This window comes from Pseudomonas sp. KH_024_B2, assembly GCF_057839965.1.
In genome coordinates this window covers 1,802,975-1,858,617 of the sequence record NZ_CM174502.1, presented here as the reverse complement: position 1 = coordinate 1,858,617, position 55,643 = coordinate 1,802,975, and the positions used below count along the sequence as shown (strand labels likewise).

At 58.2% G+C, this 55,643-nt stretch carries 57 protein-coding genes (2 of these 57 running past the window's edge); 32 read left to right on the top strand and 25 right to left on the bottom strand.

The genetic code is table 11. The features are described from left to right. From atuC to ppnP, 6 genes are all read left to right on the top strand, one after another. Window positions 1-231 carry the end of a geranyl-CoA carboxylase subunit beta gene (atuC, locus tag AC3I0A_RS08830; RefSeq protein ID WP_489377306.1) on the top strand. The gene continues 1,386 nt to the left of window position 1, outside the view, so only the last 231 of its 1,617 coding nucleotides appear in the window; the start codon falls outside the window, past its left edge; its stop codon occupies window positions 229-231. Between the two features lie 19 nt (window positions 232-250). Continuing rightward, a complete protein-coding gene (atuD, locus tag AC3I0A_RS08825) occupies window positions 251-1,408 on the top strand; it encodes a citronellyl-CoA dehydrogenase (protein ID WP_489377304.1) in 1,158 nt (385 codons plus the stop codon). Continuing rightward, complete coding sequence (locus AC3I0A_RS08820) at window positions 1,405-2,202, top strand: enoyl-CoA hydratase/isomerase family protein (RefSeq protein ID WP_489377303.1); 798 nt, start codon at window positions 1,405-1,407, stop codon at window positions 2,200-2,202. Before atuD ends, AC3I0A_RS08820 begins: the two co-directional genes overlap by 4 nt. A 140-nt stretch (window positions 2,203-2,342) precedes the next feature. After that, on the top strand, window positions 2,343-4,316 hold the full coding sequence (locus AC3I0A_RS08815) for an acetyl/propionyl/methylcrotonyl-CoA carboxylase subunit alpha (RefSeq protein ID WP_489377302.1): 1,974 nt from the start codon (window positions 2,343-2,345) through the stop codon (window positions 4,314-4,316). Between the two features lie 51 nt (window positions 4,317-4,367). Further along, window positions 4,368-4,910 (top strand): 3'-5' exonuclease, encoded by a 543-nt coding sequence (locus AC3I0A_RS08810; RefSeq protein ID WP_489377301.1) that lies wholly within the window; start codon window positions 4,368-4,370, stop codon window positions 4,908-4,910. A gap of 68 nt (window positions 4,911-4,978) precedes the next feature. Beyond that, window positions 4,979-5,263, top strand: a complete 285-nt coding sequence (gene ppnP / locus AC3I0A_RS08805) for a pyrimidine/purine nucleoside phosphorylase (RefSeq protein WP_489071360.1) — start codon at window positions 4,979-4,981, stop codon at window positions 5,261-5,263. 78 nt (window positions 5,264-5,341) lie between these two features. Here the strand turns inward: ppnP and AC3I0A_RS08800 are convergent, their stop codons facing one another. Then, complete coding sequence (locus tag AC3I0A_RS08800; protein WP_489377300.1) at window positions 5,342-6,148, bottom strand: MOSC domain-containing protein; 807 nt, start codon at window positions 6,146-6,148, stop codon at window positions 5,342-5,344. Between the two features lie 177 nt (window positions 6,149-6,325). After that, window positions 6,326-7,261: a chemotaxis protein CheV gene (locus AC3I0A_RS08795; protein ID WP_489377299.1), complete on the bottom strand. Its 936-nt coding sequence runs from the start codon at window positions 7,259-7,261 to the stop codon at window positions 6,326-6,328. A gap of 365 nt (window positions 7,262-7,626) precedes the next feature. Between AC3I0A_RS08795 and AC3I0A_RS08790 the strand changes: the two genes are divergently transcribed. The 4 genes from AC3I0A_RS08790 to AC3I0A_RS08775 all read left to right on the top strand — a co-directional run bounded on the left by AC3I0A_RS08790 (window position 7,627) and on the right by AC3I0A_RS08775 (window position 10,358). Continuing rightward, window positions 7,627-8,097 (top strand): hypothetical protein, encoded by a 471-nt coding sequence (locus tag AC3I0A_RS08790; protein ID WP_489377297.1) that lies wholly within the window; start codon window positions 7,627-7,629, stop codon window positions 8,095-8,097. A gap of 402 nt (window positions 8,098-8,499) precedes the next feature. Beyond that, the gene (locus AC3I0A_RS08785) at window positions 8,500-9,393 is read left to right on the top strand and encodes a sensor histidine kinase (RefSeq protein WP_489377296.1); all 894 of its coding nucleotides are present in this window, start codon (window positions 8,500-8,502) and stop codon (window positions 9,391-9,393) included. Then, the gene (locus AC3I0A_RS08780; protein WP_489377295.1) at window positions 9,390-10,049 is read left to right on the top strand and encodes a response regulator; all 660 of its coding nucleotides are present in this window, start codon (window positions 9,390-9,392) and stop codon (window positions 10,047-10,049) included. Before AC3I0A_RS08785 ends, AC3I0A_RS08780 begins: the two co-directional genes overlap by 4 nt. Before the next feature lie 159 nt (window positions 10,050-10,208). Continuing rightward, window positions 10,209-10,358, top strand: coding sequence for a hypothetical protein (locus AC3I0A_RS08775; RefSeq protein ID WP_489377294.1), 150 nt, complete (start codon window positions 10,209-10,211; stop codon window positions 10,356-10,358). Between the two features lie 179 nt (window positions 10,359-10,537). On the opposite strand, the gene AC3I0A_RS08770 is transcribed toward AC3I0A_RS08775, so the two are convergent. Beyond that, on the bottom strand, window positions 10,538-11,725 hold the full coding sequence (locus tag AC3I0A_RS08770) for a molybdopterin molybdotransferase MoeA (protein ID WP_489377293.1): 1,188 nt from the start codon (window positions 11,723-11,725) through the stop codon (window positions 10,538-10,540). Between the two features lie 22 nt (window positions 11,726-11,747). Continuing rightward, window positions 11,748-12,287 (bottom strand): molybdenum cofactor biosynthesis protein B, encoded by a 540-nt coding sequence (moaB, locus tag AC3I0A_RS08765; RefSeq protein ID WP_489377292.1) that lies wholly within the window; start codon window positions 12,285-12,287, stop codon window positions 11,748-11,750. Window positions 12,288-12,366: 79 nt separating this feature from the next. On the opposite strand from moaB, the gene mobA reads away from it, so the two are divergent. Next, window positions 12,367-12,969, top strand: coding sequence for a molybdenum cofactor guanylyltransferase MobA (mobA, locus tag AC3I0A_RS08760; protein WP_489377291.1), 603 nt, complete (start codon window positions 12,367-12,369; stop codon window positions 12,967-12,969). Between the two features lie 75 nt (window positions 12,970-13,044). Continuing rightward, window positions 13,045-13,266: a YgdI/YgdR family lipoprotein gene (locus AC3I0A_RS08755; RefSeq protein ID WP_489377290.1), complete on the top strand. Its 222-nt coding sequence runs from the start codon at window positions 13,045-13,047 to the stop codon at window positions 13,264-13,266. Window positions 13,267-13,359: 93 nt separating this feature from the next. Here the strand turns inward: AC3I0A_RS08755 and AC3I0A_RS08750 are convergent, their stop codons facing one another. The 3 genes from AC3I0A_RS08750 to AC3I0A_RS08740 form a co-directional block, all read right to left on the bottom strand. Further along, window positions 13,360-14,250 carry a pseudouridine synthase gene (locus AC3I0A_RS08750; RefSeq protein WP_489377289.1) on the bottom strand — a complete coding sequence of 297 codons (891 nt, stop codon included), beginning with the start codon at window positions 14,248-14,250 and terminating at the stop codon, window positions 13,360-13,362. 92 nt (window positions 14,251-14,342) lie between these two features. After that, on the bottom strand, window positions 14,343-14,651 hold the full coding sequence (locus AC3I0A_RS08745) for a transcriptional regulator (RefSeq protein ID WP_489378457.1): 309 nt from the start codon (window positions 14,649-14,651) through the stop codon (window positions 14,343-14,345). A gap of 148 nt (window positions 14,652-14,799) precedes the next feature. After that, on the bottom strand, window positions 14,800-15,036 hold the full coding sequence (locus AC3I0A_RS08740; protein WP_489377288.1) for a glutaredoxin family protein: 237 nt from the start codon (window positions 15,034-15,036) through the stop codon (window positions 14,800-14,802). Window positions 15,037-15,257: 221 nt separating this feature from the next. Here AC3I0A_RS08740 and AC3I0A_RS08735 point away from each other — a divergent pair, with 221 nt between their 5' ends. Next, window positions 15,258-17,216, top strand: a complete 1,959-nt coding sequence (locus AC3I0A_RS08735) for a monovalent cation:proton antiporter-2 (CPA2) family protein (protein WP_489377287.1) — start codon at window positions 15,258-15,260, stop codon at window positions 17,214-17,216. 112 nt (window positions 17,217-17,328) lie between these two features. Here the strand turns inward: AC3I0A_RS08735 and AC3I0A_RS08730 are convergent, their stop codons facing one another. Beyond that, window positions 17,329-18,537, bottom strand: a complete 1,209-nt coding sequence (locus AC3I0A_RS08730; RefSeq protein ID WP_489377286.1) for an ammonium transporter — start codon at window positions 18,535-18,537, stop codon at window positions 17,329-17,331. Window positions 18,538-18,870: 333 nt separating this feature from the next. Here AC3I0A_RS08730 and AC3I0A_RS08725 point away from each other — a divergent pair, with 333 nt between their 5' ends. The 7 genes from AC3I0A_RS08725 (at window position 18,871) to AC3I0A_RS08695 (ending at window position 26,262) form a co-directional block, all read left to right on the top strand. Beyond that, on the top strand, window positions 18,871-19,185 hold the full coding sequence (locus AC3I0A_RS08725) for an ElaB/YgaM/YqjD family protein (RefSeq protein ID WP_489377285.1): 315 nt from the start codon (window positions 18,871-18,873) through the stop codon (window positions 19,183-19,185). Between the two features lies 1 nt (window position 19,186). Next, window positions 19,187-19,576, top strand: a complete 390-nt coding sequence (locus AC3I0A_RS08720) for a phage holin family protein (protein ID WP_489377284.1) — start codon at window positions 19,187-19,189, stop codon at window positions 19,574-19,576. Further along, window positions 19,573-19,914: a hypothetical protein gene (locus AC3I0A_RS08715; RefSeq protein ID WP_489377283.1), complete on the top strand. Its 342-nt coding sequence runs from the start codon at window positions 19,573-19,575 to the stop codon at window positions 19,912-19,914. Before AC3I0A_RS08720 ends, AC3I0A_RS08715 begins: the two co-directional genes overlap by 4 nt. A gap of 175 nt (window positions 19,915-20,089) precedes the next feature. Beyond that, window positions 20,090-21,421 (top strand): deoxyguanosinetriphosphate triphosphohydrolase, encoded by a 1,332-nt coding sequence (locus tag AC3I0A_RS08710; RefSeq protein ID WP_489377281.1) that lies wholly within the window; start codon window positions 20,090-20,092, stop codon window positions 21,419-21,421. A gap of 272 nt (window positions 21,422-21,693) precedes the next feature. Beyond that, window positions 21,694-22,095, top strand: coding sequence for a response regulator (locus AC3I0A_RS08705; RefSeq protein WP_489377280.1), 402 nt, complete (start codon window positions 21,694-21,696; stop codon window positions 22,093-22,095). A 244-nt stretch (window positions 22,096-22,339) separates the two neighbouring features. Beyond that, window positions 22,340-22,966 carry a response regulator gene (locus AC3I0A_RS08700; protein ID WP_489377279.1) on the top strand — a complete coding sequence of 209 codons (627 nt, stop codon included), beginning with the start codon at window positions 22,340-22,342 and terminating at the stop codon, window positions 22,964-22,966. A gap of 134 nt (window positions 22,967-23,100) precedes the next feature. Then, a complete protein-coding gene (locus AC3I0A_RS08695; protein ID WP_489377278.1) occupies window positions 23,101-26,262 on the top strand; it encodes a transporter substrate-binding domain-containing protein in 3,162 nt (1,053 codons plus the stop codon). On the opposite strand, the gene AC3I0A_RS08690 is transcribed toward AC3I0A_RS08695, so the two are convergent. Then, window positions 26,234-26,716: a GAF domain-containing protein gene (locus AC3I0A_RS08690; RefSeq protein WP_489377277.1), complete on the bottom strand. Its 483-nt coding sequence runs from the start codon at window positions 26,714-26,716 to the stop codon at window positions 26,234-26,236. The two genes, AC3I0A_RS08695 and AC3I0A_RS08690, sit on opposite strands and share 29 nt — an antisense overlap. Next, the gene (locus AC3I0A_RS08685; RefSeq protein ID WP_489377276.1) at window positions 26,713-27,603 is read right to left on the bottom strand and encodes an ATP-binding protein; all 891 of its coding nucleotides are present in this window, start codon (window positions 27,601-27,603) and stop codon (window positions 26,713-26,715) included. The genes AC3I0A_RS08690 and AC3I0A_RS08685 overlap by 4 nt, the downstream gene beginning before the upstream one ends. A gap of 146 nt (window positions 27,604-27,749) precedes the next feature. On the opposite strand from AC3I0A_RS08685, the gene AC3I0A_RS08680 reads away from it, so the two are divergent. After that, window positions 27,750-30,083: a response regulator gene (locus tag AC3I0A_RS08680; protein WP_489378456.1), complete on the top strand. Its 2,334-nt coding sequence runs from the start codon at window positions 27,750-27,752 to the stop codon at window positions 30,081-30,083. Here the strand turns inward: AC3I0A_RS08680 and AC3I0A_RS08675 are convergent. From AC3I0A_RS08675 to msrB, 3 genes are all read right to left on the bottom strand, one after another. After that, entirely contained in the window at window positions 30,067-30,528 is a 462-nt protein-coding gene (locus AC3I0A_RS08675; protein ID WP_489377275.1) for a MarR family winged helix-turn-helix transcriptional regulator, read from the bottom strand. The two genes, AC3I0A_RS08680 and AC3I0A_RS08675, sit on opposite strands and share 17 nt — an antisense overlap. Continuing rightward, entirely contained in the window at window positions 30,525-31,010 is a 486-nt protein-coding gene (locus AC3I0A_RS08670; RefSeq protein ID WP_489377274.1) for a glutathione peroxidase, read from the bottom strand. The genes AC3I0A_RS08675 and AC3I0A_RS08670 overlap by 4 nt, the downstream gene beginning before the upstream one ends. A gap of 279 nt (window positions 31,011-31,289) precedes the next feature. Beyond that, the gene (msrB, locus tag AC3I0A_RS08665) at window positions 31,290-31,685 is read right to left on the bottom strand and encodes a peptide-methionine (R)-S-oxide reductase MsrB (RefSeq protein ID WP_489377272.1); all 396 of its coding nucleotides are present in this window, start codon (window positions 31,683-31,685) and stop codon (window positions 31,290-31,292) included. A gap of 223 nt (window positions 31,686-31,908) precedes the next feature. On the opposite strand from msrB, the gene AC3I0A_RS08660 reads away from it, so the two are divergent. Both AC3I0A_RS08660 and htpX read left to right on the top strand, forming a co-directional pair. After that, a complete protein-coding gene (locus AC3I0A_RS08660) occupies window positions 31,909-33,120 on the top strand; it encodes a pyridoxal phosphate-dependent aminotransferase (RefSeq protein WP_489377271.1) in 1,212 nt (403 codons plus the stop codon). Window positions 33,121-33,429: 309 nt separating this feature from the next. Next, entirely contained in the window at window positions 33,430-34,317 is an 888-nt protein-coding gene (gene htpX / locus AC3I0A_RS08655; RefSeq protein WP_489377269.1) for a protease HtpX, read from the top strand. 77 nt (window positions 34,318-34,394) lie between these two features. Here htpX and AC3I0A_RS08650 read toward each other — a convergent pair whose 3' ends face one another. Beyond that, window positions 34,395-35,051 (bottom strand): thiopurine S-methyltransferase, encoded by a 657-nt coding sequence (locus AC3I0A_RS08650; protein ID WP_489377268.1) that lies wholly within the window; start codon window positions 35,049-35,051, stop codon window positions 34,395-34,397. 102 nt (window positions 35,052-35,153) lie between these two features. Between AC3I0A_RS08650 and AC3I0A_RS08645 the strand changes: the two genes are divergently transcribed. Further along, window positions 35,154-35,921 (top strand): DODA-type extradiol aromatic ring-opening family dioxygenase, encoded by a 768-nt coding sequence (locus AC3I0A_RS08645; protein ID WP_489377267.1) that lies wholly within the window; start codon window positions 35,154-35,156, stop codon window positions 35,919-35,921. 204 nt (window positions 35,922-36,125) lie between these two features. Here AC3I0A_RS08645 and AC3I0A_RS08640 read toward each other — a convergent pair whose 3' ends face one another. After that, the gene (locus tag AC3I0A_RS08640; RefSeq protein ID WP_489377266.1) at window positions 36,126-37,799 is read right to left on the bottom strand and encodes a DEAD/DEAH box helicase; all 1,674 of its coding nucleotides are present in this window, start codon (window positions 37,797-37,799) and stop codon (window positions 36,126-36,128) included. A gap of 53 nt (window positions 37,800-37,852) precedes the next feature. Here AC3I0A_RS08640 and AC3I0A_RS08635 point away from each other — a divergent pair, with 53 nt between their 5' ends. Further along, entirely contained in the window at window positions 37,853-38,146 is a 294-nt protein-coding gene (locus AC3I0A_RS08635; RefSeq protein ID WP_489377265.1) for a hypothetical protein, read from the top strand. A 71-nt stretch (window positions 38,147-38,217) separates the two neighbouring features. Further along, complete coding sequence (locus tag AC3I0A_RS08630; protein ID WP_489377264.1) at window positions 38,218-39,009, top strand: crotonase/enoyl-CoA hydratase family protein; 792 nt, start codon at window positions 38,218-38,220, stop codon at window positions 39,007-39,009. Between the two features lie 147 nt (window positions 39,010-39,156). Here AC3I0A_RS08630 and AC3I0A_RS08625 read toward each other — a convergent pair whose 3' ends face one another. Further along, a complete protein-coding gene (locus tag AC3I0A_RS08625) occupies window positions 39,157-39,912 on the bottom strand; it encodes a spermidine synthase (protein ID WP_489377263.1) in 756 nt (251 codons plus the stop codon). Between the two features lie 161 nt (window positions 39,913-40,073). Here AC3I0A_RS08625 and AC3I0A_RS08620 point away from each other — a divergent pair, with 161 nt between their 5' ends. Next, complete coding sequence (locus tag AC3I0A_RS08620; protein ID WP_489377262.1) at window positions 40,074-41,420, top strand: class II 3-deoxy-7-phosphoheptulonate synthase; 1,347 nt, start codon at window positions 40,074-40,076, stop codon at window positions 41,418-41,420. Window positions 41,421-41,551: 131 nt separating this feature from the next. On the opposite strand, the gene AC3I0A_RS08615 is transcribed toward AC3I0A_RS08620, so the two are convergent. Then, window positions 41,552-42,781, bottom strand: a complete 1,230-nt coding sequence (locus AC3I0A_RS08615) for a winged helix-turn-helix domain-containing protein (RefSeq protein WP_489377261.1) — start codon at window positions 42,779-42,781, stop codon at window positions 41,552-41,554. A gap of 182 nt (window positions 42,782-42,963) precedes the next feature. After that, window positions 42,964-43,191 (bottom strand): DUF1127 domain-containing protein, encoded by a 228-nt coding sequence (locus AC3I0A_RS08610; RefSeq protein WP_489378455.1) that lies wholly within the window; start codon window positions 43,189-43,191, stop codon window positions 42,964-42,966. A 61-nt stretch (window positions 43,192-43,252) separates the two neighbouring features. Between AC3I0A_RS08610 and AC3I0A_RS08605 the strand changes: the two genes are divergently transcribed. After that, window positions 43,253-44,143 carry a LysR substrate-binding domain-containing protein gene (locus AC3I0A_RS08605; RefSeq protein WP_489377260.1) on the top strand — a complete coding sequence of 297 codons (891 nt, stop codon included), beginning with the start codon at window positions 43,253-43,255 and terminating at the stop codon, window positions 44,141-44,143. Here the strand turns inward: AC3I0A_RS08605 and AC3I0A_RS08600 are convergent. Beyond that, window positions 44,133-44,882 carry a sulfite exporter TauE/SafE family protein gene (locus tag AC3I0A_RS08600; protein ID WP_489377259.1) on the bottom strand — a complete coding sequence of 250 codons (750 nt, stop codon included), beginning with the start codon at window positions 44,880-44,882 and terminating at the stop codon, window positions 44,133-44,135. The genes AC3I0A_RS08605 and AC3I0A_RS08600 overlap by 11 nt on opposite strands. 147 nt (window positions 44,883-45,029) lie before the next feature. Here AC3I0A_RS08600 and AC3I0A_RS08595 point away from each other — a divergent pair, with 147 nt between their 5' ends. The 3 genes from AC3I0A_RS08595 to AC3I0A_RS08585 all read left to right on the top strand — a co-directional run bounded on the left by AC3I0A_RS08595 (window position 45,030) and on the right by AC3I0A_RS08585 (window position 47,425). Beyond that, window positions 45,030-45,506 (top strand): MarR family winged helix-turn-helix transcriptional regulator, encoded by a 477-nt coding sequence (locus tag AC3I0A_RS08595; RefSeq protein ID WP_489377258.1) that lies wholly within the window; start codon window positions 45,030-45,032, stop codon window positions 45,504-45,506. Window positions 45,507-45,882: 376 nt separating this feature from the next. Then, window positions 45,883-46,302 carry an organic hydroperoxide resistance protein gene (locus AC3I0A_RS08590; RefSeq protein WP_489377257.1) on the top strand — a complete coding sequence of 140 codons (420 nt, stop codon included), beginning with the start codon at window positions 45,883-45,885 and terminating at the stop codon, window positions 46,300-46,302. Window positions 46,303-46,453: 151 nt separating this feature from the next. After that, window positions 46,454-47,425 carry a magnesium and cobalt transport protein CorA gene (locus AC3I0A_RS08585; RefSeq protein WP_489377256.1) on the top strand — a complete coding sequence of 324 codons (972 nt, stop codon included), beginning with the start codon at window positions 46,454-46,456 and terminating at the stop codon, window positions 47,423-47,425. A gap of 144 nt (window positions 47,426-47,569) precedes the next feature. On the opposite strand, the gene AC3I0A_RS08580 is transcribed toward AC3I0A_RS08585, so the two are convergent. The 3 genes from AC3I0A_RS08580 to AC3I0A_RS08570 form a co-directional block, all read right to left on the bottom strand. After that, entirely contained in the window at window positions 47,570-48,298 is a 729-nt protein-coding gene (locus AC3I0A_RS08580; protein ID WP_489377255.1) for an amidotransferase, read from the bottom strand. Window positions 48,299-48,397: 99 nt separating this feature from the next. After that, complete coding sequence (locus AC3I0A_RS08575; RefSeq protein WP_489377254.1) at window positions 48,398-50,542, bottom strand: 3-hydroxyacyl-CoA dehydrogenase NAD-binding domain-containing protein; 2,145 nt, start codon at window positions 50,540-50,542, stop codon at window positions 48,398-48,400. A 25-nt stretch (window positions 50,543-50,567) separates the two neighbouring features. Beyond that, window positions 50,568-51,773 (bottom strand): acetyl-CoA C-acetyltransferase, encoded by a 1,206-nt coding sequence (locus tag AC3I0A_RS08570; RefSeq protein ID WP_489377252.1) that lies wholly within the window; start codon window positions 51,771-51,773, stop codon window positions 50,568-50,570. 650 nt (window positions 51,774-52,423) lie between these two features. Here AC3I0A_RS08570 and AC3I0A_RS08565 point away from each other — a divergent pair. After that, window positions 52,424-53,239 (top strand): c-type cytochrome, encoded by an 816-nt coding sequence (locus tag AC3I0A_RS08565; RefSeq protein ID WP_489377251.1) that lies wholly within the window; start codon window positions 52,424-52,426, stop codon window positions 53,237-53,239. 192 nt (window positions 53,240-53,431) lie between these two features. Here the strand turns inward: AC3I0A_RS08565 and AC3I0A_RS08560 are convergent, their stop codons facing one another. The 3 genes in view from AC3I0A_RS08560 to AC3I0A_RS08550 are tightly spaced (at most 12 nt apart) and all read right to left on the bottom strand, a layout consistent with a single transcriptional unit that may run on beyond the window. Continuing rightward, the gene (locus AC3I0A_RS08560) at window positions 53,432-54,235 is read right to left on the bottom strand and encodes a transglutaminase family protein (RefSeq protein WP_489377250.1); all 804 of its coding nucleotides are present in this window, start codon (window positions 54,233-54,235) and stop codon (window positions 53,432-53,434) included. After that, a complete protein-coding gene (locus tag AC3I0A_RS08555) occupies window positions 54,232-55,182 on the bottom strand; it encodes an alpha-E domain-containing protein (RefSeq protein ID WP_489072140.1) in 951 nt (316 codons plus the stop codon). The genes AC3I0A_RS08560 and AC3I0A_RS08555 overlap by 4 nt, the downstream gene beginning before the upstream one ends. 12 nt (window positions 55,183-55,194) lie before the next feature. Then, window positions 55,195-55,643 carry the 3' end of a circularly permuted type 2 ATP-grasp protein gene (locus AC3I0A_RS08550; protein WP_489377248.1) on the bottom strand. The gene runs 961 nt beyond the window's last position, so the window shows 449 of its 1,410 coding nt (coding positions 962-1,410); its start codon lies beyond the right edge, outside the window; its stop codon occupies window positions 55,195-55,197.

Genomic DNA, 55,643 nt, shown 5'->3' with positions numbered 1-55,643 from the left:
GCCAAGGACGGTTTGATCGCCGATCCGCAGATGCTCGACATGCTCGAACAGGCCACCGCGCACAAACTCGACAGCCAGTCCACGGCGCTGTACGGCAGCGCGAATCTGTGGGACGACGGCCTGATCGATCCACGGGATACACGGATATTGCTGGGCTATCTGCTGGATATTTGCCACGAGGCCGAGGTTCGTCAGCTACAACCCAATAGCTTTGGTGTCGCGCGTTTTTGATCTCAGGAGAACAACAAGAATGATCTTCACCCAGGAACACGAAGAACTGCGGCGCACGGTCCGCAACTTTGTCGATCGCGAGATCAATCCCCACGTCGACGAATGGGAAAAGGCCGGGCGTTTTCCGATCCATGAGATTTTCCGCAAGGCTGGCGACCTGGGTTTGTTGGGGATTTCCAAGCCGGAAAAATTCGGCGGCATGGGCCTCGATTACAGCTACTCGATCGTCGCCGCCGAAGAATTCGGCAGCATCCATTGCGGCGGGATTCCGATGTCCATCGGTGTGCAGACCGATATGTGCACCCCGGCGCTGGCGCGCTTCGGCTCCGATGAACTGCGTGAAGAGTTCCTGCGCCCGGCCATCAGCGGCGAATACGTCGGCTGCATCGGCGTCTCGGAAGTCGGCGCCGGTTCCGACGTCTCAGGGCTGAAAACCACTGCCCGCAAAGACGGCGACGACTATGTGATCAACGGCAGCAAGATGTGGATCACCAACTCGCCGAGCGCCGATTTTATTTGCTTGCTGGCCAACACCTCGGATGACCAACCCCACGTCAACAAATCGCTGATCATGGTGCCGATGAACAGTCCCGGCATCAGCCTCGGCTCGCACCTGGACAAGCTCGGTATGCGCAGTTCGGAAACCGCCCAGGTGTTTTTCGACAACGTGCGCGTGCCGAAGCGTTATCGCATCGGCCATGAAGGCGCGGGGTTCATGATGCAGATGCTGCAGTTCCAGGAAGAACGCCTGTTTGGCGCGGCGAACATGATCAAAGGCCTGGAATACTGCGTCGACAGCACCATCGAATACTGCCGCGAACGCAAGACATTCGGTAATGCACTGATCGATAACCAGGTGATCCATTTCCGCCTGGCCGAGCTGCAGACCGAAATCGAATGCCTGCGAGCGCTGGTCTATCAAGCCACCGAGCACTACATCAAAGGTCAGGACGTCACGCGTCTGGCCTCGATGGCCAAGCTCAAGGCCGGGCGCCTGGGTCGGGAAGTCAGCGACAGCTGCCTGCAATACTGGGGCGGCATGGGCTTCATGTGGGACAACCCGGTGGCCCGGGCTTATCGCGATGTGCGGCTGGTCTCGATTGGCGGCGGCGCCGACGAAATCATGCTGGGCATCATCTGCAAACTGATGGGCATCCTGCCTGGGAAAAAACCATGAGCCCGCTACCCGCCTGCGAAACACTGTTGCTGGAACCCCACAGCGGTGTGTTGCATATCACCTTGAACCGACCTGAAAGCCGCAACGCCATGAGCCTGCAAATGGTCGCGGAGTTGCGTGCGGTGCTGGCTGCGGTGCGTGACGACCGGCAGATCCGCGCCTTGGTCATCGGCGGCGCTGGCGGCCACTTCTCTGCTGGCGCTGACTTGAAAGATATGGCCATTGCCCGCGTCCAGGGTGCGGCAGCTTATCGCGAGCTGAACCGCGCCTTCGGGGCCCTGCTGGAAGAGACCGAACAAGCGCCGCAAGTGGTGATCACTCTGTTGCAAGGCGCAGTGCTGGGCGGTGGTTTTGGCCTGGCTTGCGTCAGCGACATCGCGATAGCCGATCATCAAGCGCAGTTCGGCATGCCGGAAACCAGCCTCGGCTTGCTGCCGGCGCAAATCGCCCCGTTCGTAGTCAAGCGCATCGGTCTGACCCAGGCTCGCCGGCTGGCACTGACCGCGGCGCGCTTTGACGGCAATGAAGCCGAGCGTCTGGGCCTGGTGCATTTTGTCGAACAGGATCCGCAAGCCCTGGCCGAACGCCTCGACGAAGTCCTCGCGCACGTCCTCTGCTGCGCACCCGGTGCCAATGCCGCGACCAAAGCCCTGCTGCTGGCCAGTGTCGAACAACCTCAGGCGGCATTACTGGATCAGGCCGCCGACTGGTTCAGCTTTGCGGTGACCGGGCCGGAAGGTATCGAAGGGACCACGGCGTTCATGCACAAACGCGCGCCGATCTGGGCGCCCTGAAAAGCATTCGCGGGCAAGCCCGCTCCCACAGGGGATCTCCAGTGTGAACACAATTGGGTGATCACTTCAGAGCTAATGTGGGAGCGGGCTTGCCCGCGAAGACGGCCTGATAGACACCGCAAAAACAAAGGAATCACTCGATGCCCGCCTTCAGCAAAATCCTGATCGCCAACCGCGGTGAAATCGCCTGTCGCATCCAGCGCACCGCTCAGGCGCTGGGTTACCGCACGGTCGCGGTGTTCAGTGATGCCGATGCCGACGCGCGCCATGTGCAATTGGCCGACGAAGCCGTGAACATCGGCCCCGCGCCCGTGCAGCAGTCCTACTTGAACAGCGCCGCCATCATCGACGCGGCACGGCGCAGTGGCGCCGATGCGATCCATCCCGGTTATGGCTTTCTCTCGGAAAACGCCGCATTCGCCAAAGCCTGCAAGCACGCCGGGATCACCTTTATCGGTCCCGACCCCGAAGCCATCGAGCTGATGGGCAGCAAACGACTGTCCAAGGTCGCCATGCTTGCCGCGGGTGTGCCGTGCATCAGCGGCTATCAAGGCACCGAACAGGACGATGCAACCCTGAGCCGCGAAGCCGGGCGCATCGGTTATCCATTGATGATCAAGGCCAGCGCCGGCGGTGGTGGACGCGGCATGCGCCTGGTGCACGAGGCCCGCGAACTGCTGGCGCAAATCCGCACCGCGCGCTCTGAAGCCCTGCATGCGTTTGGCAGCGACGAACTGATTCTGGAGCAAGCGCTGATCGAACCGCGACACGTGGAAATCCAGTTGTTCGGCGACCAGCACGGCAACCTGATCTACCTCGGCGAGCGCGATTGCTCGATCCAGCGCCGTCATCAGAAAATCATCGAGGAAGCACCCTGCCCGGTGATGACCGCCGAGTTGCGCCAGGCCATGGGCGAAGCGGCGCTCAAGGCCGGTCGCGCGGTGAACTATGTCGGCGCCGGGACCGTGGAATTTCTGCTGGATCAGCGCGGGCAGTTTTACTTTCTGGAAATGAACACCCGCTTGCAGGTCGAGCATCCGGTGACTGAACTGATCACCGGCCTGGACCTGGTGGCCTGGCAACTGCACGTCGCCGCCGGGCTGCCTTTGCCATTGCGCCAGGAGCAGATCGAGCTCAAGGGTCATGCGATCGAAGTGCGTTTGTACGCAGAGGACCCGGCAGCGGATTTTCTGCCACAAACCGGTGAGATCGTGCGCTGGGAACCGGCGTTGCAAGACGGCGTGCGCATCGACCATGGGCTGCTCGAAGGCCAGACTGTCAGTCCGTTCTATGACCCGCTGCTCGGCAAAATCATCGCCCACGGCGCCACCCGCGAAGAAGCCCGGCGCAAGTTGCTGCGAGCGGTCGAGGACAGTGTGCTGCTGGGCCTGCAGAGTAATCAGCGCTTGCTGGCCCATCTGCTTGATCACCCGCAGTTCATTGCCGGTGAGTTCAGTACGGCGTTCATCCCTCAGTATTTTTCCGACGACCCCGGCTTGTATCCACACACACCCACCGCCGAAGAACTGGCCATCGCCGCCGCGCTGTTCTATCAGCATTCGGCCAGCACCCATTCAACCACGCTCGCGGGGTGGCGCAACAACGCCAAGGTGCCGCTGCACTACCGCATCGGACTGGATGAGGCGCAGTGGACACTGGAACTGACCGCCCTGCCCTCGGGAAGTTTGCACGTTCAGCACGCCGAAAAAACCTTCGAACTGAAGTTGCTCAATTGCGATGGCCGTTGGGCCAGCCTTGAACTCAATGGTATCCGTCGACGTTACGCCTACCGGCTCGATGCCGGGCAGTTGTGGCTGTTCACCCGTCCCGGCAGCCTGCATCTGCGCGATCAAACCTGGGCATTTGTTAGCAGCCAGTTCAGCAGCCAGGTCAGCGTCAGCTCCGGCACCCTGAAAGCGCCGATGGATGGCGCTATCGTCGACGTCCTGGTCAGCGAAGGCAGCCAGGTCAGTAAGGGCCAGCTATTGCTGGTGCTCGAAGCGATGAAAATGGAACATCCGCTCAAGGCCGGTATCGATGGCGTGATCAAACACATCCAGGTCAGCCTGGGCGACCAGGTGAAAAACCGGCAAATTCTGCTGGAGGTCGAATAAGCAACTCGCTACGCTCAGCCTTATCGGGACGCGCAAATCAGGAAGCCTGCGATGCCTCACTGGCTGGTAATTGATCTGGAAGCCACAACCGATGACGGCGGTTGGCCGGTGGCCGAGATGGAAATCATTGAAATCGGCGCCACATTGGTGAACCGCGAAGGTCGGGAGCTGGATAGCTTTCAACGGTTCGTACGCCCGTTGCGCCGGCCGTTGCTGACGCCGTTCTGTTGCAAGCTGACGCACATCACTCAAGCCAATATCGATGCTGCCCAACCCCTGACCGAGGTCTGGCCGCTGTTTGAACGCTGGCTCGACCAGCATCAATCACGTCTGGACGGTTGGGCCAGCTGGGGTGATTACGATCGCAAGCAACTGGAACAGGATTGGCGACGCCTGGAGCTGCAGAGCGCCCTCAGCCAGGTGCCCCACATAAATCTCAAACAGCGTTTTGCCAAGGCCCGTCGACTGGAACGGCCGCTGGGACTCAATGGTGCGCTGCAACTGGCCGGGATGCAGTTCACTGGCCAACAGCACCGGGCATTGGAGGATGCGCGTAATACAGCACGTTTATTGCCGCTGATTCTTCCGCTCTAGACAGGTGACGAGTTATTTAGGCTTGTGCATACTGGCCAGCCTTTTTAGCCTATTTCGAGGAATCGCCCATGTTTAAAGTCAACGAGTACTTCGACGGCACCGTCAAGTCGATTGCCTTCGGAACCACTGAAGGTCCGGCCACTATCGGCGTCATGGCACCGGGCGAATACGAATTCGGCACCAGCCAGCGTGAAATCATGCATGTGGTGTCCGGCGCTCTGACAGTCAAACTGCCGGAGAGCAGCGACTGGGAAACCTTCGCCGCCGGCAGCCAGTTCAATGTTCCGGCCAACAGCAAGTTCCAGCTGAAGGTCGCTGTCGACACTGCTTATCTGTGCGAATACCGCGGCTAATAGCCTGGTTGTTTGCTGTAGATACAAAAATGCCCGTATCAAGCGATACGGGCATTTTTTATTCAAGGTGGCTCAGGGTCACTCGATAATCGTCACTGGCATACCGACCTCGAGCCGGCCATTGTCGTCGTTGACCAGATTCTGGCCGAACATCGCGCCATCTTCTTGCGCCCGGTACTTTTGAAGCGTGGCCAAAGGTTCACGATCAGCACTGCGCTCGCCAGTCTGTGGGTCGATGGTGGTGAGGATGCAGCGCGAGCAAGGTTTGACCACGCGGAACTCGACATCGCCAATGCGCACCCGCTTCCAGCTGTCTTCGGCAAAGGCCTCACTGCCTTCGATCACCAGATTGGGGCGAAAACGCAGCATCTCCAGCGGGCGCCCGACGCGGCTCGACAAATCGTCCAGCGAAGCCTGACCAATCAACAACAGCGGAAAGCCATCGGCAAATGCCACCTGATCATCGTCTCTACCGTAGCCCGCCTGAGTGGTACGAGCACGCTCGACCGGCACTTGCACCAGCCGCGTGGGCTTGCCGATGAACTCACTCAGCCAGGCCCCCGCCTCGTCGCCGGCATCCGGAACCCGCAAGGTGTCACGCCAGATGGTCACGCCACGCAGCTCTGCTTCGTCGCCAGGCAGAGGGACATCGATGACCAAACGCCCGGGAGCACTGAGGGTCAGGCCGCCAGCGGCATTCCACAGAGCCGAGAGCTGGCTCATTTCAGGCACTGCACGCTGGGTCAGGAAGCGTCCGCTGGCCTCATCCACCAACATCCAGCGTCGATCCCCGTCCAGCCCCAGTTGATCCAGGGTGATTTGTTGCAACGGTTCGCCCTTGCCGGACTTGAGTGGATAACGATAAAGCGCGCTGAGACGCAGCATGAGCCAGCTCCCTGTTGGGCCAAAACGTCACCCTATACGAGCTTGACCGCCGAATCAAAGGCAGACGGTGTGAGCGAGCTTGCTCGCGATGGACTCAAGGGCGGCGCGTTTATTCAGAAAACACGCGTTATCGTTAACGTCCATCGCGAGCAAGCTCGCTCCTACATTTAGAGCTCCTCAGGCAGGAACTTCGTCCAGCATCAGCCGCTGGCGAACCACGTCGACCAGTTTGTCCGGCTGGAATTTGGACAGGAAGTTGTCGCACCCGACCTTCTTCACCATCGAATCGTTGAAACTGCCGGACAACGATGTGTGCAGGACCACATACAAACCGCGCAGGCGTGGATCGTTACGGATTTCAGTGGTCAGACGGTAGCCGTCCATCTCTGGCATTTCCGCATCGGTGAAGATCATCAGCAGCTTGTCGGTCATGACCACGCCGGTGTCAGCCCAGGCCTTGAGCATGTTCAACGCCTTGAGACCGTCACTGGCGATGTGCATCTTCACCCCAAGCTGGCCCAGGGTATCGCGCAACTGGGACAAAGCCACCTTGGAATCATCGACCAACAATATTTCGCGACCGCGAGCGCGCGCAAGCAACGGGTCATCGAGTTTGTCGCGGGAGACCTTGGCGTTGTACGGCACGATTTCGGCCAGGACTTTTTCCACATCGATGATCTCGACCAGTTGATCGTCGACCTTGCTGATGGCAGTCAGGTAATGCTGGCGACCGGCGCTGGTCGGCGGTGGCAGAATCGCTTCCCAGTTCATGTTGACGATGCGATCGACGCCACCGACCAGAAATGCCTGCACCGAACGGTTGTACTCGGTCACGATGATCGTGCTGTTCGGCCCCGGCACCAGCGGCCGCATGCCGATCGCCTGGGACAGGTCAATCACCGGCAGCGTCTGACCACGCAAATTGACTACGCCGCAAACAAACGGATGGCGCTGAGGCATCAGTGTCAACTTGGGCAACTGCAACACTTCCTGCACTTTGAAGACGTTGATCGCAAAAAGCTGCCGACCGGCCAGGCGGAACATGAGAATTTCCAGGCGATTCTCACCCACCAGTTGCGTGCGTTGATCTACCGTGTCGAGAATGCCGGCCATTAATGACTCCTGGGCGTGTTCTGATGAATTCACTAAAGAGAGTTATCGGCCGATTGCACCGAATCTTGACCCCCAGACAAAATGCCATGCAGAGGCGTTGATATCACATTAACATCATGCTTTACTGGCTTCGTCATTCATTCAGTTACATTCCCCATCGCACGACCTCAGTTCCTGCGCAAGGTTCCCCTGTCTAGGGGAATCCCCTACTGCCAATCAGGTCCGACCTGATATTCGCAATATCTAATAGCCATTAATGTGACGCCATTCTCACTGCATGAATGGAGTCAGGTATTTGCTCGTAATCGCAGGTCATTCGCCACACGCGACATTCCCCCACCTGACATGACGTTGTGGAGAACAGCATGCTGAACGACGGAAAAGAGTGGTATCAGCGACTTCCCGAGTTTCTCCTCGAAGCCGAGACACTACTGGCCAAGTCAGAGGAATGTCTGAGTCATCTGCAATTGATCAGTAATGACAAGGACGCCATCGACTGCATGCTGAGTACCCTGCTCAAGCTTGCCAACAAGGCCGATGCATTGGCGATCCAGGCGGTTGCCGAATTCTCGCGCAATATTCACGGTGTGCTAAGCCAGGCGCAAAGCCATCTGAATCTGCACGATCAGGCCCTGAATGCCTTGAAAGACTGCTTCACCTTGATGGCCTGGCAACTTGAGCTCATCGATCTCAATACCGGCAAGCTCAGTCTGGATGACGGTGAACAAGTCACTCTGATCAACGCATTGGCCTTCCAGGTGGGTCAGAGCCACTCTTGTGCGCCGCGCCATCCCAAGCCGTTTACGCTGGTTTCTCTCGCAAAGAATCAGGCATGAGCGTGTAACAGCGCCGACTATTCATGGCCTGAAGATCAACTTGAACGTTGCCTGGCATGTCGCAATTGAACACTTCATATCCGTTACCGACAACCGCAACTTACTGGCGGGAGTCATTAGTAAATACCTGTCAAAAATGGAACCTCCGTCCAGAAACACTTAAATTCCTGACGCTTTGGACATATATCCAGAACGCGACCAACGGTATCTTAGGTGGTATTATGCCGACCGTTAATTGACGCCAGATTTCAAGTTAGTACAAATCAGTACAAAGCTCGTTTCAGACGAACAGACTGCACTAATTTGAAGCTCACTATTCAAACAGCACCCTTTTCCAGACAGGGGCCCGTCAGCCGCCAGGACTGGTCTACCCGCAGCGAACATTTATTGGCTCCATCTGCTATGTACGCTAGCCTCAAGTCAATCATCGCCTGGCCACTCTCCTGGAAAAACGCGCGCCTGCTCAGCTTGTTGCTGTGTCTCTTTTCGGCCATCGGCAGTTTGCTGATCTACTGCCAATCCAGCCCATTACCCTTGAGTCTGCTGGCGCTGAACCTGGCCGCATTGACCAGCGTCTGGGTTCAACATCGTCACTCGCTGAAATCGATCAGGTTCGAACCTCAGGAACTGGCCGACCGTCTGTTGCAAGTTCAGGAAAACGAACGTCATCGACTCAGTCGAGAACTGCATGACGACATCGGCCAACTACTGACCGCGGCAAAACTCCAAAGCGAATGGCTAAAACGACGCCTGCCCGAAAACGTGCAAAACCAATGCGCCGTACTCTGCGACACGCTGGAAGAAACCCTGACAAAAGTCCGCGACGTATCGGCCATTCTCAACCCTAGACAGTTGGCCAGTCTTGGGCTGGAGGCCAGCTTGCGCGCGCATTTGCTCAAGACCCTGGCCAATACCCCGGTGCACTGGAGTCTGGAATGCCGGCAGCGTTTGACCGGCATCCCGGAAGAGATGACGGTTGCGGCCTTTCGGATCACTCAGGAAGCCATCACCAATATGCTGCGCCATGCCCAGGCAACGAATCTGCTGATCCGCCTGCAACGTCTGCCCCAAGGCCTGGCACTGTTCATTAGCGACGACGGGCAGGGCTTTTCTCCTGCACGCAATCCTGGCCAGGAAGGCCAGCGTGGGATGGCCGGAATGGCCGAAAGGATCGATCTGTTGGGCGGCACGCTGACCGTCACCAGCGAACCCGGCAAAGGCACTCAGATTGAAGCATTGTTTCCCTGGGCGCCCCGCGCCCTCGAACGGGCCAGTACCGATAAGGTTTTACATTGACCTGTAATTTACTTCTGGTGGATGACCACTCGCTCATCAGGGCCGGCGTACGCGCACTGGTCCTGGACATTCCCGGCTACGACGTGATCGGTGAAGCCAACGATGGCGCACAGCTGCTGGAGATGGTCGAAAAACTGTGTCCGGACATCATCCTTCTGGATATTTCCATGAAGGACATCGGCGGTCTCGAGGCATTGCGCAGGCTCAAAGCGGTCCGCCCGCAGAGCAAGGTGCTGATTCTGTCCATGCACACCGACCCCTCGTTGATCATGCAGACACTGGAGTCAGGCGCTCACGGCTACCTGCTCAAGGACACCACAGCCAACGAACTCGAACATGCCCTTGAAGCCTTGCGCAATAACGAGCGCTACCTGAGCCCGGCCATCGCCCATACGGTGATCACCCAAGCGCTGACCCACGCCAGGAAAAACCAGCCCGAACCCGCGCAAACCCACAACCTGACGGCACGCCAGCTTGAAATCCTGCGGCTGATCGTCCGCGGGAAATCCACCCGGGAAATCGCCAACGGCCTGGGCTTGAGCATCAAGACGGTCGAAACCCATCGCTCGCAGATCATGAAGCGCTTGCAGATCTACGACGTCGCGGGCCTGGTGCTGTTTGCCGTACGGGAACAGATCATCAGTCTCGATGATTAGCCGACTCTCGATCCCCAAGCAGTGGTGACCGCTCCTGCGGTAACTTTTCTGACAGCACACTGCGAATCGGCCTAATTGACCTGAGAGAGGTAATCGAAGAACGTTCGTAAAACCATTATTTTCGGGCGAACGATGCCTCACACAAGGAAGGACATTGACATGAACAATGAGAAGTTCTTTTCCGGCAACGCTAAATCCGTCAAGAGCAAGCTCGCCTGGTCAGGCGTAGCAGCAATGCTGGTGCTTGCTCTCCTGGCCTGGATTTCCAACAGCCGTTTCGGTCAGCTTCTGCAAGCGCTGATCCATTAGCCCGCTGCGCCCTTGTAGGAGCAGCCGGTCGACGCTCGATTGCTCCGGGCGGCGTTCCGACGATGGACTCAAGGGCGGCGCGTTCATTCAGAAAACACGCGTTATCGTTAACGTTCATCGCGAGCAAGCTCGCTCCTACTGGCATTACGCCAAGCCTCCTCACATGCCCCCAACAAGGCTCACCCCAGCACTTCACTCAACGGAATGAAGTTCACCCAATCGCCCTCGACCAGCGTGCACTCCTCCAGCACTTCGACCAGGCCCTCGGCCCAGGCCGCACTGCGCAATACCCCGGAGCTCTGATTCCTATAGATGATTGCTCGCCCTTGCTCCAGGCGCCCCCGCAGGTACTCTCGGCGGTTCCCCGGCTTGGGCCAGACAAACCCGGCGGGGACCTGAAACTGCAGCGGCCGCACCGCCTCCACGCCCTGACGGCGCAGCAGATAAGGTCGGGCCAACAAGGCAAAGGTCACCAGGGTCGATGCAGGATTGCCCGGCAAACCAATCACCGGCACGCCCCGGAAATGTCCGCAAGTCAAGGGTTTCCCGGGTTTGATAGCCAGTTTCCAGAGCGCCAGCTCACCTTCTTCACGCAGGGCGATGCCGAGGAAATCCGCTTCTCCCACCGATACGCCGCCCGTGGAAAGGATCAGGTCAACATCCGCCAACCCGGCGAGCCGGTTACGGGTGGTCGGCAGATCATCAGGCAAGATCCCGGCATCGATCACCTCACAGCCCAGACGCTGCAACCAGCTGCACAGCAGCACGCGATTGCTGTTGTAGATCTGCCCCGGACCCAGCGGTTGCCCTGGCTCGATCAGTTCGTCACCGGTGGACAGCACGGCCACCCGCACCCGGCGAATCACCTTCAGCTGCGCGCAGCCCAGGGAAGCAGCCAAACCTTGTTCGATAGGCCCCAGGCGAGTGCCCGCCGACAACACCACTTCACCGACGGTGGTTTCCTGGCCCTGTGGACGAATATTCTGTCCCGCGTGCAGCGTCTCGGTGAAGCGCACACGGCCATCAGCCAGCACTTCAGCATTTTCCTGCATCTCGACGCAGTCAGCGCCTGCGGGCACAGGAGCGCCGGTGAAAATCCTTGCACAGGTGCCAGGCGCCAAAGGCTCTGGAGCTTGCCCGGCGAATATCCGCTGGCTGACCGCCAGCGCTTCGCCGTTCCAGTCGGCAAGACGCAAGGCATAGCCATCCATCGCGCTATTAGGCCAGGGCGGAAGATCCAGGGTCGAAATCAAATCGTCAGCCAACACCCGGCCTTGAACCTGCGCCAACGGCAGTTGCTCGCACTCGCGAATCGGCGAGGCTTGCGCCATCGCCAGCAAGCGGGCCAACGCTACCTCGACCGGCATCAAGGCTCCGGTCTTGCCCGGCTTACCCACGGGATTCACAGGGTGCGGCCTGTTTCAGATGCGCGACGAAGTTGCACGGCCGATGCCGCGAGTCCAGTTGCTCGGCGAGGATCCCGTCCCAGCCGGTGCGAACTGCGTTGGTCGAACCCGGCAAGCAGCACACCAGCGTGCCATTGGCCAATCCGGCCAAGGCCCGGGACTGCACGGTCGAGGTGCCGATGTCGGCGACCGAAATCTGCCGGAACAACTCACCGAAACCATCGACCTGTTTATCGAGCAGGCAACCGACAGCTTCCGGAGTGCTGTCGCGGCCAGTAAAACCGGTGCCGCCGGTGATCAGCACCACCTGTACGACATCTTCGGCTATCCAGGTCGCGACTTGCGCGCGGATTTTGTAGAGGTCATCTTTAAGCAGGACCCGCGCGGCCAGGTTATGGCCGGCGGCGGTCAGACGGTCGACGAAGAGCTGTCCGGAAGTATCGGTTTCCAGGGTGCGGGTGTCGCTGACAGTCAACACCGCGATGTTCAAGGGTGCAAACGGTACATCAGCCTTGGCTTTCATAGGCTCGATCCAGTTGTAGGAGAAACAGCCCGGTGTTATATCACAGCGCCCCATTTCACTGCCCCTGTGGAGATGCGCCATGAACTCGAACACTCACCTGCCGCCATGCTCCATTCTGCTCCTGGCGGGCGGGCGCGGCCAACGCATGGGCGGTCAGGATAAAGGGCTGCTGGAGTGGCAGGGCCTGCCATTGATTGCTCATCTGCACCGCCAGACTCGCGAGTTGAGTGACGATTTGATCATCTCCTGCAACCGCAATCAGGAGAAATACGCGCCTTTCGCCGACCAACTGGTCCACGACGACAACGGCGATTTCCCCGGCCCATTGGCCGGCATTCGCGCAGGGCTCGCAGTGGCTCGACATGCTCACCTGATGGTATTGCCCTGCGACGTACCGCAAATCGATGCCAGTCTGCTCAACGCCATGCGGGAAACCGCCAGTCAGCATCCGGACAAACCGTTGATGTTGCGTCATGGCGAGCATTGGGAACCGCTGCTGTGCATCATCCCGACGGCGCTCGCGGGCGCTTTCGAAAGCGCTTGGGCGCAAGGTGAACGCAGCCCGGGCAGAGTCATGCGCAAGCTGGGCGCCGTTGCCTTGCAATGCCCCGAAAATGATCAGCGCCTGGCTAACCTGAACACTCCCGAACTGCTAAGCCAACACAACATCGTCTCAGAATGACACTAGCCAAGGAACTTGCGCGCGCGGTATACGTCTCAGGACCAGTAATCAAAAGAATCCATTTCGGAGAACACCATGACTCAACGGACCCTCGCCACTTTGATGCTTGCACTGGGCCTCGCCACTCTCGCCGGTTGCGCATCGCCGACTGTGATCACCCTGAATGACGGTCGCGAAATCCAGGCCGTCGACACGCCTAGATACGATACAGACTCAGGCTTCTACGAGTTCGAACAACTGGACGGCAAAGCAACGCGCGTCAACAAAGATCAGGTTCGCACCGTTAAAGATCTGTAAGCCGAACGGCTACAGGCAGATACAGACAAAACCCGCCTCGTGCGGGTTTTGTCATTTTTGCAGGGAGCAAAGCAGCGCCAAAAAGAGCGCGACTCACCACTGCAAGGTAATTTCGCTTTCGAAATGACGCTCCAGCCCCGTCAACGGATCGGTAAAGCGCAAACCTCGAGCCAGCAGCTTGAGCGGGTTGGCATAGTCATCTTCGACACCCTTCAGGACATCGGGATAAAACGGATCATTGCAGATACCCGCCCCCAACGCGCTCATATGCACCCGCAACTGGTGTTTCTTGCCGGTGACGGGAGACAACGCATAACGCCAAAGCTCGCCGTTTTTCTCGCTGACCGCGACAGCGGTTTCGGTGTTACTGAGACCTGGGCCTTCCTGCATGCGAAAGAAGGGTTCGCCATCGATCAGTCGACTTTTGTGGACCAGCGGAAATGACAGTTCGGGCAAAGCACGGGCAATAGCCTCGTAGCGCTTCTCGATTTTGCGGGTGGGAAACAACGACTGATAAGCCGAACGGCTCTCGGGATTGGCCGAAAACAACACAAGCCCCGCCGTATGCCGGTCGATGCGATGCAATGGCACCAGATGCGGATTGTCCAGTCGACGGATCAGGCGTCGCAGCAAGGTCTGTTCGACATACTCTCCCGCCGGGGTGACCGGCAGGAAATGCGGTTTATCCGCCACCACCAGATGCTCATCGGCATAGAGAATCGACTCCAGCACCGGGATCGGCTTTTCGTCAGGCACCTCACGAAAATAATGTATCCGCAGGCCTTCCTTGTAAGGCAAGCCGAGGGTAATCGCCACACCATTGCCATCAAGCACCCGCCCACGAGCGATCCGGTCCAGCCACTGCTCGCGGCCGATGGCGCTGAAGTGTTCACACAGGCAATCGAGCACGGTCGGCCATGAGCCAGGAGGCAGATACAAGGTGCTCGCTTGAGTGTGTGCAGCGCTGAAAGATGACGTCGACATACAGGGGCTCTGGCTATTGGTGCAAGCCGGCATTATCCGACATGGGCGCACGCGAACCTAGGAGAGATTCCATCACCGGGAATTCACTGCCATCAGGCAGGCTGCGCCGCTGCTTCGGTAAACTCTTTGAGCCAGCGCAGGACATCGACCGCCTCCCAGCGACCAGGATCATAAAGCGCATACAACAAACCTTGATAACCCACGACATCCAGTTGCCGGTGGTAGCCGGCGCGCTGAAACAAGGCTTCGATTTCAGCGAAGCAGGTATTGAAATGCAGCTTGTTGAAGGGTGTTTTCCCTTCCGTGACCAGCCCGTCCAGGCGCAATTCGAGCACGGCCTCGCGGACGACGTCAGCGGACATCCGGTTCACGCTGCTCTTCAATTGTTCGACATTGACCATGGTATATCCCTCCATATTCTTGATTCGCCAGGTGAGAGACATGGCAAAACACTCGACACCTGTATGGGCATACAGTAACCGAATATTACGTCTCTCGCCAACGGATTACGGAAGGATCGGCAAGCGCAGAGCTTGCCCTGTCTCAGGGTCAACGTAAAAAAAACACGATCTGCTCGGCATCGAAGGGCCAATCCAGTTCGGCACCGGTATCAATGCGTCGCAGGACCGGGATACGTAGCTCGTAGTCTTCGCAACAGTCTTCGTTTTCGGCAATGTCGACCAGTTCCACCGACAGACCGTGCTCGACCAGCTCCATCAGCTCGGCTTCGGCCAGTTCACAGAGATGGCAACCAAGGGTACCGAACAGCTGGCATTCAGGAGGCATGACAAACAGACCGACGAGGAATTGGTGTTCATTCTAGGCCCGACAACAAAAACCGTCGAGCCAAGGGCAATGCCTGTTCAGACATAGCCAGCCGCCGCCGATAACAAGACATATCGACAAAAGAGTGATGCACATCATTCTCCGTCAGAGCCAATTGCGCGATGCTCGCGGCTTTTTTGCCTCTACGCTCTGTTATCTCAAGCCCCCGACCGGAGACTGTTGTGTTTGCCAACCTGTTGATCATCCTCGCCTCGTCACTGGTGGTGATTGCGCTGTTCCGGCGCCTGCAACTGCCACCGGTGCTGGGTTATCTGTGCGTGGGCCTGCTGGTGGGGCCGACGGCGTTCGACTGGGTGAATGACAGCGAAGAGTTACCGGATCTGGCTGAGTTGGGCGTGGTGTTCCTGCTGTTTTCCCTGGGGCTTGAGTTCTCCCTGTCGAAAATGCTCGCATTGCGTCGCGTGGTGTTCGGTCTGGGCAGCCTGCAGGTACTGGTTTCAGGTGTGCTGCTGGGGGGCGTGTTACTGCTGTCTGGCGTGTCGACTACCTCGGCCTTGCTGCTCGGGGCCGGCCTGGCGCTGTCCTCGACCGCCATCGTCAGCAAAGAGCTGAGCAGCCTGGGCGAGATCTTCAGCAGCCACGGCCAGAATGCGATCGGCGTGCTGTTGTTCCAGGATGTGGTCGCGGTGCTCCTGCTGACTCTGGTTCCGGTGTTTGCCGGCAGCAGCGATCAGGTCTGGTATTGGGCGTTGCCGATCACCCTGGGCAAAACCGTCGTACTCTTTGTCGGCCTGCTGTTGGCCAGCCGCTGGCTGCTGCCACGGCTGTTCCATGAGGTCGCCGCGTCCCACTCCGCCGAGTTGTTCGTGCTGCTGGCATTGGTCATCGTCCTGCTGACCGCCTGGTTGACCCACCTGCTCGGCCTCTCTCCTGCCCTCGGCGCTTTCCTCGCCGGCATGCTGCTGGGGGAAAGCCATTACCGGCATCAGATCGAAGCCGATATCCGGCCCTTCCGCGACATTTTGCTGGGGCTGTTCTTCGTCAGTATCGGCATGTTGATCGACCTGCAGCTATTCGCCAGCCATGCGCTACTTATCTTGGGGCTGACGCTGGCACTGTTGCTGATCAAGGGAACTGTGGTGGCGACGCTGGTCAAGTGGCGTGGCAGCGATGGCGAAACAGCCTGGCGCAGCGGACTGGCACTAGCCCAAGGCGGTGAGTTCTGCTTCGCGCTAATGGCGCAGATGCAACAGAGCAAGCTGATGCCCGCCGACATCAGCGGCCTTTTGCTGGCGGCAACCTTCTGTTCGATGCTGTTGACGCCGCTGCTGCTACGCGCCGCCCCCGGGATCGCCGCGCGCTTGCATCGCAAACCCAATGAGGAGGCGAAACTGGAAGAAATCACCGAGCTGAATGCCGGATTGCAAGGGCATGTGGTGATTTGTGGTTATGGTCGCGTGGGTCAGTCCATCGGTCGCTTCCTGCGGCGCGAGCAACAGCGCTTCATCGCGCTGGATGACGACCCGGTGCGCGTCCAGGAAGCCGCGGCCGGCGAAAGCTGCGTGCATTATGGCGACTCCCGTCGCGGCGAACTGCTCGCCGCCGTCGGGCTCGAACGGGCACGGTTGCTGGTGATTGCCGTGGACAAGACTGACATCGCCTTGATCGTGCTCAAGGAAGCCCGCCGAATCAACGGTGCCGTGCCGATCCTGGTCCGGACCCGGGATGACAGCCAATTGGCCGAGTTGAAAGCCGCGGGTGCCAACGAGGTGGTCCCGGAATTGCTCGAGTCGAGCCTGATGCTCGCCTCTCATGCGCTGATCATGCTCGGATTGCCCAAGCAACAGGTCCAGGCCAATGTCGACGAAGTCCGGCACAATCGTTATCGCCTGCTGCATGGTTTTTATCATGGCGCGCAGAGCAATCTGCTGGACAACCGAGGTCAGCCCAAAGTGCTGATGCACGCGGTCAATCTCGGTGCCGATGCCTACGCCTGCGGTCTGTCGCTGAGCGAACTGGCTCTGGACTCATTGGGCGTGGACGTTCAGGCCGTACAGCGCGATGGCAACGAACTGACGATGGATCGCACCACCCATTTGCAGTCGGGTGACAAGGTACTGATGTCTGGCACCTTGTCAGCTATCGAGGCCTGCGAAGCGCGATTACTGGGCGGGCTGTAGGAGCCGAGCTTGCTCGCGATGAACGATGGCGAGGTTTGCCTGATGCACCGCGCCGCCTGCATCGCGAGCAAGCTCGGCTCCTACAGGTAAAGCGACTTTCAGATGCGCACAATCAATCCTGACTCACCGCGCCAATCTTGTGCACCGACAAATCAGCCCCGTAATACTCCTCTTCCTGGCTCAACCGCAGGCCATGGAAATACTTGATCGTGCCATACACCGCAAAGCCCCCGGCCAAGGCGACGACAACACCCAGAGAGGTTCCGATCAACTGGCTGATCAGACTGACCCCGCCCAAGCCGCCCAAAGTGCTCTGACCGAAAATGCCGCAAGCGATCCCGCCCCAGACACCGCACAACCCATGCAACGGCCAAACGCCGAGCACATCATCGATCTTCCATTTTCCTTGCGCCGCGGTGAAGCACCAGACGAACAACGCCCCCGCGATGCCGCCAGTCACCAGCGCCCCGACCGGGTGCATCAGGTCGGAGCCTGCGCAAATTGCCACCAACCCCGCCAACGGGCCGTTATGCAAGAAGCCGGGGTCATTGCGGCCGACAACCAGCGCCGCCACGGTGCCGCCGACCATCGCCATCAACGAGTTGACCGCGACCAGCCCACTGACCCCTTGCAGGGTTTGCGCGCTCATCACGTTGAAGCCGAACCAGCCGACAATCAGGATCCACGAACCCAACGCCAGAAACGGAATGCTCGACGGTGCAAAGGCCACCAGACGTCCGTCGCGATAACGGCCTTGGCGCGGCCCGAGCAACAGCACCGCCGCAAGCGCCAGCCAACCGCCCATGGCGTGCACCACCACTGATCCTGCGAAGTCATGGAAACCCGCACCGAAGCGCGCCAGCAACCAGGCTTGCAGACCAAAATTGCCGTTCCACACCACGCCTTCGAAGAAAGGGTAAATGAACGCCACGATCAGCGCCGTTGCACACAGTTGCGGGGCGAATTTGGCGCGCTCGGCAATCCCCCCGGAGATAATCGCCGGAATCGCCGCAGCAAAGGTCAGCAGGAAGAAAAACTTCACCAGCCCATAACCATGATCGGCACTGATCACCGCCGCTGGCTGCATAAAACTGACGCCATAGGAAATCCAATAGCCTATAAAGAAATAGGCCAAGGTCGAAATGGCGAAATCGCTGAGGATCTTCGATAACGCATTGACCTGATTTTTTTGCCGGACCGTACCCACTTCAAGAAAGGCGAAACCGGCATGCATGGCCAGGACCATGACCGCGCCCATCAGAATGAACAGCGTGTTGGAGCTATGGACCAGACTGTCCACAGCACTTTGCAAGTTTTCCATGGAGATGGCAGACCTGAATGCAGGAAAAAGCACCAAAGCAGTTCAATGAGTCTTTTTTGCGCACCAAGTTGGCACCCGCCTCAGCATCGGCTTTTATAGGGTGAACCGCTTTGGCGCAGGAATCACGAACAGGCAAATCGCCGCTAGGAGTTTTTCGCGGGTTTTAGTTATTTAGGTTAAGGTTTTCATGGCTCGCGCCGCATTTACGCCCGGCTTCAGCGCAAAATCTCGCCTGCGCACCACAACAAAGCAAAAGTTGTACCAGGCAATTGCACTGAACCTTCCAGCAAGCCTCATACTCGAAACAATCAGAAGCCACCTACGGAGATAACCATGGCCAGCAAAACAGCAAAGACTGCTCAAGAAACCCTGATGGCGGATTTTCAAACACTGGTCAATGACACCGAAAGGTTGCTCGAACACACCGCGACGCTGGCTGGTGACCAGGCCGATGAACTGCGCGCCCAGATCCACGAGAGCCTGTTGCGTGCCCGCGAAACCCTGCAGCTGACCGAAGACTCCCTGCGCGAGCGCAGCAAAGCGGCGGTCACCGCCACTGAAGACTACGTGCAAGCCAACCCATGGCAGGCGGTGGGCATTGCCGCCGGTGTAGGCTTTCTGATCGGCCTGCTGGCGACGCGGCGCTAATATGGCTATCGGCGAATCCGGCTCGTCCGCCACGGGCCCAAGCTCCTCATCGCGGCGCCTGGGCGCCGCTTTCCTGGGTTTGCTGCACAGTCATGTCGAGTTGTTCGGCATCGAGTTGCAAGAGCAGAAATCACGGACTGTAAGCCTGTTGTTGTTCGCAGGTCTGGCGCTGGTGTTTGCCTTGCTGCTGTTGATCGGGCTCTCGGCACTGGTGCTGATTCTGCTCTGGGACACCCATCGCCTGGCCGCGATCATCGGCCTCTGTGTCTTCTATACGCTCGCCGCGCTGTTTTGCGCCCTGCGTTTAAAAGCAGCGATCTTCGATGAGTCATCACCCTTCAATGCCACCCTTGAAGAGTTGGCCAACGATAGAGAGCGCTTGCTGCCATGAACCTGCCTGAAATCCCAAAAAACATCTCGCGGCGTGAAATGCGCAAGACCTTGATCCGGCTGCGCATGGAAATGCATCGCCAGGAAATCCGCCACGAGTCCCAGAACCTGCTGCAACCCTTGCAGCGCGTACGCGGGATGGCACAAGGCTGGCACGACGGCTTGGGAATCAAGCACGCTCCGCTCTGGGGCGTAGCGGCTGTGACCTTGCTGGGGTTCCTGACCGGCAAAGGCGCCAAGGGCGGTGGCGCCAGCAGCCTGGCCCGACTGGTCAAACTGAGCGTCGGCCTGTTGCCGCTGATCAAGCTGGTGATGCAAGGCTCCTCCCGCAAAAACTAGTCTGGCTGCATGCTTGCCAAACTCATGGATCGGACCTCTTATCGAGGGGTTCGGTCTTCCCTGTCCACCTGACGGTTATTGAGGCTGCCGAGCTGTAGTTCCACTTGCAGCGAAGTGCGCGAACCGGGAAGCTAGGGTCTGTAGTCATCCAGTCACCAGACGGAGAGAACCAGCCTTGGATTGGCAAACCCTGCTTAATCGCGAACGACTCGGAAAGCCGTTGCACAGCCCGGAAGAACTCGGCCGCAGTCCTTTCCATAAAGACCACGATCGCATTATTTTTTCCGGTGCCTTCCGCCGTCTGGGCCGCAAGACTCAGGTGCATCCGGTTTCCAGCAACGATCATATCCATACACGCCTGACCCACTCGCTGGAAGTCAGCTGCGTCGGTCGCTCGCTGGGCATGCGCGTAGGAGAAACAATTCGCAGCGCCCTGCCCGACTGGTGCGAACCCAGCGACCTGGGCATGGTGGTGCAGTCTGCCTGTCTGGCTCACGACATCGGCAACCCGCCGTTCGGTCACTCGGGCGAAGATGCGATCCGCCATTGGTTCCAGCAAGCCGCAGGCCGCGGCTGGCTTGATGACATGAGCGAAGCCGAGCGTAATGACTTCCTCAACTTCGAAGGTAATGCCCAAGGCTTTCGGGTGCTCACCCAGCTGGAATACCACCAGTTCGACGGCGGTACACGATTGACCTACGCAACACTCGGCACTTACCTGAAATACCCCTGGACCGCACGCCACGCCGATTCGCTGGGCTACAAGAAGCACAAGTTCGGTTGCTATCAGAGCGAGCTGGCGCTGCTGGAGCAGATTGCTCATAAACTCGGCCTGCCTCAACTCGAGGAGCAACGATGGGCCCGTCATCCTCTGGTCTACCTGATGGAGGCTGCCGATGACATCTGCTACGCCTTGATCGACCTCGAGGATGGACTGGAGATGGAGCTTCTGGAATATGCCGAAGTCGAGTCCCTGCTGCTTGGGCTGGTCGGTGATGATCTACCGGAGACCTATCGCCAACTCGGGCCACAAGACTCTCGGCGGCGCAAGCTGGCGATCCTGCGCGGCAAAGCCATCGAGCACCTGACCAATGCCGCCGCACGAGCATTTGTCGAACAACAGGATGCGCTGTTGGCCGGCACACTCCCTGGTGACCTGGTAGAGCATATGCACGGCCCAGCCAAGCGTTGCGTGTTGAATGCCAAAGACATGGCACGCAAGAAAATCTTCCAGGACAAGCGCAAGACCTTGCATGAAATCGGCGCTTACACCACGTTGGAGATCCTGCTGAATGCCTTCTGCGGTGCCGCTCTGGAACAGCATGGCGGTCGTACGCCATCGTTCAAGAACCGCCGCATCCTCGACCTGCTGGGCAACAATGCCCCGGACCCGAGCTGGCCTTTGCACACTTCCTTTCTACGCATGATCGATTTCATCGCAGGCATGACCGACAGTTACGCCAGCGAAATGGCACGAGAGATGACCGGGCGTTCCAGCCCGCAGTAAAGCTTATCGATCAGCCGTGTCGGAACCTTCCTGCGCGGCTGATCGAAATCTCCCAAAATCCACTTTCGCCTCAGTACCCAGAGAATCTCCCTACACTTTGTACAGAGCAAACTGATCGAACATATCTGTGTACTCGCGGAATAATCGCCTTCCGTCCTCTCGGACATAACGAATCACCAGCATCGTCCTCTGACATTCAGCAAAGCAACCAGGACGTTAGCGTTTCCAGCCACGACCTGGCCTTTAAACTCGACCACTATGAGTTCTTCTGTATGGAAAACGATAGATTCAAACATGATGTGCGCATCCTGCTGGTGGAAGATCATCCTTTTCAACTAATAGCGACCCAGTGCCTGCTTAACAGTTACGGCTTCAACCAATTGACCTCGACCTATAATGCCAAGAGTGCATTGCGACTCATGCAACAGGCAAAAATGCCATTCGAGATTTTACTGTGTGACCAATGTTTACCAGACCTTCAGGGCCTTGAACTGATCGACCTCGCAAACCGTCAGGGTTTTATACAAAGAGCAATCATTTTAAGCAGCCTCACTCTGCATGAGCTGGACAAACTGAAAAACCAGGCGAACGAACGCGGCCTGCCACTACTCGGTTATTTGACCAAGCCGATAGATCACTGGGCACTGAAAACATTACTGGTCTGTGCGCAATAAATAGTGAGCCTCATTCTTATTGAGCGCAAACATCCAGTAAAAAATGCTTCATTTCAATTCACTTAATCTTACATATAATCTCAAACTAAACCTCCCTATCACTCGACCTAGTCCAAGCGTAATCCGTCGCCTTTTTTTATGTAGGACTTATCCTATATTGCACCTGCAGGTCAGTCAGTTCATGCGTGTACCCCCTATCTGAGCTATGGTGCGCGCTTTATTCGCGCTCGTATGGGATTTGATTATGAACTCAGTTTTTATTGTCGACGATCACCCCGTTATCCGCCTTGCAATCCGTATTCTGTTAGAACACGAAGGCTATAAAGTAGTCGGCGAAACAGATAATGGGGTTGACGCCATGCAAATGGTTCGGGAATGTATGCCGGACCTGATCATCCTCGACATCAGCATTCCAAAACTCGACGGACTGGAAGTTCTCTCTCGCTTCAATGCAATGAATACGCCTATGAAGACATTGGTTCTGACCGCACAAGCCCCCTGCCTGTTTGCCATCCGCTGTATGCAATCCGGAGCATCCGGTTATGTCTGCAAGCAGGAGGATCTGAGCGAACTACTAAGTGCCATCAAAGCGGTTCTCTCCGGTTACAACTACTTTCCGAGCCAGGCATTGAACCCTCCCCGAGGGGATGACGAGGCAGCTGTTGAATTGGACCTGTTTAAATCGGTCAACGACCGGGAGCTCATGGTACTTCAACTCTTTGCTCAAGGCCGCACAAACAAGGAGATCGCCAAGGGAATGTTTCTCAGCAACAAGACCGTCAGCACTTACAAAAAAAGACTGATGCAAAAACTCAAAGCCAAATCCTTGGTAGAGCTTATCGAGATGGCAAAACGTAACGCGCTAGTGTGAGAAACAGGATGCCCAGGCGTTTAAAGGACTATTTAATGTTATTGAGCGCAGGTTTATGCCTGAGCACCTCTGTGTCCGCGGCACCCATCGGAATCGAAAACTACACGCTGCTCAGTCGCTCAGGCACAGACCACATGGAAGTCCAACTGGACAGAACACAGCTGCAATGGGCCCACAACAAGCGCGAACTGGTTCTGGGTACTTCCGCTCCGGATTACCCCCCCTTCGATTTGACCATCAGTGGTCATGACTATGAGGGACTCACCGCCGATTATGCCGGCATCCTCGCCAAAACCCTGGCCCTTCCCGTCAGGGTGCAACGCTTCGCCTCAAGAGAAAGTGCCATAGAGGCTCTCGAGCAGGGAGACATCGACCTGCTCGGCACCGCCAACGGCTTTGAAGCGGGTAATCCAAACCTCTTGCTTTCAGCCCCCTATGCCGTGGACCAGCCGGTCCTGGTGACTCGGGAAAGAGAAAGCCGGTCACTGACCGATGGCCTCGCGAACATGCGCCTGAGCATGGTGTATCACTACTTGCCAATGGACGAAGTAGAGAAGCTATATCCCAAGGCCATCATTACCACCTACCCCTCGTACCAGAATGCGATCAATGCCGTTGCCTTCGATCAGGCAGATGTTTTCCTCGGCGACACCATTTCGACTCACTACATGATCAACAAGGGATACCTGAAAAACATTCAGATGGCCAACTTCGGCAAACACGAGGCCAATGGTTTCAGCTTTGCGGTACGCAAAGACGATCAGGTCCTGCTCGGTATCATCAACACTACGCTCAAGGCCATACCCACCGGCGAACGAGAAAATATCGCCAAACGCTGGAGCGCCGCAAGCGCAATTCTTCTCACCGATCACAAGCTGCAACTGACGGCTCGAGAGGAGCGCTGGTTGACACAGCATCCCGTTGTTCGCGTCGTAGTGAACGAGACCTTCGCCCCACTGACCTTCTTCGACTCCGATAACAACTTGCGCGGCATCACCGCGGAGCTGCTTGAACTGATCAGGCTTCGCACCGGTTTGCGTTTCGAGGTTCAACGCAGCCGTAGTGTCAGCGAAATGATCAGCCAGATCGAAGAGAACAAAGCCGACATCATTGCCGCCATCCTGCCCAGCAATGAACGAGAGACCACACTCGATTTCAGTCGCCCCTACCTGGAAAACTCATTTGTGCTGCTGACGCAAAAGGGTTCCGCAAGCTTGGGGAGTCTTGAGCAACTTCAAGGCAAACGCCTGGCGATCACTCAAGGTAACCCTTTGGTGGACTTTCTGCGCCGTGACTATCCGCTCATCCGTTTAGTCGAGACCAGTGACACTTTCAGAGCTGCGCAGTTACTCGCCCAAGGCGAGGTCGAAGGTGCTGTGAACTCACTGGTGATCGCCAACTATTTCATCTCATCGCCGGTGTTCGAGGACAAACTCCAGATCAGTACCACTATCGGAACCCAGCAAGCAGCCTTCTCATTGGCGACAGCACGAAGTGCAACGGAACTGAGTTCTATCATCGACAAGGCGCTTTTGAGTATCGCGCCGGACGAACTGGGAATCATCAACAGTCGCTGGCGTGGTTATACGGCGGCGCCAGACAGTTATTGGCGCAACTATCACCGCCTGATTTACCAGATTGTCATCGGTATCGGTCTGCTGTTGCTGATTTCCCTGGCGTGGAATGCCTATATGCGCAGGCAAATCAAACAGCGGCAAATGGCCGAGCGCGTGCTCAAAGAATTGTTCGATGAGCTAAGGTCGGCCAAAGAACAAGCCGATGCCGCAAACCGTGCAAAAAGTACATTCCTGGCCACCATGAGTCATGAAATCCGTACGCCGATGAATGCGGTGATCGGCATGCTCGAATTAACCTTGAAACGTGCCGACCAGGGTCATCTTGATCGCCCGGCCATTGAAGTGGCGTACAACTCGGCAAAGGATCTACTGGAGCTGATCGGCGATATTCTCGATATCGCCCGCATAGAGTCAGGCCGTTTGAGCCTTGCTCCCGAGCGGGTCAACTTGAGCGACATCGTCGAGTCGGTGGTTCGGGTCTTTGACGGGCTGGCCCGGCAGAAAAGCCTCAGTCTGCTCCTGGAGTTCAATTCAGATGTGCAGGATCGCGATGTACTGATCGATCCGCTGCGCTTCAAGCAGATACTGACCAACCTGGTCAGCAACGCGATCAAGTTTACCGAGCACGGCCAGGTCAGGATCCGGGTCCGTCTACACCCCACCGAAGAGCCGCAACAGATTCAAATGGAGTTGCAGGTTCAGGACACCGGAATCGGTATTAGCCAGGATGACCAACAACGCCTGTTCGAGCCCTTTGCTCAGGCCGACAGCCCCGGTCATCTGGCCAGGAGTGGAGCAGGTCTGGGTCTGGTCATCAGCCGCAGCCTGTGCGAAATGATGGGCGGACATTTGAGTTTGACCAGCCAGAGCGGAGTGGGTACTCAAATTCATGTCTCATTGAAAATGACCAGCCTGCCGCCCAAACGGGTCATGGATGAAGTCACTCCTGCTGTTCCTGCCGCTTGTACCGTATTGAACGTTCTGGTGGTCGACGATCACCCGGCAAACCGTTTGCTCATGTGCCAGCAACTTGGATTCCTTGGTCATCACTATACGGTCGCTCATCAAGGCGCCGCGGGCTTACGGGCTTGGGAAGACGGGCATTTCGATCTGGTGATCGCAGACTGCAACATGCCCGTCATGAATGGCTATGAACTGACCCGGGCCATTCGTCAGAGCGAACAACAGCGGCAGTTGCCCCCTTGCACGATCCTGGGGTTCACCGCCAACGCTCAACAGGAGGAAAAAAATCGCTGCAAGGAAGTCGGGATGAACGATTGCCTGTTCAAACCGATCAGCCTTACCGCATTGAATCAACGACTGGCGCAGCTCAAGCCATTACCCTCCAGCAGCGCCTTCAATCTGGATGGCTTGCACTTGTTGACCGGGGGGGATCCGCAACTTGTTCAACGCTTGCTCGAGGAACTCCTGAGCAGCACCCGTCAGGACCGACAAGAACTGCTCGCTTTGCCCCAAGAGGGGGAGCAGCAAGCCCTGATCGATATTGCGCACAAGATCAAGGGCGCTGCCCGAATGGTACAAGCCTTGGCGCTGAGCAATCATTGCCAAGCACTTGAGCAATCCTGTATCGAAGGCGCCGACATAGCGAACATCAATGCCTGCAGGAAAGCCATCGAGCACTCCATGCTTGAGCTGGAACGAGCTCTGCGCGAACAGCACACCGTGCTGATCAGCAGTCGCTCAAACGCAGGAAAATAGCCGCCAACTGCTCGATGCCCGTCTGGTCCTGTTCGGTAAAACGCGCCAGCTTCGGGCTGTCCAGGTCCAGCACGCCAATCAACCGACCGTCTTTGACCAGCGGCACCACCAGTTCGCTGTTCGACGCACTGTCACACGCGATATGTCCAGCAAACGCATGTACATCCTCGACCCGCTGGGTTTGCAAAGTCGCCGCGGCGGCCCCGCAGACACCGCGACCGAACGGGATTCGCACGCAAGCAATCTGGCCCTGAAACGGTCCGAGTACCAATTGCTCATTGCGATTGAGGTAAAACCCGGCCCAGTTCAGGTCATCCAGCTGGTTGAACAGGAAGGCCGAGAACTGTGCGGCGTTGGCGATGAAGTCACGCTCATCCGCCAGCAATGACTCCAGCTGCGCACGCAACAGTGCATAACCATCGAGGCCCGCGCCGCTTTTCTGCAAATCGATCATGCTTTTTGCTCCAACAACTGCAGCCCTACCCAGTACCGCGCAAATTGATACGCGCAACGTCCATTACGATTGCCCCGTCCGGTTGCCCAGCGGACTGCCAGAATCTCAAGTTCTTCAGTGCGCTGCCATTCAAGACCGGCTTTACCCGCCAGCTCGCCGATCCAATGCTCGACCACATTGAGAAAGTGTTCCTGGGTGAAAGGATAAAACGACAACCACAATCCAAAACGGTCCGACAGGGCAATCTTGTCTTCCACCGCCTCGTTGGGATGGAGTTCACCATCGACCATTTTCCAGTTCTCGTTGTCGCTCTGCTTCTCCGGGACCAGATGTCGACGGTTGGAAGTCGCGTACAACAGCACATTGTCCGGAGCCTGTTCGAGCGAGCCGTCGAGCACGCTCTTGAGGACGCGATAATCGCCCTCGCCCGCCTCGAACGACAAATCATCACAAAACAAAACGAATCGCTGCGGCAACTGTTGTAATTGCTCCACCACTCGTGGCAAATCAGCCAGGTGATCGCGCTCGATCTCGATCAACCGTAACCCGGACTTGGCGTACTCCGCCAGCAAGGCCCGAATCAGCGAGGATTTACCCGTCCCACGCGAACCCCAGAGCAATGCATGGTTAGCCGGCATGTCGTCGAGGAACTGCCGGGTATTGCGCCCCAACTGCTCACACTGTTTATCTACCCCGATCAGATCGGACAAACGCATGTCCAGACTGACCTTGAGCGGCAACAGAAAACCACTGCGCCCTTCGCGCTGCCAACGGGCGGCCAGGCATTGAGTCCAGTCGATGGTTTGGCGTGGCGCGGGCAACAAAGGCTCCAAACGAGCAAGAATTGCATCGGCGCGCTCAAGAAAAGCATTCAATCGGGAATCCACGACTTCTCCTCAGGCACGTTCACAGTAATGATGGTACCCAGACAAACAAATAGCTGGATGGCAGACTGATGTCAGATCCTGACGATAATCACCGCCGATCAGCTATGCTTGATCACCGAAGGGAAACGGAATTGGTTCAGCATCCCATGGATATCCAGTTCACCAACCGCCTGTCTTACAAACAAGCCAAGCTCACTGTGCTGGTCGGTTTCATTCTCGGGACCTTGCTCAGCCTGGTGCAAATAGGCATCGATTATGCCAGCGAAGACGCCTCGATCAACCGGGAAATACTCTCTCTTCTTGAGATCAGCCATAACCCGGCCTCGCGGATCGCCTATAACATCGATGCCGAACTCGCCCAGGAACTGACTCTCGGCCTGCTGCGCTCCCCCGCGATCATCGGTGCGCGACTGATCGATAACAACAATGCGACCCTTGCCAGCGTAAAACGCCCTGATCCGCAAAGCGACTATCGGGAGATCAGCCGGGTGATCAGCGACTTTCTCTTCGGCGCCGATCGGCAGTTCGAAGACCGGCTCTATCTCGATCAGATGCCCAATGAGTTCCTGGGCACCTTGCACCTGGAAGTCGATACCTACGCATTCGGCGGCCGTTTCCTGCGCCGGGCTGAAGTGACACTGCTCAACGGCTTCGTCCGCAGTCTGATATTGACCGGAATTCTGCTGGCACTGTTCTACGTCATGCTGACCAAACCCCTGGTTCGGGTTATCCGCGAACTCAGCGGCAGCGACCCTCGCAGTGCCAACCAGACGCAACTGGATTTTCCCCAGGGTCATGAACACGATGAGATCGGCGTACTGGTCAAAGTCGCCAACCAGCAATTCGAAAACATGGCCACCGAGATTCAACAGCGGCGCAATGCCGAGAACCGTCTGACCGATTATCTCGGGCAACTGGAGAACATCGTCTCCGCGCGCACCGCCGAACTGAAAGCGATCAACAACCGGCTGAGCCAGTCCAACGAAGAACTCGAAGTCGCCCGCGGCACGGCACTCGATATGGCGGAGGCGCGCTCGGTGTTCCTGGCCAACATGAGTCATGAAATCCGCACCCCGCTCAATGGTCTGTTGGGGATGATCGCCCTTTCTCTGGACGGCCCGATGAATCCCGAACAACAACAGCAGCTGTCGATCGCCCACGACTCTGGCAAGGTATTGGTGGAGTTGCTCAACGATATTCTCGACCTGTCGAAGTTCGATGCCGGTCAACTGGAGCTTGAACGCATCCCCTTCGACCTTGGCGTGCTGGTCGAGGACACCGCCAACCTGCTGTCGCAGAACGCCGCGCCAAGTGTTGAACTGGCCTGCCTGATTGACCCGCACTTTCCGGCATTGGTGCTGGGTGACCCGACACGGGTCCGACAGATCGTCAGCAACCTCTTGTCCAATGCCCTGAAGTTCACCCGTTTCGGCCGTGTCGATGTACGCCTGAGCACTCATGAAGACGGTGTCAGAATCGAGGTCTGCGATACCGGCATCGGCATCGCACAAGACGCCCAGGTCAAAATCTTCCAACCCTTCACCCAGGCAGGAGCCGGTATTACCCGGCAGTTCGGCGGCACAGGTCTGGGTCTCGCCCTGACCTACAACCTCTGCGAGGCCATGCAGGGTCGACTGACCATTAGTTCGGAGCCGGGGTTCGGCAGCCAGTTCTGCGCCGACTTGCCATTACCTTGCCATACCCCCGCAATCGCTCCAACGCCACTGCCAGGGAACATCCTCGCGGTCACCGCCGCCGGCAGTGGCCTGGCCGAACTGTTGAACAGTTTGCTGCCGGGCTGGGGACTGGACTATCAACGACGCAGCATCGACGACTCGCTGATCGGGCTACAACCTGACCTATTGATCACCGACTGCCCGGAATGCCTGTTCGGGATACGTCCTGCCATCCAGGCACCGATTCTGATGGTGAGCGCCTACGGCAGTTTCATGCCCGCCGAACAAGCCAATGCCCTGGCGCCCTTGCAGCAACAGGCTCGACCACTGGCACGCAACGCGCTGTATCAAACCCTGCGACGGGCCTTGCAGGCGCAAACCACCACCATCAACGAGGCGCAGATTGAAACCCTGTCACCCCAGCGGCGAGCACGCATCCTGTTGGTGGAAGACAACCCGGTCAATCAACTTGTGGCAAGGGGAATGCTCAGCAAGCTTGGCTGCGAAGTGACCGTGGCAGCGCATGGGGCCGAGGCCCTTGACGCGCTCGAACACAGCAGTTTCGAACTGGTGTTGATGGACTGCAACATGCCGGTCATGGACGGTTATGAAGCCAGTCGGCAGATCCGCCGCAGTGGTCGCTGGCCTGACCTGCCGATCGTCGCACTGACCGCCAACGCCATGCCCGAGGAGCGAGAGCGCTGCCGCGCAGCCGGGATGAGCGACTATCTGGCCAAACCGTTCCGGCGTGAAGAACTGGCGGCCCTGCTCGACCTTTGGGTGGTCACTACGACAGCGCTTTGATCTGCCCCAATAGTTGGTCCAGGCCGCTACGCAGTTCACTCAAGCGATCCAGATCGACACCGCTGTCGCACAGCAGACGCGCCTTGAGCGGCACGACCTGTTCGCGCAGCGCAGATCCGGCTCCGGACAGGCTCAAGTGCACCTCACGCTCATCCCGCGCCGAGCGCCGACGCTGCACAAACGCCATCTGCTCGAGGCGTTTGAGCAACGGGGTGAGCGTCCCGGAGTCCAGAGCCAACCGCTCGCCAAGGGCCTTGACCGTCGGTTGCTCGGGCGGCGAATCCTGCCATTCCCACAACACCAGCATCGCCAAATACTGCGGGTAGGTCAGCCCCAACCGGTCGAGCATCGGCTTGTAGGCGCGAATGACTGCCCGGGAAGCGGCGTACAGCTTGAAGCACAGCTGGCTGTCGAGCTTGAGCGAATCGGCTGACAGCTCATTCATTTCAGCAACGCTTCAATCTCGCTCGTCAGGTCCTGCGGCTTGGTCGCCGGAGCAAAACGTTTGACGACCTTGCCATCCTGACCGATCAGAAACTTGGTGAAGTTCCACTTGATGCCTTGAGACCCGAGCAGGCCAGGCGCGCGTTTCTTCAACTGCACGAACAACGGATGAGCGTCGTTGCCATTGACGTCGATCTTCTTGAATAGCGGAAAGCTGACACCAAAATTCAACTCGCAAAACTCGGAAATGGCCCCTTCATTGCCTGGCTCTTGTTTGCCGAACTGGTTACACGGGAAGCCGAGCACCACCAGCCCCTGGTCCTTGTAACTCTGCCAAAGCTCCTCCAGCCCCTTGTACTGCGGCGTGAAACCGCACTTGCTCGCCGTGTTGACCACCAGAACGGCTTTGCCGGCAAAGTCAGCCAGGGTCTTCTGCTCACCTTTGATGGTGGTGCACGGGATATTCAGCAGGTTGTCGGTCATGGCGCAGGCTCCTGAAACGGAAATGAAAGACAAACATAGCGAGCAATTGAATCGTGTGCAATTTAATTAATGGCACAAAGAACGAACACAAGTCTCAACACAGCGAAGATCAAATGTGGGAGCGAGCTTGCTCGCGAAGACGGAATAACATTCAGCATCAATGTCGACTGACCCACCGCCATCGCGAGCAAGCTCGCTCCCACACTGGATCTGCTGCGTTTTATAGACCGTACTCTTTAACTGACTGGCATTGGGCACACACAGTGGCCGCAGGCCTTGTCAGCCCCTAGGCACCAAATCCAGGCACACCGAGTTGATGCAGTAGCGCAGCCCGGTCGGTGGCGGACCATCAGGGAACACATGCCCCAAATGCGCATCACATTTGGCGCAGACCACTTCGGTCCGAACCATGCCGTGGCTCACGTCGCGAATCTCGACCATCGCGCTTTCGCCGATGGGTTCGTAGAAGCTTGGCCAACCGCAGCCGGAATCAAATTTGGCTGTGGAGTCGAACAATGACTCATTGCAGCAAATGCAGTGATAAACACCGTCGGTTTTGGTGCCGTTGTACTTGCCCGAGAACGGTCGTTCGGTGCCTTTGAGGCGACAAACGTTGTACTGCTCCGGGTCGAGCATGTCGCGCCATTCATCCAGGGTTTTTTCCAACTTTTCCATAGTCTTGCCTCTGCAACTGAAAAAGCCTGATCTGTATCTTTTCCACGGATCAGACGGCACGTATGATTGCGCCTCGTTAAACGCCAGTCTGGCAGCCGTGTAACGCGCATTCAAACGGATTTTCACGCTGCGACGCCGGTTACAGGCCTGTGTGAGAACGCAGGATTCCCAGTACGGTAGTTCATACACCGCCTGGATCGTTCATTTTCAGGAACACATCGCCATGCAGGTCAGCAAATCGAACAAGCTCGCCAACGTCTGTTATGACATTCGCGGCCCAGTGCTCAAGCACGCCAAACGCCTGGAAGAGGAAGGCCATCGCATCCTCAAGCTGAACATCGGCAACCCGGCACCCTTTGGTTTCGAAGCGCCGGACGAAATCCTCCAGGACGTCATCCGCAACCTGCCCACCGCGCAAGGCTACAGCGACTCCAAGGGCCTGTTCAGCGCCCGCAAGGCCGTCATGCAGTACTACCAGCAAAAACAGGTAGAAGGCGTCGGCATTGAAGACATCTACCTGGGCAACGGTGTTTCCGAGCTGATCGTGATGTCGATGCAGGCCCTGCTCAACAACGGCGACGAAGTGCTGATCCCGGCACCCGACTACCCGCTGTGGACCGCGGCCGTGACCCTGGCCGGTGGCAATCCGGTGCATTACCTGTGCGATGAGCAAGCCAACTGGTGGCCGGATCTGGCCGACATCAAGGCCAGGATCACCCCGAACACCAAGGCCATGGTAATCATCAACCCGAACAACCCGACCGGTGCGGTGTACTCCAAAGAAGTCCTGTTGGGCATGCTTGAACTGGCCCGCCAGCACAACCTGGTGGTGTTCTCCGACGAAATCTACGACAAGATTCTTTACGACGATGCCGTGCATATTTGCACCGCTTCGCTGGCCCCGGACCTGCTCTGCCTGACCTTCAACGGTCTGTCCAAGTCCTACCGTGTGGCGGGCTTCCGCTCTGGCTGGGTCGCCATTTCCGGCCCTAAACACAATGCCCAGAGCTATATCGAAGGCATCGACATGCTGGCCAACATGCGCCTGTGCGCCAACGTCCCCAGCCAGCACGCGATCCAGACCGCCCTCGGCGGCTATCAGAGCATCAACGACCTGGTCTTGCCGGCCGGGCGCCTGCTGGAACAGCGCAACCGTACCTGGGAACTGCTCAACGACATTCCCGGCGTCACCTGCGTCAAGCCGATGGGCGCATTGTACGCCTTCCCGCGGATCGACCCGAAAATCTGTCCGATCCACAACGATGAAAAATTCGTTCTCGATCTGCTGCTCTCGGAAAAGCTGCTGGTGGTCCAGGGCACCGCGTTCAACTGGCCATGGCCGGACCACTTCCGCGTGGTGACCCTGCCGCGGGTGGATGATCTGGAGCAGGCCATTGGCCGGATTGGCAACTTTCTGAAATCCTATCGCCAGTAAGCGCTGTTACGCCGTGGGATTTTTTGCAAAGTCCCACGGCGATTTGTTCAGCAACGATTTCCCGTAAAACACCTTGTCTTCTGCGCCCCGCTGCTTCCGTAATCTGCCACCCCGCCCAACAGCGACGGGCACCGCAGCGCTGAAAAGTTGTCAAACATCTACCTGATCAACGTCAGAAAAACCCTACAAGCGTCTAAAATCCGTCTGTAAGACACAGTTTGAAATAGTCACCCGGTTGAATAGCCCGGCGGCGCACCTTATATACCCCGCAGTAGGCTACATATTTAGCATGAGGAGATATCTACAACCATGATGCGCATCTTGCTGTTTTTGGCCACTAACCTGGCGGTCGTGCTGATTGCCAGCATCACCCTGAGCCTTTTCGGCTTCAACGGGTTCATGGCGGCCAACGGGGTTGACCTCAACCTCAATCAGCTGCTGGTTTTCTGTGCGGTCTTTGGTTTCGCAGGGTCCCTGTTCTCGCTGTTCATCTCCAAGTGGATGGCGAAGATGAGCACCAGCACCCAGATTATCAGCCAGCCGCGCACTCGCCATGAACAATGGCTGCTGCAAACCGTCGAGCAACTGTCTCGGGAAGCCGGGATCAAGATGCCCGAAGTCGGGATTTTCCCGGCCTACGAGGCGAACGCCTTTGCCACCGGCTGGAACAAGAACGACGCACTGGTCGCTGTCAGCCAGGGTCTGCTCGAGCGTTTTTCACCGGATGAAGTGAAGGCCGTACTGGCCCACGAAATCGGCCACGTGGCCAATGGCGACATGGTGACACTGGCCCTGATACAAGGCGTGGTGAACACCTTCGTGATGTTTTTCGCGCGAATCATCGGCAACTTCGTCGACAAGGTGATTTTCAAGAACGAAGAAGGCCAGGGCATCGCCTACTACGTGGCGACCATCTTTGCCGAACTGGTACTGGGCATCCTCGCCAGCGCGATCGTCATGTGGTTCTCGCGCAAACGCGAATTCCGCGCAGACGAAGCCGGCGCCAGCCTGGCCGGCACCAGCGCCATGATCGGCGCCCTGCAGCGCCTGCGTTCGGAGCAAGGTCTGCCGGTGCACATGCCGGACACCTTGAATGCGTTCGGCATCAACGGCGGTCTCAAACAGGGTCTGGCTCGCATGTTCATGAGCCACCCACCGCTGGAAGAGCGCATCGACGCACTGCGTCGTCGCGGCTGATAGCTTCATTGAAGTACCCAAAAGGGCGACGAAAGTCGCCCTTTTGCGTTGGCAGAAATCAGCGTCTACAACGCGGATCAGTTCTTTAGCAGACGATAGACCCGCTCATCCAGGCGTGTGACACCGCTCTGGAGGAATTTCCAGCTCTCACCGAGGACATCCCGCTCTTCCTCGACTCGAAGCTGCCAGTGATCACCCAGCAGGCTTCTTGCTTGCGCATCAGCCACCGCAAAGGGCGGCCCGGCCATCTGCATCTGGTCGTAGTCCAGAGTGATCAGCAACCCCGCACAACCCGACGGCAAGATCCGGGTCAGATGTGCAGCGTACTGCTCGCGCATTTCCGGCGGCAAGGCAATCAACGCCGCCCGGTCATACACCGCCATGCAATCAGCCACATCCTTAGCGCTCAAGGCAAAGAAGTCACCGCACCACACTTCTATCGAGCCCACCTGATAGACCGCGAAAGCACCCTGCTGACTGATCTTTGGCTCAAGTTGCTGTTCGCTGAAAAAGTCCACCACGGCCTTTTCCGACAACTCGACGCCCAGCACCTGATGGCCACAACTGGCGAGCCACACAAGGTCCAGACTTTTCCCACACAACGGCACCAGCACCCGCGAGCCTTGCGCCAACCCCAACGTGGGCCACAACCGCGGCAGGTAGGGGTTTACCTCCGCTTGATGAAAGCCGATCTGATTGCTCTCCCAACGCTTGTGCCAAAAGTCCGCCTGCATAAATCACCCTGAAAATTCGATCAAAAAGCACTAAAACTTATATTAGATTTAGATCAATGATCTGATTGAAGATGAGGTCATCTTAACGCTCAGGAACCTCTTATGCTCCCTAGCCTGTTTATCTCCCATGGTTCGCCAATGCTTGCACTGGAACCCGGCGCCAGCGGCCCTGCCCTGGCGCGTCTGGCTGCCGAACTGCCCAGACCCAAAGCCATCGTGCTGGTTTCAGCCCACTGGGAAAGCCAGGAATTGCTAGTCAGCGGCAACCCCCAGCCGGAAACCTGGCATGACTTCGGCGGCTTTCCAGCGCAATTGTTTGCCGTTCAGTATCCGGCGCCCGGTCAGCCAGAACTGGCAGCGCAGGTCGTCGACCTGTTGAAAACCGACGGCCTGAACGCTCGCATCGACGCCAAGCGTCCGTTCGATCATGGGGTTTGGGTTCCACTGTCGCTGATGTACCCACAAGCCGATATCCCGGTGGTGCAAATCTCGCTTCCAAGCCGTCAGGGCCCTGCCCTGCAAACCCGGGTCGGTCATGCCTTGGCCAGTCTGCGCGAACAAGGAGTACTACTGATCGGCTCCGGCAGCATTACCCATAACCTGCGCGAACTGGATTGGCACGCTGGCCCGGAAAGCGTAGAGCCCTGGGCCAAGGCTTTTCGTGACTGGGTAATCGACAAACTCGAAGCTGACGACGAAGCCGCCCTGCATGACTATCGCCAGCAAGCGCCCTATGCCGTGCGCAGCCATCCCAGCGACGAGCATTTGCTGCCGTTGTATTTTGCCCGTGGTGCTGGCGGCAAATTCAGCATCGCCCATCAAGGCTTCACCATGGGTGCGCTAGGGATGGATATCTATCGGTTTGGTTGAACCCTGTGGGAGCGGGCTTGCCCGCGAAGGCGATGTGCCGGACACACCGCGTCGCACCCTTCGCAGGCAAGCCAGCTCCCACAGACCGCGCCCAACCAACCATTCCCTCCTCGCTCACCTGCCGCGCTTTGGCAAAAAACAGGCATAAAAAATCCCCGAACCAGTCGGGGATTTTTTATGTTCGATTGATCAGCTCAGCGCGGATCAGTCTTCGCGATAGCGACGCAGTTTCAGCTGCTTACCGGCAACGCGAGTGTCCTTCAGTTTGGTCAGCAGACGCTCCAGACCATCTTCCGGCAACTCGACCAGGCTGAAGCTGTCACGCACCTGGATGCGACCGATAGCTTCACGAGCCAGACCACCTTCGTTGAGGATGGCGCCCAGCAGGTTCTTGGCAGCGATACCATCACGCGCGCCCAGCGCGGTACGGCAACGAGCACGGCCTTCAGCCAATGGGACCGGAGCACGACGCTCACGATCGCCACGGTCTGGACGATCACCGGAACGCTCTGGACGATCGCCACGCGGTGCGTTGTTCGGCACCAGTGGACGTTCTTTCTCGATAGCGGCCAGGGTCAGCGCTTGAGCGTTGGTAGCCTTGCGCAGCAGAGCAGCGGCCAGGGCACGCGGGGTGCAACCGATGTCGGCGGTCAGACGATCCAGCAGATCGCCATGAGTCGATTCGGCATCAGCAACCAGCGGCGACAGGCTGTTGGTCAGTTTCTTGATGCGCGCATCGAGAACGGCTTGAGCGTCCGGCAGGCGGACTTCAGCAACCTTCTGACCGGTTACACGCTCGATCACTTGCAGCATGCGGCGCTCACGCGGAGTCACCAGCAGCAGTGCACGACCTTCGCGACCGGCACGGCCAGTACGGCCGATACGGTGAACGTAGGACTCTGGATCGTACGGCATGTCCACGTTGAATACGTGGGTGATACGCGGAACGTCCAGACCACGGGCAGCAACGTCGGTCGCCACAACGATGTCCAGACGGCCATCCTTGAGGGACTCGATCACGCGCTCACGCTGGTTCTGGGCAATGTCACCGTTCAGCGCAGCGGCTTTGTAGCCTTTGGCTTCAAGGGCACTGGCCAGATCCAGGGTCGCTTGCTTGGTGCGCACGAACATGATCAGGGCGTCGAAATCTTCCACTTCCAGCAGGCTCAATACAGCCGAGGTCTTCTGGTCAGCGTGAACCAACAGGTGAGCCTGTTCGATCGCGGTAACGGTCTGAGTCTTGGTCTGGATCTTCACGTGCTTCGGATCGCGCAGATGGCGCTCGGCGATGGCACGGATCGACTGCGGCAGAGTGGCCGAGAACAATACGGTCTGACGGGTTGCCGGCATGGCCTTGAAGATAACTTCCAGGTCGTCCATAAAGCCCAGTTTGAGCATTTCGTCCGCTTCGTCGAGAACCAGGTGGTTCACGGTAGCGAGGACTTTTTCGTCGCGACGCAGGTGGTCGCACAGACGGCCCGGAGTGGCGACAACGATCTGTGCGCCATTACGGATGGCTTTCAGTTGTGGGCCCATCGGCGCGCCGCCGTAGACAGCCACAACAGTTACACCTGGCATTTGCTTGGCGTAGGTTTCGAAAGCGGTTGCAACTTGCAGCGCCAACTCACGGGTCGGGGCCAGGATCAGAGCCTGAGGCTCACGCTTGGCAGGATCGATGCAATGCAGGATCGGCAGGGCGAACGCAGCGGTTTTACCCGTACCGGTTTGCGCCTGGCCAATCATGTCGTGGCCGGCCATGATGATCGGGATCGATTGCTGCTGAATAGCCGAAGGCTCTTCATAGCCAGTCGCGATGACGGCTGCAAGAATATTTGGGTGAAGATCAAAAGCGGCGAAGCCGCCGGTTTCCTGGGTCATGGGTCTGCCTCTAGTGCATCCGCAAAGACCCATGCTCCAAAGCTGCGCATGCCGTGTTGAGACTCAAGAGTCGCCCTGGCTGCTTTGTCGGCGGGGATTTGCGAAAACGTTTGAATGAATGGAACGTCAAGGATAGTCCGCAGAGCGAACAAGCAGCCGAAGCTGGCTTCGGGGAATTGCAGTACCTAAACGTGGCCCGGTTAAAGGCCGGCGCGCACTATACCGGAATTACTGAAAAAAGGGAGATATTTTTACAAGAAAAAACGGCTGTACGCCTCTCTGTCACGGGCTTTGCGGATAATCCTCCAAGCGTCTACTTTTCAAAGGCCCGGCCCTATTGGTTATGACGCTTAAACGGTTCATCTTTGAGGCTGAGACCGTAACGCCAAGACACCCTTTCCCGCCCCAGGATATGCCCATGAAACAGCTCAGCCCCAGCAGCGTCAGCCGTGAACAGCGTGGCCACATCCTGTTGATAGGCCTGGACCGCGTTGCCAAACGTAATGCCTTCGACCTCGATCTGCTGAATGAACTCAGCCTGGCCTACGGCGAGTTCGAACGTAACGCCGAGGCTCGGGTAGCGGTGGTGTTCGGTCACGGCGAACACTTTACCGCAGGTCTGGATCTGGAGAGTGTCGGCGCCGCCCTGGCCAAAGGCTGGCAGGCGCCGACCGGCGGTTGCGATCCGTGGGGGGTGTTCGCCGGCCCCAGGGTCAGCAAACCGGTGATTGTCGCCGTACAGGGCTATTGCATGACCGTCGGCATCGAATTGATGCTGGCCGCCGATATCAACCTGTGTGCCAGCAATACACGCTTCGCCCAGCTGGAAGTCCAGCGCGGGATTTTCCCTTTCGGTGGCGCCACCTTGCGCCTGCATCAGATCGCCGGCTGGGGCAATGCCATGCGCTGGCTGTTGACCGGCGATGAGTTCGATGCTCATGAAGCCTTGCGCCTGGGTTTGGTCCAGGAAGTGATGGCCAGCGAGGACCTTATGCCCCGCGCACTGGAGTTGGCCCAACGTATCGCCCAACAAGCACCGTTGGGCGTTCAGGCCACTTTGATGTCCGCCCGTCAGGCGCGCCTTGAAGGTGAAACCGCCGCTGCCTTGGGTTTACCGCCGCTGGTGAAGAAACTGCTGAACAGCGAAGACGCGAAGGAAGGTATGCGCGCGATGGTCGAAAAACGTCCCGGCGTATTCAAAGGCTGTTGAGATCTATGCCTGATGTGCCAGCAGTCATACCGCCATCGCGAGCAAGCTCGCTCCCACAGTGGATCTTCTTTGCGGCACACAATGTGTTCACACCGGAGATCTCTGTGGGAGCGAGCTTGCTCGCGATAGCTGTTTAACAGACAACACTTATGTCGCCGGACGGATCACCTTGATCAGCGATTGCAACGAGTACCCCAGACGCGGCGCCAGGGCTTCGGCCCGGGCGGTCAGGCCTTCCATATTCAGGGATTGATCCAGATCTGCGGGAACGATCAGGATCACGTTGCCCTCCTTCACCGGCAACTCCCAATAATGCCGGTGATAAAGACCGCGCAGCAAGGCAGCGCCCAACGGCTTGCCGTCGTCGGTGGCCCATTGGTTGATCACCAGCCAGCCACCCGGATTCAGACGCTTCTGACAGTTTTCCAGAAACCCCCAGGCCAGATGCCCGACACCCGGGCCGACGTCAGTGTAGAGGTCGACAAAGATCAGATCCGCCGACTCGGCAGTCTCGAGCAATTCCAGGGCATCGCCGACACGGATATAAAGCCGCGGGTCGTCATCCAGACCGAGGTATTCGATGGCCAGACGCGGCACATCCGGGCGCAACTCGATGGCTTCGACGTCTTCCAGCGCCAGGAACTTGAGGCAGGCCTGGGTCAGCGTGCCGGCGCCAAGACCCAGAAACAGCGCGCTGTCGGGGGCTTCGTGGCACAGCGCACCGATCAGCATGGCCCGGGTGTAGTCGTACTCCAGCCAGCTTGGGTCGGCGGTGAACACACAGCTCTGCTCGATGGCATCGCCAAATTCGAGAAAGCGGTAATCCGCCACTTCCAGCACCCGAATCATGCCGAAGTCATCGTGCACCTCGGCGAGCAGGCGCTCGACGCGCTCCTCAGTCATCTCATCTCCTAACCGCCAACGGGCTCAACCCCGGCAACGCGATAAATCCAGCCGCTCGGCGCCGAGCGGGAAAGACGCGATTGTCCGCGAACCAACGGGAACAGGTCACGCACTAATTGCTGATAACATGGTTGTCCGACCGTAAAACACTAGAGTCCGTGATGAGCCAACCCTGGAGTCCTGACAGCTGGCGCGCCCTGCCGATCCAGCAACAACCCCGTTATCCTGATGCTGCGCACTTGCTGCAGGTCGAGCAAACCCTGGCCAGTTATCCGCCGCTGGTGTTTGCCGGCGAGGCTCGGGAGTTGCGCCGTCAGTTTGCCGAGGTGACTCAGGGCCGGGCATTTCTGCTGCAAGGCGGTGATTGCGCGGAAAGCTTTGTCGAGTTCTCGGCGGCAAAAATTCGCGACACTTTTAAAGTGCTGCTGCAGATGGCGATTGTCATGACCTTCGCGGCGGGCTGCCCGGTGGTCAAGGTCGGCCGGATGGCCGGGCAATTCGCCAAGCCGCGCTCCTCCAACGATGAAACCATCAACGGCGTGACCCTGCCGGCCTACCGTGGCGACATCGTCAACGGCATCGGTTTCGACGAAAAAAGCCGCGTTCCGGATCCGGATCGCTTGTTGCAGTCCTACCATCAATCCACCGCGACCCTGAACCTGCTGCGCGCTTTTGCTCAGGGCGGTTTTGCCGACCTGCATCAAGTGCACAAATGGAACCTGGACTTCATCGCCAACTCGGCCCTGGCCGAGAAGTACAGCCACCTGGCCGATCGCATCGACGAAACCCTGGCCTTCATGCGCGCCTGCGGCATGGACAGCTCGCCGCAACTGCGCGAAACCAGCTTTTTCACGGCCCACGAAGCGCTGCTGCTGAACTACGAAGAAGCCTTCGTGCGTCGCGACAGCCTGACCAACGATTATTACGACTGTTCGGCACATATGCTCTGGATCGGCGACCGCACGCGTCAGCTCGATGGCGCCCACGTCGAGTTCCTCCGTGGCGTGAACAACCCGATCGGAGTCAAGGTCGGCCCGAGCATGAACACCGAAGAGTTGATTCGCCTGATCGACATCCTTAACCCGGACAACGATCCCGGCCGCCTCAACCTGATCGTGCGCATGGGCGCGAACAAGGTGGGCGACCATCTGCCGCAACTGATCCGCGCGGTGGAAGGCGAAGGCAAGAAAGTGCTGTGGAGTTCCGACCCGATGCACGGCAACACCATCAAGGCCAGCAGCGGCTACAAGACTCGCGACTTTGCGCAAATCCTCAATGAAGTAAAACAGTTCTTCCAGGTGCATGAAGCGGAAGGCAGCTATGCCGGCGGCATCCATATCGAGATGACCGGGCAGAATGTCACCGAATGCATCGGCGGCGCACGGCCGATTACCGAGGATGGTTTGTCGGACCGTTATCACACCCATTGCGACCCACGGATGAATGCCGATCAGTCGCTGGAACTGGCGTTTTTGATTGCCGAGACGCTTAAACAGGTTCGCCGTTGAATCAGTAAGTTTTTCGTCACCTGAAAGGTCCTCTTCGCGGGCAAGCCCGCTCCCACAATGATCGCGTCGTTCACAAGAAATGTGTTTGACGCAATACCTGTGGGAGCGGGCTTGCCCGCGAAGGGGTCTGATCAGTCAACGCAAATCTGCGCCAACGCCACCCGCAACCGCACCGCACTGGCCCTTGGGCAATTGAGCTGAATCTGCGCCAACCCCAACCAATCAGCCATCTGCCGCAGATTTCTGGCTAGCGCCAGCATCCCCTGCTCATCCAGTCCCGGCTCCTCCTCATGCACGGCATGCACTGCCAGCCGACCCTGAGCCCGCTCGGCCCGCAAATCAACCCGGGCGGCGATCCGCTCGTTGTGAAGAAACGGCAACACGTAATAGCCGTAGACCCGTTTGACTTGAGGCGTGTAGATCTCCAGCCGATAGCGAAAATCAAACAAACGTTCAGTACGGCTGCGCTCCCAGATCAGCGAATCGAACGGCGAGAGCAATGCGCTGGCCTCGACTTTGCGCGGGACTTTCGGCTCTGGCAGGCAATAGGCCGGTTGCCGCCAATCCTGCACCTCACACACCATCAACTCGCCCGCCTCGACCAACTCGGCCAGGCGCACGCGGCTATCGACAGGCGAAAGCCGGAAATAATCACGCAGGTCCTTGTCCGTACCGACACCCAGTGCGTTCGCGGCATGCACCAGCAACCCCCGCTGGGCCTCGGCTTCGCTGAGTAGCGGTTGCTGAAGAATCCTTGCGGGTATGATCCGCTCCGGTAAATCATAAAGACGCTCGAAACCACGCCGTCCCGAGACCGTCACTTCACCGGCGGCGAACAACCACTCCAGTGCGTGCTTCTCGGCGCTCCAGTCCCACCATGGGCCCGCCCGCTCTTCTCGGGTCGACAAACTGCCGGCGCCGAGCGCACCCCGCTCCTCGACCAAGGCCAATACTCGACGAATCGTCTCCTGCTGCTCCTGCCCGAAACGGGCCATTTGTTGATAAATTCCCTGCCCTTGCGTCGCCCGCTGCATCCGCCAGCGCATCAAGGGATACATCGATAGCGGCAGTAACGACGCCTCATGCCCCCAATATTCGAATAACGTCCGCCGTCGGCCCTGACTCCAGGCCGCTTGATCAAGCAAATCGGATGAATAGTTACCAAGGCGAGAGAACAGCGGAAGGTAGTGCGAACGCACCAGAGCGTTGACCGAATCGATCTGCAAGATGCCCAGACGTTCGATCAGCCGGTTGAGCTGAGCCGGCTTGACCGCCGCTGGCGGCTGGCGCTCCGAGAAGCCTTGGGCGGCCAGCGCCAGACGCCGAGCCTGCTTCAAGGAAAAGCAAAGAAGAGTAGGCATTCAACGGCTCTTGATGGTGACTCTCGCCCACCTTAGCGGCAGGTGTACAAAACGCCAATGCTACCCGGTCATGGTCTCGACGGGGCGTCCCGTCTATTACCAGATCGGCACAAATCCCCATGGCTCGGGCTTTCGCCCGGCGCCCTGGGGTAGTGACCAAAGGTTTCAACAGACTATTGGCCTTACTTGCCCTTAGCCATGGGATCTTGCCAGAAGTGCCGTTCGAACTCCTGTTCGACATCCGCCCGACTCAGCCCGATATCTTTCAAAGCCTCGTCGCTCATGCTCGCCAGCTGCGCACGCTCATGATTGAGTTGATGCCAGCGGACGATCTTCTCCATCAAATGCCGCAGCGAGAAACCACGGAATGAAAATTTTTCGACCAGTACATAACCTTTTTGACCTTTCATCATCTTGCCCTCCAGTGGGGATGGCTAGAGTCTCGCGCGGGAGCTAAGATCAATCCAACGAATGTTTCTTATGCAATACATCTCAGAGATTGATCAATTGGCCAGCTACCCGAGCATCGACACTGAAGTCCTGCGCACCTTCGTCGCGATCGCCGACCAAGGCGGCTTTACCCGCGCCGGAGAATTGGTCAATCGCACCCAATCGGCGGTGAGCATGCAGATGAAGCGCCTTGAAGAAGACGTGCTGCAACGCCAGCTGTTTCAGCGTGATGGACGCCAGGTAAAGCTGACCGCCGAGGGCCAGGTGCTGCTTGGCTACGCCCGGCGCATCCTGAAACTGCACAGTGAAGTGTTCAATACCCTGCGCGAACCGCACATGGTCGGCACTGTGCGCATCGGTACGCCGGATGACTACGTGATGCGCTTTTTGCCAGGGATTCTGTCGCGTTTCGCTCAAGCCTATCCGCTGATCCAGATCGAAGTGCATTGCGAGTCGTCCAGGCAACTGTTGCTGCGCCAGGACCTGGACCTGACCATCGTCACCCGCGAGCCTGGCAGCGAGATTGGCCAGTTGCTGCGCAAGGAGCGTTTTGTCTGGGCCGAGGCGCAATGCTTCAGCGCCCACGAGCAGACGCCGATGCCCCTGGCGATGTTCAACAGTGATTGCTTCTGCCGGCTCTGGGCCTGCAACGCCCTGGATGCTGCCGGGCGCGACTATCGCATCGCCTACAACAGTTCCAGCCTCTCGGCGCTCATGGCAATCGTCAGCGCCGGCCTGGCGGTGACCGCGCAACTGGAGAGCCTGATTACGCAGGACATGCGCATCCTCGGTGACGCCGAAGGCCTGCCACTATTACCCGAAGCCAGCATCATGCTGCTGCGCAACCTGAACACACCGTCACCCATTACCGAATGCCTGGCCGAGCACATCGTCGAAGGCTTCAAACTTTAAACGCGAGCATCACCGCACAGAACACCAGGAAACCGCAAAACAGCCCGCGTAACAGCCGCTCCGGCATGGCGTGGGCGACTTTCACCCCCCAACTGATGCTCAGCAGCCCGCCGGCTGCCAAGGGCAAACCAACCATCCAGTTCACCTGGTGATGGAACGCGTAGGTCACCAAGGTGACGCCGGTACTCGGCAGGGCCAAGGCCAGGGACAAGCCTTGGGCGACCACCTGACTGGTGCCGAACAGGCTGGTCAGCACCGGCGTGGCGACCACCGCCCCGCCGACTCCGAATAAACCACCCATGGTCCCGGACGCAGCGCCCAATACACCCAGCCATGGCCACGGGTAGCGCATCTGCTTCGAGACCGGCGCGCTGGCCATGAACATCCGCGCCAGGTTGTAGACCGACAAGGCAATCAGGAACGCGACGAAGCCAATCCGCATCACTCGCGGATCGATCCCCACTGCCCAGATCGACCCCAGCCAGGCAAAGCAAAACCCCATCAAGGCCAGCGGCAACGCATGGCGCAGTTCAATGCGATTGCGCTGGTGATAGCGCCACAACGCCAGCATCACGTTCGGCACCACCATGACCAACGCCGTGCCTTGAGCAAGCTGCTGGTCCATACCGAACAGCACGCCCAGCACCGGAATCGCGATCAAGCCGCCGCCGATGCCGAACAAGCCACCCACCGTCCCCAAGACTGCGCCAAATGCCAGATACATCCCTAACTCAATCACAAGCCATCCCCTCACGTCTGGCTCTGCATGCTACGCAGTCTGTTCTGGCACTTCAAAGCGATCTGGCTGGCGCTAAACCGAAAATTATCTAGCGCATTAAAGATTCGCCCGCTAGATTCAGGCTGAGTAATGATCAAAGGCCCCAAAATGACTAGCGTTAGCTCTACCCCGGATAGCTCTACCCCAGATGGCTGCGACCAGCTGCTGCTCGACAATCAGTTGTGTTTCGCCCTGCACTCCACATCGCTGTTGATGACCAAGGTCTACAAGCCGCTGCTGCAGGCGTTAGGCCTGACCTACCCGCAGTACCTGGCGATGATGGTGTTGTGGGAACGTGACGGATTGACCGTAGGCGAGATCAGCACCCGCCTGCTGACAGACCCCGGATCACTGACGCCTCTGCTCAAACGCCTCGAAACCGAAGGCTTGCTGAGTCGCACCCGCAGTCGTGAAGACGAGCGCGTGGTAATCGTTGAATTGACCACGCAAGGCCGAGCCCTGCGGGACAAGGCCCGGGACATTCCGCAATGCATCCTCGGCGCCAGTGGCCAGACCCTGGATCAGATACGCAAGCTGCAGGCTGACTTGCTGGCTTTGCGCAGTCATTTGCAAGAGAGCCTGTAAGCAATCTGTGGCGAGGGAGCTTGCTCCCGCGGTCCGGTCCGCGCTCGGGCGAAGCGGCCCTAAAATCGGCTACATCGTTTTATCAGGTAATCGCATTGAGGCATTTACGACTGCTTCGCAGCCGAGCGGGAGCAAGCTCCCTCGCCACAGGTTCAGCGGTCAACCAAAAAATCCAGCACGATGAAAAATTCATGAGCGCTACTCAAGCGCTTTAAACCAAGCATTGCACTGATTTTCCTCCCTCAATTTCTGATCTTTGAGCGACCTTTGCGCAAATTTATATTGCGCACTAAATATTTGCGAGCTACATTTATTTCGCACTTACTTAGCGCGCAAACATTTAGCGCAAATATTCAAGCAGAAAGAGGCTCACACCATGCAAACTCTCTACACCGCTGTTGCAACCGCTACCGGTGGCCGTGATGGCCGCGCTGTTTCCAGCGACAACATCCTCGACGTCAAACTCTCCACGCCGAAAGAGCTCGGCGGTGCGGGTGGTGCAGCGACCAACCCTGAGCAGCTGTTCGCTGCCGGTTACTCCGCCTGCTTCATCGGTGCACTGAAATTCGTCGCCAGCCAAACCAAACGCAAAATCCCCAACGATGCCTCGATCACCGCCCACGTCGGCATCGGCCAGATCCCGGGGGGGTTCGGTCTGGATATCGATCTGCACATCAGCCTGCCCGGCCTGGAACAGGCCGACGCACAGTCTCTGGTGGAGGCAGCGCATCAGGTCTGCCCATACTCCAACGCCACCCGTGGCAACGTCGATGTGCGCTTGCACGTCACGGTCTGAGCACTGTCGCAAGATCTGAACGACGCCCACAAAAAAACCTCTTCATGCAAGATGAAACTACGACAATTTTGCTGACTCTGAGCAGGTAGAGCAGGCTAAAGTGGGACCTAGCCTGCCACTGCCATTTTCCAAGAAGAAGCGAACAAGAATTATGGGTAGAGTCGTTGCTGCTGCGGTTTACAGTGCCGGAAAGAGAATCACCGATATCACCCTCGATGAAGGCATCACCTGGGCCGAAAAACCTGGCCATTTCGTCTGGATCGGCCTGGAAGAGCCCAACGCCCAAGAGCTGGCCAACCTGCAAAGACAGTTCAACCTGCACGAACTGGCCATCGAGGACGCCCTGGATAAACACAGCCGGCCGAAACTGGAAACCTTCGGTGACGCGCTGTTTATCGTGATCTACTCGCCGGTACGTCAAGAAGGCAAGCTTGAGTTCATCGAAACTCATATTTTTGCCGGCAAGGGTTACATCATCACCGCCCGCAATGGTCATTCGGCGTCCTACGCCCATGTGCGCCAGCGATGCGAGGCCCGACCTCTGTTGCTCGGTCATGGCGAAGACTTTGTGCTCTATGCCCTGCTCGATTTCGTCATCGAAAACTATCAGCCGGTCAGCGAGGCGATTCATGCCGAGATCGATGAGCTGGAACGCAATGTGCTGTGCAGCTCATTGAAGGAAGGTGATATCCAGCGTATCCACGGTTTACGTCGCGATCTGCTGCGCTTGCGCCGGTACGCGGCGCCGATGGTGGAGATCAGCGAGGAGCTGCAGAAACTGAGCTTCCCGTTTATCGACAAGAACATGCGACCGTATTTTCGTGACGTACAGATTCATGTCACACGGCAAATGGAAGACCTTGCCACGCTGCGGGATATCGCCAGCCAGACCATCGAAATCGGTGTGCTACTGGAGGCTTCGCGGCAAAGTGTGGTGCAACGCAAGTTCGCGGCCTGGGCGGCGATTCTGGCATTCCCGACGGCGGTGGCCGGGATATACGGGATGAACTTCGAGAACATGCCTGAGCTAACCTGGCAATACGCCTATTTCGCGGTAGTGGGGTTTATTACGGTGGGTTGTGTGGGGTTGTGGATGAGCTTCAAGCGGTCGGGGTGGTTGTAGGTTTCGGACTGTGTTTTTGCAGGTCAACCCGGTTGACCCCATCGCGAGCAAGCTCGCTCCCACATTAGATTTTTGGTGTGCATGCTATATGCGCCAAAAGAAGATCCAGTGTGGGAGCGAGCTTGCTCGCGATGCTTTTAGGGTTTAGGCCGATTCAGCCTGCGGCTTGTGCGCAACGAATCGCATCATCCATTCCGCCACGGTGGCGCCATGATGTTCATGAACCAGGCTGGCCACACCTTTCTGGTAGATCTGCTCACCCAGGTGCTGCTGGCGAATCTCCAGCAACGCGCGCGAATAGTCGTGAATGAACTCCGGGTGACCCTGGAAGCACAGCACTTGATCGTTGATGTGATAGGCAGCGAACGGGCAAAAATCGCTGGAGGCAATTACCGTGGCGTTTTCCGGCAACGCGGTGACCTGGTCCTGATGGCTGATCAACAAGGTCAGCTCTTCGACCACCGGGTTCATCCACGGCGCTTTGGCGGCCAATTTATAGCTGTGGGTGCCGACTCCCCACCCCTGGGTCGCGCGCTCGCTCTTGCCACCCAGCAGCAACGCCAACAGTTGATGACCAAAGCAGATGCCAAGCAGCTTGTCGCCACGCTCATAGCGTGCCAGCAGGTAAGTCTTGAGGGTTTGAATCCACGGATCGGTACCGAAGGAATCGGCTTTGCTGCCGGTGACCAGATAAGCATCAAAACTCAGCTCATCGCTGGGGTATTCGCCTTGCATCACGTTGTAGACGGTGAACTCGGCCGCAATCGGTTGCTGTGAGAACAGACGCTGGAACATCTGCCCGTAACCCTGATATTGATCGACCAGTTCTGGACGCAGGATGTCGGTTTCCAGAATGCAGATGCGTAACGACATAAAAAAATACCTGACACGATAAAGGCGATAGTGCGCACCCAGAGCCTGCCTTGAAATACCGCTGCAAGGCAAGCCCGGAACGCGGTCAGAAACCCTCGATCAGAACAGCTTCCCTTGAGCCGCTTTCTCCAACAGCAATGCCGGTGGCGCGAAACGTTCGCCATATTGCTCGGCCAGGTATTGAGCGCGAGCGATGAAGTCCTTCAAGCCGTATTGGTTGATGAATTGCAGCGCGCCGCCGGTCCAGGCCGCAAAGCCAATGCCGAAGATCGAACCGATGTTCGCGTCGGCTGTCGAGTGCAGCACGCCCTCCTCCACACAGCGCACGGTTTCGATGGCCTGCACGAACAGCAAGCGATCACGTATGTCTTGCGCCGATATCTGCCCGTCGGCTTTTTCGAAGCATTTTTTCAACTCCGGCCACAGGTGTTTTTGCCCACCGGCCGGATAGTCGTAGAAGCCCCCACCCGCAGCCTTGCCCGGGCGTTTGTATTCATTGAGCAGCAGATCGATCACCGCAAAGGCCGGATGCAGTGTCAGAGATTTCCCTTCAGCTTGCAGGTCTTTGGCGGTTTGTTTGCGGATATGGCTCATCAGGCTCAGAGAAACCTCGTCGGAAATCGCCAGCGGGCCAATCGGCATTCCCGCCTTGCGTGCCTCGGTTTCGATCATCGGTGCGCAAATGCCCTCGCCCAGCATGGCGATACCTTCGTTGGTGAACGTGCCGAACACCCGCGAAGTGAAGAACCCCCGACTGTCGTTGACCACAATCGGGATTTTCTTGATTTGCAGTACGAAATCAAAACCGCGCGCCAGGGTTTCATCGCTGGTGTTTGCACCTCTGATGATTTCCACCAGCGGCATTTTTTCCACCGGGCTGAAGAAGTGCAGGCCGATGAATTTTTCCTGCTGCGGCACTGCGGTGGCGAGGCCGCTGATGGGCAAGGTCGACGTGTTGGACGCGATCACCGCATCCGCACCGACCACACATTGCGCAGCGCAGGTGACCTTGGCCTTGAGTTCACGATCTTCGAACACCGCCTCGATGATCAGGTCGCAACCGACCAGATCAGCGTCCTGCTCGGTGGTTCTGATTCGCGCCAGAGTGATGTCTCGCTCCTCGACCGTCAGTTGCCCACGGGCGACTTTCTTGTCGAGTATCGCCGCCGTGTGCGCCTTACCCTTTTGCGCTGCGGTGAGGTTGATGTCCTTGAGCACCACCTCGATTCCGGCCACAGCGCTGACGCAGGCAATCCCGGCGCCCATCATGCCGGCACCGAGCACCCCGACTTTGCGTGTCACATAGGGTGCGAAGCCTTGTGGTCGGGAACTGCCGGCATTGATCTCGTTGAGCTGAAACCAAAAGGTGCCGATCATGTTTTTTGCCACCTGGCCGGTGGTCAACTCAGTGAAATAGCGGGTTTCGATCAGCTGCGCGGTGTCGAAATCGACCTGGGCCCCTTCAACCGCCGCGCAGAGGATTTTCTCCGGCGCCGGCAGGCAACCATTGGTTTTGCTGCGCAGGATCGACGGCGCGATAGCCAGCATCTGCGCCACCTTGGGATGAGACGGTGTGCCGCCGGGAATCTGGTATCCGCTCATATCCCAACGCTGTTTGACCGCCGGGTTAGCGATGATCCACGCCCGGGCCTTGGCCAACAGTTCATCACGGTCAACCGCCAGCTCGTCGATCAAATGAGCTTTCAGCGCTTGTCGCGGCGAGATCTTTTTGCCTTCGAGCAGATATGGCAAGGCTTTCTCCAGCCCCAGCATGCGGACCATGCGCACCACCCCGCCACCGCCCGGCAGCAGGCCGAGGGTCACTTCCGGCAAACCGATCTGCACCGATGGGTTATCCAGCGCAACCCGGTGATGGCAGGCCAGGCAAATTTCCCAACCGCCACCCAGCGCCGCGCCGTTGATGGCGGCAACCACCGGTTTACCGAGGGTCTCCAACGCCCGGAGCTGGCCCTTGAGCGACAGCACCATGTGGTAGAAAGCTTCGGCCTGGGGTTTACCGACTTTGATCAGTTCATTGAGGTCGCCGCCGGCAAAGAAGGTTTTCTTTGCCGAGGTAATGATCACCCCGGCAATCGACTCTTTATCGGCAACCAGCCGGGCAACGCTGGCGGCCATGGCGTCGCGGTAGACCGCGTTCATGGTATTGGCCGTTTGGCCCGGCATGTCGATGGTCAGAACGACGATCTGGTCCTGAGCTTTTTCGTAACGGATGGCATCAGTCATGAAAGTGTTTCCTTGAAGTCAGGGCTCAGAGGCGTTCGATGATGGTGGCAATACCCATGCCGCCGCCGACACAGAGGGTCGCCAGGCCGTAGCGCAGGCGACGCACTTCCAGTTCATCGAGCAAGGTGCCGAGGATCGCGCAACCGGTGGCCCCCAAAGGGTGGCCCATGGCGATGGAGCCGCCATTGACGTTGACTTTGTCCGGGTCGATGGCCATGTCCTTGATGAACTTCAACACCACCGAAGCAAAGGCTTCGTTGACTTCGAACAGGTCGATGTCTTCGACCCGCAACCCGGCCCTGGCCAGTGCTTTGCGGGTGGCCGGGGCGGGACCGGTGAGCATGATGGTCGGGTCGGTACTGGTGACTGCCGTGGCGACGATCCGCGCCCGCGGCTGCAAACCCAGCTCGCGGCCTTTGGATTCAGCACCGATCAGCATCAACGCGGCGCCATCGACGATCCCCGAGCTGTTGCCGGCGGTGTGGACATGGTCGATGCGCTCCACATGGCTGTAGACCCGCAACGCCGTAGCATCGAAGCCCATCTGCCCGATCATCTCGAAACTCGGTTTGAGACTGCCCAGGCCTTCCAGCGTGGAGCCGGCGCGAATGAACTCATCGTGATCGAGCAGGACGATGCCGTTTTGGTCCCGCACGGGCACCAGCGACTTGTTGAAGGATCCGTCTGCCCTCGCCCACACGGCCTTTTGCTGGGAGTGCAGCGCAAAAACATCGACATCCTGGCGGCTGAAGCCTTCCAGCGTGGCGATCAGGTCCGCACCGATGCCCTGAGGCACGAAATGGCTGTGCAGGTTGGTTTGCGGATCATGCGCCCAGGCCCCGCCGTCGCCGCCCATGGCCACTCGGGACATGGATTCGACGCCGCCCACCACCACCAGATCCTCGAACCCGGAGCGGACTTTCATCGCGCCGAGGTTGACCGCTTCCAGCCCTGAAGCGCAGAAACGATTGATTTGCAGACCGGCCACGCTGACATCCCAATCGGCAACAACCGCGGCGGTCCTGGCAATATCGGCGCCTTGATCGCCGACCGGCGTCACACAGCCCAGAACAATGTCATCCACCTGACTGGTATCGAGCGCTGTGCGCTGTTGCAGAGCGGTGAGCAGCCCGGCCACCAGGTTCACTGGCTTGACGCTGTGCAGGGCGCCAGCGGCCTTGCCTTTGCCACGGGGCGTGCGTAACGCATCGAAAATAAACGCTTCAGTCATGACGTCCTCGGACCGCTGGTAATTGCAGAACTCCACCTTAGGCGCAGCAGCGACGGATTCAATGACCGAAGCGCTCACCGGCCTTGACGGTCACGCTCAGACGAACGGTAGTGAGCTAATTGATAATGCGGATTAAGCAACGGAACTGTCTAGCCGAAGGCCGGCCAAGAAGATGGCGATAGGCCTCATGCCTTTTTTAAAGCATTTAGATAGTGGTTGATATGAAATGGATCTAAAGCAAGCGCTACGCCACCCCTAAGGTAAACCTGTACGAGGTTGTCGTCGGGTTTTGCCGAGGCCCTCGTCAGAAAGGAAGTACAGCGCTTGTCATCATGGATATGCAGGCAAGCATTTGACGCTCAACAAATAACAAAAAAGGCAGTCAGCCATGTTCAAACAATCAAAAGTACGTCAGGCCGGGCTCATTGTATTCGCCACTACGCTGCTCCTGATTTTGCCGAACCTCACCAAAGTGATCGGCTGAAGGCGTGGCTTTTCTACAGTGCCATCTTAAATTTGTGCCCTGGTTCGCTACCGGGGCCGGCGCTTGTGTGCCAACCTTCCAGCAAGAGCAGGGAGCCGAGTAACGCCGTGTTCGACCACGTCAGCCTGAGGGGTGACGAACTACTGATCAACATGACGGCGATCATTTGAAACCTTTCATTTTGCTTGGGGCCTTGCTGCTCAGCACGCCCTTGTATGCCGCACAGCTGGTCCTGGACCTTGGTGCTGGTAGTCGAACCTGGCAAACCGAGGAATTGCTCAAGCACCCTCAAGCCCGGACGATCTACATTCCTGATGATGTTTCCTACAAAAGAAACATGAGTTATCGCGCAGTGCCGCTGTCTGCATTGCTGACAGGCATCGACGCTGATGATCATCTGCAGGCGGTGGCCCTTGACGGTTTTGCCGCCGAACTGGCCGCGGCCCCGCTACTGAATCACAACGGCGCTCAAGCCTGGCTGGCGGTGGAAGATCCGCGCAAGCCATGGCCGCCATTGGCCGCGGGCAAGCCGAGTGCCGGGCCGTTCTATCTGGTCTGGAGCAACCCGCAAGCCGGGCGGATCAGCCCTGAACAATGGCCCTTCCAGGTTGCCAGCATCAAAAAACTGGCGGCCGTTGCCGAGCGTTTCCCGGCCCTGCGCCCTGACCCCAAGCTGGCAGCGAATGATCCGGTGAATCAGGGGTTCGCGGTGTTCCAGAAGAACTGCCTGGCCTGCCACCGCCTGAACGGCGCGGGTGATGCGCAGGTTGGTCCTGATCTGAATATCCCCTTCAACCCTACCGAATATTTCGGTGCCGACTTCCTCAAGCGTTATATCCGCGACCCGCAAAGCCTGCGCCAGTGGCCACAGGCAAAAATGCCCGGCTTCTCCGCAGCCCTGTTACCGGATGCGGAGCTGGACTTGTTGGTGGGGTATTTGAAGCATATGGCGGGGCGTAAGCAGACATTACCGGAGCAGTAGTCTGACGCGCGCCCCTGTGGCGAGGGAGCTTGCTCCCGCTCGATCGCGAAGCGGTCGCAATTGGTTGATGAGTTCTATCAGGCATAACGCGATCGCAGGTTTTACGACTGCTTCGCAGCCGAGCGGGAGCAAGCTCCCTCGCCACAGAGGTAAGTGGTCTGCAGGATTTGCTCGCGATGCGGTATCCCCCGATTACTGCTGCTGCACCACAATAGCCGGCGTCGGTGAGACGAAGACTTTGGCGTGCATCTGCTCGCAACCACCGCCACGGCGCATGCCGCGTACCGGGCAGGCGTCCAGGTAGTCGAGGCCGACCGCCAGTTTCAAATGGCGCTCGGGCCTGGCCAGTTGATTGGTCACGTCAAAGCTGTACCAGGCATCGTCGAGCCAGGCTTCGGCCCAGGCATGACTGGCCAGGTGTTCACTGTTCTCGCTGTACAGATAGCCCGACACATAACGCGCAGGAATGCCCAGGCTGCGCGCACAGGCGAGGAATGCATGGGTATGGTCCTGGCAGACCCCGGCACGTCCGGCAAAGGCCTCGGCGGCACTGGTTTCGACTTCGGTGGAGCCCGGCGTGTAGGTCATGTGCTGGTTAAGGCCGTGCATCAAATCGATCAACCCGGTGCGATCACGGCGCTTGAGACATTGCCTGGCCGCGAACGCCCGCAAGGCTTCATCTGCCTCGGTCAAACGGGTGAAACGCAAGAATGGCAGCGCCGACTGGCTCTCATGTTCAGCTTCGCGTTTTTCATCGATGTCCACTTGCCCACGGGCGCCGATGATGATCGCTTCATGGGGTTCGTCCATGGTCAGCACATGCAGGATATTGCCGAACGGGTCCAATTGAGCGCGCACCGGCCGCGGCAGGTCGAGCTGCCAGCTGAGCACGTGCTGGCGCTCGCTGTCGTGGGGTGTCAGGCGTAAATACTGGATGCTCGCCCGCACCTGATCTTCGTAGCGATAGGTGGTCTCGTGGCTAATGGAAAGTCTCATGCAGCCTCCAGGTAGGAACTGTGAATGGCGTTGCCCAGCTGGCGCACCAGCGGGATGAATTCGGTCAGCCAGGCGTGCAGGCCTTCCTCGAGGATTTCATTGATGCCGGTATAACGCAGACGCGCGTCCATTTCGGCCGCCAGGCGTTGTGCCGGTCGCCCGTTGGCGCCCGGCAGGCTGGCGAGGATCTGGTCGATCTCTTCCGTGCAGGCCCGCAGGGATCGCGGGACATCGGCGCGCAGCAGCAACAGTTCGGCCACGTGTCGCGCTCCGGGTGCATCGCGGTAGATCTCGGTATAGGCCTCGAACGAAGACAACGCGCGCAACAAGGCGCTCCACTGGTAGTAGGCGTGAGCCGTGCCATCGCTGACGGCTTCAGCCTGATCGCCAGCCATTTCGTAACGCGCATCCAGCAGACGCAAAGTGTTGTCGGCGCGCTCGATAAAGGTACCGAGACGGATAAAACGAAACGCATCGTTACGCATGATGGTGCCGTAGGAAGCACCCCGGAACAGGTGGGAACGCTCCTTGATCCACTCGCAAAAACGGCTCATGCCATAGCGACTGAGACCTTGCTCGGCGATTCCGCGAATCTCCAGCCAGGTCGCGTTGATGTTTTCCCACATGTCGGCGGTGATTCGCCCACGCACCGCGTGGGCACTGGCCCGCGCAGCGCCGAGACAGCTGTAGATGCTCGCCGGGTTGGCCGCATCCAGGGCGAAAAAGTGCAGCAGCCGTTCGGCATGCAGCGCACCGTGGCGCTCCAGATAATCGTCCAGGGTGCCGGTGATCAACAGCGGCATCGCCAGTTCATGCAAACCGTCACCGCGACCGTCCTGCGGCATCAACGACAGCGAATAACTGATGTCGAGCATCCGTGCGAGGTTTTCCGCCCGCTCCAGGTAACGCGACATCCAGTACAAATCCGAGGCAGTTCTACTTAACATGGCAGGCTTCCTTCAATCCTCGACCACCCAGGTGTCCTTGGTTCCGCCGCCCTGGGACGAGTTCACCACCAGGGATCCTTCGCGCAGGGCTACACGGGTCAGGCCGCCGGGCACGACCCGGGTTTCGCGGCCAGACAAGACAAACGGGCGCAGGTCGATGTGGCGCGGGGCGATGCCGTTTTCGACAAAGGTCGGACACGTCGACAGGCACAAGGTCGGTTGGGCGATGTAGGCGTGAGGCTTGGCCTTGATCCGCGCGCGGAACGATTCGATCTCCGCCGCCGTCGCTGCCGGCCCCACCAGCATTCCGTAACCGCCGGATCCCTGGGTTTCCTTGACGACCAGTTCGGGCAAGTTCGCCAGCACGTGGGACAATTCCTCAGGCTTGCGGCATTGAAAGGTCGGCACATTCTTGAGGATTGGCTCCTCGTCCAGATAGAAACGGATCATGTCGGTGACAA

Excerpts from the sequence above, each read along its gene's own strand:
- atuD (WP_489377304.1), top strand. The coding sequence starts at position 251 with ATGATCTTCACCCAGGAACACGAAGAACTGCGGCGCACGGTCCGCAAC.
- AC3I0A_RS08820 (WP_489377303.1), top strand. The coding sequence starts at position 1,405 with ATGAGCCCGCTACCCGCCTGCGAAACACTGTTGCTGGAACCCCACAGC.
- AC3I0A_RS08815 (WP_489377302.1), top strand. The coding sequence starts at position 2,343 with ATGCCCGCCTTCAGCAAAATCCTGATCGCCAACCGCGGTGAAATCGCC.
- AC3I0A_RS08810 (WP_489377301.1), top strand. The coding sequence starts at position 4,368 with ATGCCTCACTGGCTGGTAATTGATCTGGAAGCCACAACCGATGACGGC.
- ppnP (WP_489071360.1), top strand. The coding sequence starts at position 4,979 with ATGTTTAAAGTCAACGAGTACTTCGACGGCACCGTCAAGTCGATTGCC.
- AC3I0A_RS08800 (WP_489377300.1), bottom strand. The coding sequence starts at position 6,148 with ATGCTGCGTCTCAGCGCGCTTTATCGTTATCCACTCAAGTCCGGCAAG.
- AC3I0A_RS08795 (WP_489377299.1), bottom strand. The coding sequence starts at position 7,261 with ATGGCCGGCATTCTCGACACGGTAGATCAACGCACGCAACTGGTGGGT.
- AC3I0A_RS08790 (WP_489377297.1), top strand. The coding sequence starts at position 7,627 with ATGCTGAACGACGGAAAAGAGTGGTATCAGCGACTTCCCGAGTTTCTC.
- AC3I0A_RS08785 (WP_489377296.1), top strand. The coding sequence starts at position 8,500 with ATGTACGCTAGCCTCAAGTCAATCATCGCCTGGCCACTCTCCTGGAAA.
- AC3I0A_RS08775 (WP_489377294.1), top strand. The coding sequence starts at position 10,209 with ATGAACAATGAGAAGTTCTTTTCCGGCAACGCTAAATCCGTCAAGAGC.
- AC3I0A_RS08770 (WP_489377293.1), bottom strand. The coding sequence starts at position 11,725 with ATGCCGGTCGAGGTAGCGTTGGCCCGCTTGCTGGCGATGGCGCAAGCC.
- moaB (WP_489377292.1), bottom strand. The coding sequence starts at position 12,287 with ATGAAAGCCAAGGCTGATGTACCGTTTGCACCCTTGAACATCGCGGTG.
- mobA (WP_489377291.1), top strand. The coding sequence starts at position 12,367 with ATGAACTCGAACACTCACCTGCCGCCATGCTCCATTCTGCTCCTGGCG.
- AC3I0A_RS08755 (WP_489377290.1), top strand. The coding sequence starts at position 13,045 with ATGACTCAACGGACCCTCGCCACTTTGATGCTTGCACTGGGCCTCGCC.
- AC3I0A_RS08750 (WP_489377289.1), bottom strand. The coding sequence starts at position 14,250 with ATGTCGACGTCATCTTTCAGCGCTGCACACACTCAAGCGAGCACCTTG.
- AC3I0A_RS08745 (WP_489378457.1), bottom strand. The coding sequence starts at position 14,651 with ATGGTCAATGTCGAACAATTGAAGAGCAGCGTGAACCGGATGTCCGCT.
- AC3I0A_RS08740 (WP_489377288.1), bottom strand. The coding sequence starts at position 15,036 with ATGCCTCCTGAATGCCAGCTGTTCGGTACCCTTGGTTGCCATCTCTGT.
- AC3I0A_RS08730 (WP_489377286.1), bottom strand. The coding sequence starts at position 18,537 with ATGGAAAACTTGCAAAGTGCTGTGGACAGTCTGGTCCATAGCTCCAAC.
- AC3I0A_RS08725 (WP_489377285.1), top strand. The coding sequence starts at position 18,871 with ATGGCCAGCAAAACAGCAAAGACTGCTCAAGAAACCCTGATGGCGGAT.
- AC3I0A_RS08720 (WP_489377284.1), top strand. The coding sequence starts at position 19,187 with ATGGCTATCGGCGAATCCGGCTCGTCCGCCACGGGCCCAAGCTCCTCA.
- AC3I0A_RS08715 (WP_489377283.1), top strand. The coding sequence starts at position 19,573 with ATGAACCTGCCTGAAATCCCAAAAAACATCTCGCGGCGTGAAATGCGC.
- AC3I0A_RS08705 (WP_489377280.1), top strand. The coding sequence starts at position 21,694 with ATGGAAAACGATAGATTCAAACATGATGTGCGCATCCTGCTGGTGGAA.
- AC3I0A_RS08700 (WP_489377279.1), top strand. The coding sequence starts at position 22,340 with ATGAACTCAGTTTTTATTGTCGACGATCACCCCGTTATCCGCCTTGCA.
- AC3I0A_RS08695 (WP_489377278.1), top strand. The coding sequence starts at position 23,101 with ATGGAAGTCCAACTGGACAGAACACAGCTGCAATGGGCCCACAACAAG.
- AC3I0A_RS08690 (WP_489377277.1), bottom strand. The coding sequence starts at position 26,716 with ATGATCGATTTGCAGAAAAGCGGCGCGGGCCTCGATGGTTATGCACTG.
- AC3I0A_RS08680 (WP_489378456.1), top strand. The coding sequence starts at position 27,750 with ATGGATATCCAGTTCACCAACCGCCTGTCTTACAAACAAGCCAAGCTC.
- AC3I0A_RS08675 (WP_489377275.1), bottom strand. The coding sequence starts at position 30,528 with ATGAATGAGCTGTCAGCCGATTCGCTCAAGCTCGACAGCCAGCTGTGC.
- AC3I0A_RS08670 (WP_489377274.1), bottom strand. The coding sequence starts at position 31,010 with ATGACCGACAACCTGCTGAATATCCCGTGCACCACCATCAAAGGTGAG.
- msrB (WP_489377272.1), bottom strand. The coding sequence starts at position 31,685 with ATGGAAAAGTTGGAAAAAACCCTGGATGAATGGCGCGACATGCTCGAC.
- AC3I0A_RS08660 (WP_489377271.1), top strand. The coding sequence starts at position 31,909 with ATGCAGGTCAGCAAATCGAACAAGCTCGCCAACGTCTGTTATGACATT.
- htpX (WP_489377269.1), top strand. The coding sequence starts at position 33,430 with ATGATGCGCATCTTGCTGTTTTTGGCCACTAACCTGGCGGTCGTGCTG.
- AC3I0A_RS08650 (WP_489377268.1), bottom strand. The coding sequence starts at position 35,051 with ATGCAGGCGGACTTTTGGCACAAGCGTTGGGAGAGCAATCAGATCGGC.
- AC3I0A_RS08645 (WP_489377267.1), top strand. The coding sequence starts at position 35,154 with ATGCTCCCTAGCCTGTTTATCTCCCATGGTTCGCCAATGCTTGCACTG.
- AC3I0A_RS08640 (WP_489377266.1), bottom strand. The coding sequence starts at position 37,799 with ATGACCCAGGAAACCGGCGGCTTCGCCGCTTTTGATCTTCACCCAAAT.
- AC3I0A_RS08630 (WP_489377264.1), top strand. The coding sequence starts at position 38,218 with ATGAAACAGCTCAGCCCCAGCAGCGTCAGCCGTGAACAGCGTGGCCAC.
- AC3I0A_RS08625 (WP_489377263.1), bottom strand. The coding sequence starts at position 39,912 with ATGACTGAGGAGCGCGTCGAGCGCCTGCTCGCCGAGGTGCACGATGAC.
- AC3I0A_RS08620 (WP_489377262.1), top strand. The coding sequence starts at position 40,074 with ATGAGCCAACCCTGGAGTCCTGACAGCTGGCGCGCCCTGCCGATCCAG.
- AC3I0A_RS08615 (WP_489377261.1), bottom strand. The coding sequence starts at position 42,781 with ATGCCTACTCTTCTTTGCTTTTCCTTGAAGCAGGCTCGGCGTCTGGCG.
- AC3I0A_RS08610 (WP_489378455.1), bottom strand. The coding sequence starts at position 43,191 with ATGAAAGGTCAAAAAGGTTATGTACTGGTCGAAAAATTTTCATTCCGT.
- AC3I0A_RS08605 (WP_489377260.1), top strand. The coding sequence starts at position 43,253 with ATGTTTCTTATGCAATACATCTCAGAGATTGATCAATTGGCCAGCTAC.
- AC3I0A_RS08595 (WP_489377258.1), top strand. The coding sequence starts at position 45,030 with ATGACTAGCGTTAGCTCTACCCCGGATAGCTCTACCCCAGATGGCTGC.
- AC3I0A_RS08590 (WP_489377257.1), top strand. The coding sequence starts at position 45,883 with ATGCAAACTCTCTACACCGCTGTTGCAACCGCTACCGGTGGCCGTGAT.
- AC3I0A_RS08585 (WP_489377256.1), top strand. The coding sequence starts at position 46,454 with ATGGGTAGAGTCGTTGCTGCTGCGGTTTACAGTGCCGGAAAGAGAATC.
- AC3I0A_RS08580 (WP_489377255.1), bottom strand. The coding sequence starts at position 48,298 with ATGTCGTTACGCATCTGCATTCTGGAAACCGACATCCTGCGTCCAGAA.
- AC3I0A_RS08575 (WP_489377254.1), bottom strand. The coding sequence starts at position 50,542 with ATGACTGATGCCATCCGTTACGAAAAAGCTCAGGACCAGATCGTCGTT.
- AC3I0A_RS08570 (WP_489377252.1), bottom strand. The coding sequence starts at position 51,773 with ATGACTGAAGCGTTTATTTTCGATGCGTTACGCACGCCCCGTGGCAAA.
- AC3I0A_RS08560 (WP_489377250.1), bottom strand. The coding sequence starts at position 54,235 with ATGAGACTTTCCATTAGCCACGAGACCACCTATCGCTACGAAGATCAG.
- AC3I0A_RS08555 (WP_489072140.1), bottom strand. The coding sequence starts at position 55,182 with ATGTTAAGTAGAACTGCCTCGGATTTGTACTGGATGTCGCGTTACCTG.